Genomic DNA, 56,115 nt, shown 5'->3' with positions numbered 1-56,115 from the left:
CGTCGGCTTGCCCAAAGCCAAGGAACTGATCTTTTCGGCCAAGGTCATGGCAACTGCGGAAGCGCTGGCTATCGGCTTGATCGACCGAGTTGCTGCCCCCGGCGCGCTGCTGGACGAGGCGCATGCGTGGGCGAAGGAGCTGACCGTGGGTTCCGCCACGGCAATCGCCCTGACCAAGGAAATCATCGACAAGACCTTCGAGCGGTCGGATGAGGAGATCTTCGCGCTTGGCCGCAAGGCGCAGGCGGTCTGCTACACGACGGCGGAACACCGAAAAGCGGTCGAAGATTTTCTCAACAAGCTGTCGAAATAAGGTTTTCCGCGATGTCCAAGATGCGCGCCATTCTGAACCCGGCCTGCGTTGCTGTCGTCGGGGCCTCGAACGATCCGGCAAAGCTGACCGGGCGACCGATTGCCTTCCTGCAAAAGCATGGGTACGCGGGCGCGATTTATCCGGTCAACCCGCGCTATGAAGAGATTGCCGGGCTGAGAAGTTATGCCAACGTCGCGGACCTACCGGAAGCGCCGGATCTGGGCCTCGTGCTTGTGGGTGCGCATCGAGTTGTCGAGGCAGTGCGCGATCTGGCAGCGCGCGGGACCAAAGCGGCGATTGTCCTTGCTTCAGGTTTCGGCGAGGCGGGAGCGGACGGCCGCGAGCGGCAGGAGCAATTGCGTGAAGCGGCAGGAGGCATGCGCATTCTCGGGCCTAATACCATTGGCGCCGTGAACCTGACCGAGGGGATTCCGCTGACCGCGTCAGGAGCGATGGAAGTCGAGGACCTGCCGGCCGGCAAGATCGCTCTTCTGTCGCAATCGGGAGGCATCCTCGGTTCGCTGTTGTCGCGGGCCGTTGCACGAGGCATCGGCTTTTCCAAGCTGGTGGCCACGGGCAACGAGGCCGATCTGGAAGTCTCGGATTTTCTTGAGGCGCTGGCTGAGGATGACGAGACGAAAGTGGTCGCGCTTTATCTGGAAACCATCCGCGACGTACGCAAGTTCCGCTCGGCGGCCACAAAGGCGACCGCAGCCGGTAAGTCCATCGTTGCCTACAAGGTCGGGCGCTCGGAATCCGGCGCGCGCTCTGCGGTGTCGCACACCGGCGCGCTGGCCGGAGCCGACGAGGTTTATGATGCGCTATTCAAGCAGCTTGGCATCATCCGCGCCCGGACCTTTGCCGACCTGTTGGACATTCCGGCGGCGCTGGCACAAGGCCGTGCGATGACAAGCAATCGTGTGGCCATCGTGACCTCGACCGGCGGTGCCGCCACTGTGGTGGCGGACAATGTCGGTCTATTGGGCCTGGAAGTACCCGCACCCGACACGGAGACCGCCGGCAAGCTGATCGAGCTGGAACTGAAGGAGGCAGAGCTTGACCGGAACCCGATTGACGTGACGCTGGCCGGGCTGCGTCCCGACCTCTTCCGCGCGGTCCTGCGGATATTGGTCGAAAGCCCCAGCTATGACGCGATTGTCGTGGTTGTCGGGTCGTCGTCGATTGCCCAACCCGATTTGGTCGCTCAGCCGGTTCTTGAAACGCTGGCACTGACCGACAAACCCATTTTGGCTTACGTCAGTCCGGATGCGCCCGGCATCATCCGCCAGCTCAATGCCAGGGGGATTCCGGCTTTTGCCGCGCCCGAAAGCTGTGCTTCGGCCTTGCACTCTCTGGCAGCGCCGAGGGATGGGCGAAATGAAAGCGCCTCGAATGCGAAGAATATTGATTGCAGCGATGTTCCTGCCGGAACGCTCAACGAGGCGGACGCTAAGAAGGTATTTGCCCGCTTCGGCATATCGGTGACGCGCGAAGTCACGGCAGAGACACCGGACGCGGCGGCGAAAGCCGCAGGCGATTTCGGCGGCCGTGTGGCAATCAAGATTCTGTCGAACGAGATTCTGCACAAGTCCGAGATGGGCGGTGTCGTGTTGAACGTCGATCCGGCAGACGTAGGTCGTGAATGCGCGGCCATGATGGCCCGCGTGCGGGCGGCGACATCGGCAAAGATTGACGGCTTTCTCGTGCAGGAAATGGTCACGGGCGGGGTCGAGCTGATCCTCGGATACAATCGCGATCCTCAACTGGGAGCCTATGTCCTGCTGGGGGCGGGCGGCGTGACGACCGAGTTGTATAACGACGTGGCGATCCGTCTTTTGCCGCTGGACCGTGCCAGCGCAAGGGACATGATCGACGAGATAAAGGCAGGCGCTCTGCTTCGGGGATTCCGCGGCAAACCCAAGGCCGACATCGAGGCTCTGATCGACGCCATGATCGCATTTTCGGCCATGGCGGAGACTCTCGATAGTCGCCTTAGTGAAGCCGAGATCAACCCGGTTTTCGTTCTGCCGGAAGGACAGGGAGCGTGGGCCGGCGACAGCCTGATCGTGCTCGACTGACCCGACATGCGCCCATTGCTGCGGAGGTGGATGGCAGCTCCGCCAGAGCCTTATTGTGCCGAGGACCAGGGATATGACGGACGTTTACATATGCGACTACATTCGCACGCCGATCGGCCGCTATGGCGGTGCGCTGTCTTCGGTGCGCGCTGACGATTTGGGGGCAATTCCGTTGCGGGCGCTGGTCGAGCGAAATCCACGGCTGAATTTGGCCGCCGTCGATGAGGTCATCTTCGGTTGCGCCAATCAGGCAGGCGAAGATAACCGTAACGTAGCCCGGATGTCGCTGCTGCTGGCAGGCTTCCCGGACAGCGTGCCCGGCACGACGATCAATCGGCTCTGCGGGTCAGGCATGGATGCTGTGATCACGGCGTCGCGCGCGATCAAGGCCGGAGAAGCCGAAGTGATTATCGCGGGCGGCGTCGAGTCCATGTCCCGCGCTCCCTTCGTGATGCCCAAGGCGACGACGGCCTTCGGCCGCGGCAACGAAATCCACGACACGACGATCGGCTGGCGCTTCGTCAACCCGCTGATGAAGGCTCAGTACGGCGTCGACAGCATGCCGGAAACGGCGGAGAACGTGGCCGAGGATTTTGGCGTCAGCCGCGCCGATCAGGATGCGTTCGCTCTACGATCGCAGCACAAGGCTGCTGCGGCGATGGAGAGTGGGCGACTGGCGCAGGAAATTACCGCTGTCAGCATCCCCCAGCGCAAGGGCGATCCGGTCGTGGTGACGATGGATGAACACCCACGCCCGTCGACAAGGCTCGAGGATCTGCAGAACCTCAAGACCTTCGTAAAAGCTGACGGCAGTGTGACGGCGGGCAATTCCTCGGGAGTCAATGACGGCGCGGCGGCGTTGGTTCTGGCGACGATGGAAGCCGCCGAGAAAAACGGGCTGACTCCGATTGCCAGGGTTCTGGGCGGTGCAGCCGCCGGCGTCGCTCCGCGCATCATGGGTTTTGGCCCGGCGCCCGCATCTAAGAAGATGATGGCAAGGCTTGGCCTTGTGCAACAGGACTTCGCGGTCATCGAACTGAACGAAGCCTTTGCCTCTCAAGGTCTGGCGACCCTGCGTGATCTGGGAATTCCTGATGACGATGCTCGCGTAAACCGCAATGGCGGCGCCATCGCATTGGGTCACCCTCTCGGCATGTCGGGTGCGCGGATCACAGGTACGGCGATGTTGGATTTGAAACCGGGTGAGAAATCGCTGTCGACCATGTGCATCGGCGTCGGCCAGGGGATCGCCATAGCGTTGGAACGGCTCTAGCTTTCCATCATTGGCCTTGTATTAATAAAGGGCGTGTTTTCGATTTATGAATGTAGTGATCAGAGTATCGCCCATGGGTGACTCTGTCGCCCCCCTCGTTTCAATTCGATCTGATTCCGTCGTGAGGGGATTGCAAACAGCAAGACCGAAAAAATGATGCACCCGGTTCCTCCCCTTAATCCGCTGCGCACTTTCGAAGTTGCAGCACGTCTGTGCAGTCTGACGCTGGCTGCGGAGGAGTTGAACGTCAGTCAGGTCGCGGTCAGCCGTCAGGTCAAGACGCTGGAGGATTATCTGGGGGTGGCCCTGTTCCGGCGCTTGCATCGCGGCGTGGAACTTACCGATGAGGGGCGTCAGCTGTACGAAGGAATATCCCACGCTTTCCAGGATATCGCCACGGCCGCGCGACGTGTGTCCCGTCGCGGGCGGCGCGACATCCTAGCCATACAATCCTATACGACATTCTCGCAGCGTTGGCTCATCCCGCGCCTGACAAATTTTCACGATACGCACCCACGCATTGAGGTGCGCCTGAGTTCCTCGATCGCGCCTGTCGATTTCGAAAGCCAGAATCTGGATGCCGCGATCAGAGCCGGGAAAGGCGATTGGCCGAACCTGCATTCCGAGAAGTTGGTCGACGTCGAACTCATCCCGGTCTGCACTCCCGAATATCAGCGACAGCACAAGCTAATCGAACCGGACGAACTCGGGCGTGTGCGCCTGCTGCACTCAATGGCGCGCCCGACGGACTGGACCGCATGGATCAAACGAGTCGGCGCGGAGGTTGACCCGGAGCCTGGTATTCGCTTCGAAAATTCGGCGCTGGCCTATGAAGCGGCGTCCATGGATAGCGGGGTCGCACTGGCCGTGAAGATTTTCGTCAAACGACAATTGCAGAGCGGCAGTCTGGTTGCGCCATTCGGCGACCTGACCTGTTACAGTGGCGAAGGATATTTTTTGACATGGCCCAAGAATTCGGAACCGTCACGCACCTTGATCAAGTTCCTCGATTGGATGCGCGACCGCATCAAGGTCGAGAGTTATGAACGCGGAGCAGACGCCGTCGAATAGGTGAGCGGTCTCGTATCGGACCTCCGGATGTTGATCGGAATGGAACGCGCTCCACGCCGATCCGATCTTTGAGTGCGGCAAAGAATGCCTGAGCGGGTAGGTCGTCCCGGATGATGCCCGACTGCTCAGCGTCCGACGAATGCTTTCAATGTCCGCTTTGGGTCCAACCGGCCGATTTAGCCAACTTGCTCTTCCTGTGCCATGTCGCGCATGGTGTAAGGGATGTCTCCGGTGCCATAGCCGGATTCGCGGCGACCGGCATCCAGTCGGTCCGGAAAGCGGTGGGATCATTGATCATCACCGCCGAAGCATCGAGCCGGTCGGCGGCTTGCATCGCGACATCGACATCCTGCGCGAAAATACTGGCCTGAAAGGCAGTCGGCAGCGCGTTCGCCTGTCGGATCGCATCCTGTAGAGCGCGATAGCGATAAACCGCAACAACAGGGCCGTCTTCAATCACACCGTATGCTGAGGGGATGCACCCCTTATGCAGATCCTCTCGCACCAGCCGGCAATCGGACCGTGATCGTCGTGCCGACCCCGAGTTCGCTCTCGATATCCATGCGCCCGCCGTAGAGTTCAACGAACTTCTTCGAGAGCGCCAGCCCGATACCCTTGCCGTGCGGATTGTGGGTCTTGCCGTTTTCAAGCTGATTGAACGGCTCGAGGGCTTTCGGGATATCCGCTTCGGACATTCCGATCCCGGTGTCGGAGACACTGATCTCGATGGCGTCGCCCCCATTCCGTTTCGCCGTCAGCTCGATCCTTCCACCCTGCAGCGTGTAGTGAATGGCATTGTTGAGCAGATTGATCAGGACCTGACGCAACTTCAGAGGATCGATCCGGACCGGCGGAAGATTTTCCTCGCCGCGGATCAGGCGCAGCTCGATCCCCCGCGTCTTGGCAAAGGGCGCGAGCATGTCCCGGCAAAACACCATGATCTCGCTCACATCCACCGGCTCGCTATGGGCTCCAGCCTGCAGGGAGTCGCCCTTTACGAGAGTGAGCATCTCGTCGATCAGATTGGAAAGATGCTTCCCGCTCTCCGCGACGAGCGACGCATACTCCTTGTATTTCGAGGTCCCGACCGGTCCGACGGCCTCGCTCGCGATAACCTCGGCGAACCCGATGATGCTGTTAAGCGGCGTTCTCAGTTCGTGACCCAGCTTGTTGAAGGTCTCCTGCTTGAATTCCTTCTCCAGTTCGGTCTCGCGCTGCGCGAATTCCAGATTGGCGAGCAGATGCTCCTTTTCCGCCGCCAGCGCGAGCCGTTCTTCGGCCGAGCGCCCGATCTCGCGTCCCCAGACCAGCACGACAGTGAGATAGACAAGGCCCATGAGGGCGATCACCTGCCCTCCCGGCTTATCGATGAACATAATTCCCGTGATCAACCCGATCCCGGCCGGCAAGACATAGACCCTGAAGATTCTCTGGCTGCCCGTAAGTGTGAAGGTGGCCCCCGCCAGCATCCCGCAGACCCCGACAGAGACGATCCCGAGAACCTCGATCGGCATCGGGAAACGCGCGACCGCGAGGCCGGTCAGAGACCAGACGAGACCCTGCGCCGCCGCACAGAGGAACATCCGGCGCTCCCAGAGGGGCGCCTCCGAAGGTTCCGGGTCTGACCGGCGAAATCTGTCGACCAGGTACACGCGGTAGAGAGAAAACCCTCCCGTGAGGAGCACCCATCCGAGGAGATAGATGGATGGAACATGATCCCTGGCGGCAAAAGAAATCAGCGCCGCGATCGCGACGTTGGCAAGCGCCGGAAGATTCGAACTGAAGAGCGGTTCAATGCGCTGAAACATCAGATCGGCCGCTGCATCGTAGACAGCAGGTCTCTCGATCCGATGCGGAGAAGACTGCTTCATCGATCCTTCCGTCCTGCTGTTTCGCGCCTAAAACCCAACGGGAGTAAGCCTTCCCGGTCCTCAGGAGTCGAGGCAATACGACATCTTCAGTTGCAGCATGCGTCAGCCGTGTCTGATTTCTCACAATTTTCCAATGCCAAAAGCATCCGGCATACATGCTGGCGCGCTTAACGTAATCAAACGGTTAAGAAAGGCGTAAATGTCTGAAAATTCTGTTGATTGCACCCGGCATACGAGCGCAGCCGGAGATGTAGCGGTCGACGGAGGCGCAGGCCTGATCCACGGCTATCTGAGGGCGATGAAATATTGCGCCGAGTCAGAGCGCCGTAAAGGCGCCTGGCACGATGCCGCCTGTTCCTGACCCGCGCCCTGTTCTCCCCCCGCCCTTCGATCTAGGATCGAGGGATCGCGAGACGGCCGGGGGCGGACCAAGGTTGGAAAAGGCACTGACGCTGCGTCAGATCGAAGTAATCAGGGCGATAATGGTCAGCGGCTCGATCGCCGGCGCCGCACGCCTGCTTAATGTGGCGCAGCCCGGCGTCAGCAGGACCATCAAGCATTTGGATTCGGTGCTCGGCATCAAGCTGTTCACGCGTCAGGGCGGGCGCTTCACCCCAACGCCAGAAGCGCGCGACGTCTTCGCCCAGCTGCAGGAAGTCCACAAGAAGCTCGACGATCTTCAATTCTCGATCAACCAGCTTGGGCGCGGGCAGGACGTCGAACTCTCGATCGGTTCGGTTCCCAGCATCGCCCATGTGATGGTGCCTCGAGCTGCCGCCCGCCTGAAGGGCCGCTTCCCGGACATCAAACTGAATATCGAGGTGCTGAAGATTGAGGAAGCCATCGACTTCCTTATGCTTGGACGGGGTGAACTGGTCTGCATGAGCTACAAGTTCGACCATCCCTCCATCGAGTTCCTGCCGCTCGCACGCGGCAGCCTCGTCTGTATCGTCGGCGCGAATGACCCGCAGGCGAAGAGAAAATCGATCACGCCGGAAGAGATCTCGAAGCGCCCGCTGATCGGTATCGATCCGAACGACCCCTACGGCGGCATCATGGCGCGCATATTCGAGGAGCGCGGTCTCTCATACGACATCGCAATCCGCGCGCGCTTCGGGACGACCGTCGTTCAGTTGGTGAAGCAGGGCATGGGAATGGCGGTGATCGACCGCTTCACGATTGGCGACGAACTCGACATGGACGGACGCGTCGCGGTCCTGCCGATCGAGGCGGACACCTCTTTCGAGACCTATGTCGCAGTTCGCAAGGACCTTGAATTCTCCGGCTTTGCCGAGCAGTTCGTAATCGAGTTACGTGAGGAGATGGCGGGAGACGCAACGGAGCATTTCCTCGCCAAACCATAACATTCTGTTATGTAATCCGTATGTTTTGGTATTTGAGTTAATTTAGCTGATTTGCCATCTTTTTGCGAAGCTGTCTCAAACTTGTCGACGGCTCTCGATTACTCGGCGCGTGTTCGCGGCGCCAGTTCAAAGAAACCGGCGGGAAAATCCGCCCATGGGAGGAAGTTATGATCCGAACGCTTTTTGGAGCGGTGACCGCTCTCGCCCTCTTCACCGGCGCGGCCGCACAGGCCGATTATCCCGAACGTGAAGTGCTCGGCGTCGTCATGTGGGGCGCCGGCGGCGCCACGGACACCGTTGCCCGCGCCGTCAACCCGGCCGCCGAGGAGGCTCTCGGCAAGCCGATCGTCGTGCTGAACAAGTCCGGCGGTGCCGGCGCCATCTCGACCGCTTTCGTGAACGCCGCCCCGGCCGACGGCTACACGTTTCTTTACGGTGCGGAAAACCCGCAGCTGCATCCTGTCATGGGGGTCTCGAAGCTCGACTATTCCAGCTTCTATCCGGTGAACATTCTTGGACGCGGCGTCGCTGTCGTCGTGGTCCCGGCGGACTCCAAGTACAAGTCGATGGCGGACCTTCTGGCGGACATCAAGGCCAATCCCGGAGCGGTCAAGATGGGATCGACCGGTCCCGGCGGACTGCCGAGCACGGTCGGCGCGCTGATCAAGAACTCCGCGCCGTTCGACGTCACCGCCATTCCGTTCGGCGGTGAAGGCCCCGGCCTCACGGCCATGCTCGGCGGCGAGGTCGATTTCATGCCCTCCGGCATTTCCGCCGCGGCCGAACAGATCAAGGCCGGCAAGATGCGCGCGCTCGCGGTGGTGAACCCGACCGCAGTCGACACGCTTCCGGGCGTACCGCCGATCACCGACGCCATCCCCGACATGAAGAAGTTCCTTCCCTGGGGCCCCTTCTACGGCGTCTTCGTGCGCGGTGACGTGCCGGACGACGTCAAGGCGACCATGGTCGCAGCGTTCAAGAAGGCGGCGACCAGCGAAGCTTTCACGACCCTGATGGCGAACCGCGGCAACGTGGTGATGAACATCTCCGGCGACGAGGCCGTGACCTTCCTGAAGAAATGGCAGCAGGTGACCGCCTGGGCCCTTCAGGATACCGGCGCCGCCAAGGTGAACCCGGAAACCATCGGTATCCCGCGTCCGTAAGGAAGCGGTCGCCCGGCCCTGCCGCGGGGCCGGGCACCCCTGCGCGGTGAAAAGAGACCGATGACCTCGATCCCCACCCGGCGTCCCGGCGAGCTTGTCTTCGCCATTGCCCTGCTCGCCTTCAGCCTTGTGGCCCTCTGGCAGGCGCACGACATTTCCGGTTTTTCCAGCCTCACCTCGGCCGGTGTCTTTCCGATGCTCGCCTCCGGCGCGATGATACTGGCGGCGCTCTTCAATCTCGTCGCTTGCCTCGCCAAGCCCCGGGCGGACGGAGGCCGCGCCAAGGCGTTTCCGCGGTTTTTCCACGAGGTCCTGCCGCTACGGCATGTCGCGCTGCTCGGTCTGATCCTGCTCTATCTCATGGCGATGCCGTGGCTCGGCTTTATCGCCAGCTCGGGGCTTTTCCTCTTCGCCGCGTTTTTCCTGCTCTGGCGCAAAGGGCCGGTCCCGACCGCCCTGCTGGCCGCGTTCTCGCTCGGAGCTATCTACGTTGTCTTCCGCCTCGTGTTCCAGGTCGTACTGCCGCAGGGCTCCCTGTTGAGAGGGCTGTTCTGAGATGACGGAAACCCTCTCCTTCCTCGCCACGTCCTGGTTCGATCCCTGGCTCCTGTTCCTGACTGCGGCCGGAACGTTCGCCGGCATCTATGTCGGCGCGATCCCCGGCCTTTCGGTCACCATGGCGACCTCGATCCTGATCTCTTTCACCTTCAAATGGGAGGTGAACGACGCCCTCGCGCTGATCGCCGGCATCTTCGTCGGTGGCGTCTATGGCGGCTCCCGTACCGCGATACTGCTGAACATCCCGGGCGCGCCGAGCGCCATCGCCACCGCCCTCGAGGGCTATCCGATGGCCAAACGCGGCGAGGCCGGCGAGGCGATCGGGCTGACCACCGTGATGTCCGTCTTCGGCGGCTTTGTCGGGATCATCGCGCTCGCCCTCTTCGCCCCGGCGATCTCGAGCTTCGCGCTCAAGTTCCAGTCTCGCGACTATCTCCTTCTCGGACTGATCGGCATCCTGCTCGTCGGCACCCTCTCCGGCGAGAGCTTCGCCAAGGGCGTCTTCGCCGGCGCCCTCGGTGTGCTGATCGGCATGGTCGGGCTCGATCCGATGACCGCGGAAGGACGCTTCACCTTCGGCTCGATCACGCTGATGGGCGGCATTCCCTATGTCGCCGCGATGATCGGCTTCTTCGGCGTCGCCGAGGCGCTGGTACAGCTGCACGGCCTCGACCGGGCGGCGGTCAAACAGAAGATCGACCGGATCATTCCGCACCTGTCAGATGTGAAACGCTACTTCGCGCTTGCGATCCGCGCATCGGGGATCGGCACCATCATCGGTGCCCTGCCCGGCACCGGCGGAGACATCGCGGCCTTGCTCGCCTACGATCACGCCAAGCGCTCGACCAAGAATCCGGAAGTGCCGTTCGGCCAGGGAAACAAGGAAGGGCTGGTTGCCCCCGAAGCGGCCAACAACGCTGCGGTCGGCGGAGCCTTCATACCGATGCTGACCCTTGGCATCCCGGGCGACGCCGTGACGGCGGTCATCATCGGCGCCCTCTTCATTCACGGCCTGAAACCCGGCCCGCTATTGCTGACCGACACACCGCATCTGTTCTGGTTCACAGTCGGCAATCTGGCGCTGGCCAATGTCTTCCTTCTGATCTTCGGCCTGACCGGCATCAAGATCTTCACCAAGATCGTCGAATGCCCGAAAGCGATCCTGATCCCGCTGATCATCGTCCTTTCAGCGGTCGGAACCTACGCCATCCAGAACGACCCGGCCCACATCTATTGGATGCTCGGCTTCGGCGTGGTTGGCTACTTCATGAAGACCTACGGCTTCCAGGTCGGACCGGTCATTCTCGGGGTCATTCTCGGGCCGATGATGGACGAGAACTACCGAAGGGCCATGATCGGTGCCCGCGAAGATGTCGGAACCTTCTTCTGGGATCTGGTTTCGAACCCGATCACGGCCGTGCTGACCATATCCTTCCTGCTGATGCTCGCCTCGCAGACCCCGCTCTGGCGCTGGGCACGGAGCCTCTTGGCACGGAAAAGCTAGTCTGAACGCCCTCGACAACGGAGGCACGACGAAGATGAAGACATCCATCGCCACGGTCTCGATCTCGGGAGATTTCGAGGAAAAGCTGGCAGCCATCGCCGCCGCCGGATTCGACGGGATCGAGATCTTCGAGAACGATTTCCTCGCTTTCGACGGCTCGCCGCGCGAGGCCGGACAGTTGGTCCGCGACAGCGGCCTCGAGATCACCCTCTTCCAGCCGTTCCGCGACTTCGAGGGGATGCCCGAGCCGCAGCGCAGCCGCACCTTCGACCGGGCCGAGCGCAAGTTCGACCTGATGGGAGAACTCGGTGCGGACCTCGTGCTGATCTGCTCCAACATCTCCCCGCTCTCGCTCGGCGGGATCGACCGGGCGGCGGCGGATTTCGCCGAACTCGGCGAGCGCGCGGCGAAGCGCGGGATCCGCATCGGCTACGAAGCGCTGGCCTGGGGCCGCCATGTCAGCGACCACAGGGACGCTTGGGAGATCGTGCGTCGGGCCGACCATCCGAATGTCGGCCTGATCCTCGATTCCTTCCACACGCTCGGAAAGGGCCTCAGCCCGGAATCGATCCGTTCGATCCCCGGCGACCGGATCTTCTTCGTACAGCTCGCCGACGCGCCGAAAGTGGACATGGACCTGTTCCATTGGAGCCGCCATTACCGGAACATGCCCGGCGAAGGCGATCTCGACGTGACCGGCTTCATGCGTGCGGTCTGCGCGACCGGATATGACGGCGTGGTCTCGCTGGAGATCTTCAACGACCAGTTCCGCGGCGGCTCGCCCCGCACCATCGCCGTCGACGGCCATCGCTCCCTGCTCTACCTGATGGACCAGGTGAAACGCGCCGAGCCGGGCATCGCGATCCAGGTCCCGGACATGCCGGCCCGGGTCAAGGCATCAGGCATCGAGTTCATTGAGTTCGCAGCCGATGAGGGCGAGGCCGAGGATCTCGCTGCGATGCTCCGGCGCCTCGGTTTCCGGCGCGCCGGGCGGCATATCGCGAAGGACGTGATGCTCTGGCGCCAGGGCGGAATCAATATCGTCATCAATACCGAGCGCGAGGGCTTCGCCCATTCCTCCTATCTCGTGCACGGCACGACGGTCTGCGATATCGGCCTCAAGGTCGAGGATGCGGGCGCGACCGTGGAGAGGGCGAAGGCACTCGGAGCAACGCCGTTCGAGCAGCCGGTCGGCCCCGGCGAGCTGAAGATCCCCGCGATCCGCGGGGTCGGCGGCGGCCTCATTCATTTCCTCGACGGCAAGAGCGATCTCGCCCGTGTCTGGGAGATCGAGTTCAAGCCGGAAGTGGATGAAGCAGCGGCTGGTGACGTCGGGCTCACCGCGATCGACCACATAGCCCAGACGATGAACTACGAGGAGATGCTGACCTGGCTGCTCTTCTACACCTCGATCTTCGAAACCCGTAAGACGCCTATGGTCGATGTCGTCGATCCTGCCGGTCTCGTCCGCAGCCAGGCCATCGAGAATGCGGAGGGTTCGCTTCGCATCACCCTCAACGGCGCCGAGAACAGCCGGACGCTGGCCGGGCACTTCATTTCAGAGAGCTTTGGCTCGGCCGTGCAGCACATCGCCTTCCGCACGGATGACATTTTCGAGACCGCAGAGAGCCTGCGAAAAACCGGCTTCGTGCCGCTCGCCATTTCGCCGAACTATTATGACGATCTGGAAGCCCGCTTCGGTCTCGCCCCGGACCTGCTCGACCGTCTGAAAAAGGCGAACATCCTCTACGACCGGGACGATCGGGGAGAGTATTTCCAGCTCTACAGCCCGAATTACGGCGACGGTTTCTTCTTCGAGATCGTCGAACGGCGAAACGGCTGTGCGGGATATGGCGCCGCAAACGCGCAGTTCCGGATCACGGCCCAGAAGCGGGCCTTGAGCACTGGCGTGACCGCCGCATCCGTGTAAGCCGGACGAGGTCCGGCCGACCCCCATGCATTTCCACATAGCGAGTTTTCGCCGCTGATCGGGTGACGGCACCATGCCTCCGCGCTTGACATCGCGCAAATTATGCGACTGATTCTGCAAACAACTCTCATTTGCAATAGCGGCACCCGATGCCGCAACGGGCGCGGGGCCATGCAGTCAGAAATATCCGTGGAAATCGGAAATGCCGGGGTTTGGCTGGAAGACCATGTCCGTCATCTTGCGACGCATGATCTCCATCCTGTTGCGCGGCACCGGGACCGGGCCGTCTTCGAGACCTCGTACGGAAAGATCCGACTCGCCGCTGACGCGGACCGGCTCAGTGTTCGGATCGACTCCCCGGACGAGGACGGCCTGACCGTGCTGCAGGGCTCCGTTTCGGAATATCTGATCGCCCACGACCCGGCCCTGGCGAAAGGCATCGTCTGGAGCGGAACGGCACCGGCGCCGGGGCGGCCGAAGAACCTGCGGGAAATGACGATCGTCCGCACGAGGGCGCTCTGCGATTGGCTGCTGCGCATGACCCTCAAAGGAAAGGACCTCACGCCGTTCACCGAGCGTGGATTGCATGTCCGCCTCATGCTGCCGCGGGATCCGGCACGCCCCGAGATCGTCTGGCCGACAATCGAGACCTCCGGCGCCATCCGGTTTCCGGCCGGAAAGGACGAACTGACCGTCCGCGTTTACACGGTCCGCGAGATTTCCCCAGAGCGGGGCGAGGTCGAGATCGACATCGTGCGCCATGCCGGCGGCCTCTTCTCGGACTGGGCCGAGTCTGCGCGGCCGGGCGACCGGATCGGCATGATTGGACCGGGTGGCGGCCATTTCCCGGCCGGCGGATGGCTTGCGATCGGCGGAGACGACACCGCCGTTCCCGCGATCATGCGGATCCTCGAAGCCCGATCCGGCACCGATGGAGGTCATGCAATCATCGGATTGCGGCCGCATCAGGACCCCCTCGCTGTCTCCCTGCCGGACGGGTTCACCCTCGACTGGGTCCCGATTGACGATCTGCCCGCCGCGCTGAAAGCGGCGACGGCGGCGCGTGGCGCGGACCAGACCGGCTGGTTTGCCGGCGAGGCAGAACAGGCGAAAGAGATTCGCGAACATTTCAAAACCGCGCTCGGCCTCGCGCCGGAGCGCAGGTACAGCGCCGTCTACTGGCGGCGCGACGAAACCGCCAAATCCCAATGAATGTCATTGCGTAGAGTGAGTTATTCCATGAACAAGCTGCTTCTGCTCGCGTTGACCGCCACGACGGCCCTGACGGCTGCGACGGCACTGGCGCAGGACAAGCCCAACGCCGGTGCGTCGGCGACGCTCGACAAGATCACCGTGACGTCGGCGACCCGGACCGAAACCCCGGTCGAGGAAACAACGGTCTCCGTCACCGTCGTCACCCGCGAAGAAATCGAGGAACAGAGTTCCGTCAACACACCGGTCGGCCAGATCCTCGCCAAGACGGTTCCCGGCTTCGGCCAGGCGACGGAAAACCTGACGGAATACGGCCAGACCCTGCGCGGACGTAACTTTCTCACCCTGATCGATGGCGTGCCGCAGACCAATACCCTGAACAACAACTACCGCGCGCTGAACAGCATCAGCTCGAGCGCGATCGAAAGGATCGAAGTGGTACGCGGCGCGACCGCCGCCTACGGCTTCGGCGCACCGGGCGGCCTCGTCAACATCATCACCAGGAAACCGGAGGACGGTGAGGTCAATTACACCGCCGCCGCCGGTTTCCGTTTCCAGCCGGAAGATGTCGGCGAGTCCGCGAGCTACACGACCAATCTCGGCGCATCGGGCCGCACCGGTCACATCGACTATCTACTGAACGGGAACTTCGACAAGGCCGGCAGCAGCTTCACCGCCGACGGAGAACGCCGCCCGCCGGACAGCTACGGCACCCAGGGCGGCACCGACGACATCACCTCCTACAACTTCCTCGGCAAGCTCGGAGTCGAGCGCGAGGATCACCGGCTCGAATTCAGCGCCAACTACTACGACTACACCCAGGACAGCGACTGGGCCGGCCTGGTCGGCGGCGGCAGCGTCACGAACAACACCAGCGCGACACCATCCCGGGGCAACCTCAACACCAGGAAGCCCGGGATCGAAAATCTCACGCTGAACGCGACCTACAGCAATATCGACGTGCTGGGCAGCGCGGTCAGCCTGCAGGGCTATTACAACAACAACACCACGACCTTCACCCGGACCGAGTTCCTGAACACCGTCTATAACCAGTACGAGACCGAATCCTCGAAATTCGGCTCCCGGCTGACCATCGACACGCCGATCGAAGCCTCCCCGCTACCGCTGAACCTGATCTGGGGCGTCGACTACATCCACGACAAAACCGTGGTAAACGACATCGACGCACCCTCGACGGTGCCCGACTACACGATGAACGGCTACGCGCCCTTCGCGCAGCTCCAGGCCGACCTGACCTCCGATCTCAAGATCACCGGCGGCGTCCGCTACGAGATCATCGACGTTGATATCCCGACCCACGTCAATGAACTCGGCAACAATGTGAACGGCGGCACGGTCGATTACCGCGAGCCGCTGTTCAACATCAGCGCGTCTTATCAGCTGCTCGACGGTCTCGGCGTGTTCGGCGGCTATTCGGAAGGCTTCCAGCTCGGAGATCTGGGGCGCTATCTCTACGACTCGAACTTCACCGACGTCTCCCAGCTCTCCTCCGAAGGCCAGAAGACCAAAAGCTACGAGCTCGGCTTCCGCATCGAGCATGCCGGCTTCATGGTCCAGCCGACCGTGTTCTACAACGAGTCCAACAACGGCGTGACCTACGACCGGAACCTGAACATCCAGCTCGCGCCGGAGAAGGTCTACGGCGTCGAGGTGGCGGCGTCCTACGCGCTGCATGAGAAAGTCGATATCGGCGGCACCTTCACCTGGCTCGAAGGCCGCTACGACGCCAACGGCGACGGCGGTTACGATACCGACCTCGGCTCCGACCGAATCGCGCCGGCCAAGATCACGACCTATGTCGAGGCGCGTCCCTGGGACTTCGGCTCGCTGCGCCTGCAGACGCTCTATTCCGGCACCCGCAACCCGGACAGCGACCAGTTCTCCGGCCTGCAGACCATCGACAACTATTTCCTCGTCGACCTGCTCGGCCGCTTCCAGGTCGGCCCCGGCACCCTCAGCTTCGGGATCGAGAACATCTTCAACGAGAGCTACGTGCCGGTGCTGCAGCAGTCCTACTCGGTGCAGTCCTACGCCTATGACGACTACTACTACGTCAAGGGACCGGGGCGGACGGTCGCGCTGGCCTACAGCGTCAAGTTCTGAGCAAAAACGGCATACGAGACGGGCGCGGAGCACCGATACAATGTTCAGGATCAGCGACCTCACGGTCACTTACGGGGGACGGACCGTCCTCGATCTCGAACGGCTTCACATCGCTCCGGGCCGGTTCACCGTCATCCTCGGACAGAATGGCTCCGGCAAGTCCACCCTAATGAAAATCCTGGCGCGCCAACAGCGTGCCGGGAGCGGGCAGGTCCTTCTCGAGGACAAGCCGATTGAGCAGTACGGACAGTCGGAGTTCGCCCGCACGGTCGCCTATCTGTCACAGAACCTTCCGGAGGCCCCCGGGCTCGACACCCGGGCGCTCTGCACCCTCGGGCGCTACCCCTGGCGCGGCCCTTTCGCCCGCTGGCGACGGGAGGACGACCAAATCGTTCAGAAATGCCTGAGGGCAATGAATGTCGAGCATTTCGCCGATACGCTCGTCGACCATCTTTCCGGCGGCGAGCGACAGCGCGGGTGGATCGCCATGGCGCTGGCGCAGGACGCGAGCTGCGTCCTGCTCGACGAGCCGGTCTCCGCGCTCGATACCGCTCACCAGGTGGAGGTCGTCAGTCATCTCGCCCGGCAGAACGCGGAAACCGGGATCGGCGTGGTCGCCATCCTGCACGACATCAATCTCGCCGCACGCTATGCCGACGACATCGTGGCCCTGAAGCAGGGTCGCCTCGCCTTTCGAGGATCGCCGGAAGAGCTGCTTGACGGCTCCCTTCTGCGCGAATTGTTCGGCCATCCCTTTTCCATTACGCGGCATCCGCGCGACGACCGTCTCGTTGCGCTCAGCGACTGACAGGACACTTTCATGCGCCCCCTCGCACGACGCGCTTTCCTCGGAAGCCTGCTGGCCTCCGCCGGCGCCACTGCCCTCCCGGCAACCCTCCTCGCCCGTAGCGCAAGAACGATCACGGACTCGCGCGGCTCGCGCGCCTTCTCCTCCGTCCCTGAGCGGGTCGTCTCGCTGAACTGGGCGCTCACCGAACAGCTCATCGAGCTGGGGGTCACACCAGCCGGCGTCGCCGATCCGGAAGGTTACGCCCAATGGGTCGCGTACCCGCCGATCCCGAAGGCTTCCGTCGATGTCGGCAAACGCGAAACCCCGAACCTCGAACGCATCCTCGGTCTGCAGCCGGACCTGCTGCTGTTGGGCGGCCAGCAGGCAAACTATGCCGACCATGCGGAAGCCATTGCGCCGACCCTGCATTTCGAACTTTTCAGCGAGGACCACGACAACGAAGCGGCGGTCCGCGCCAACTTCCTCGAGCTCGGCACGCTCTTCGACCGCCGGGGCCTGGCGGAGAGGAAACTGGCGGAAATGGATGCGAAGCTCGAGCGGCTGAAGCGTGACATCGCCGACACCTTTCCGGACGGCGCGCCTAAACTCACCATCGTGCGCTTCATCGACGACAAACGCGTGGTAATTTCCGGCACCAACGGACTGCCGGAAGCGGCGATGAACGCGCTCGGTCTGGAGACCGGGTATCCGATCGAGAATTCCCGCTGGGGCATCGCCTTCAAGCCGGTCACCGCGCTGGCGGAAATCGAGGACGACTACGTGATGCATATGGAACCCTTCCCGAAGGGCGATCAGCTGTTTGACACCGCGCTCTGGCGGGAGATGCCCTTCGTGAAGGCGGGACGGTTCCGCACCCTGCCGACACTCTGGACCTATGGCGGGGCGCTCTCGATCGGCCGCATCGCCCAGCAGATCACGAAAGCCCTGCTGGCCGGCGAGAACTGATGCGGCCGTATCTCGTCGTCCTGGCCTTGCTGGTCGGGGGATCCTCTCTGCATCTCGCCGCCGGTTATCCTGCCGGACTGACAGCCGCCACGATGCTGGATGGCAGCGGCCTGCCCGGCATCCTGTTCTGGAGCTCCGAGCTGCCCCGCATCGCAATGGCGCTCCTCGTCGGCGCCGCGCTCGGTCTTGCCGGCAGCACCATGCAGGAGATCACCCGCAACCCGCTCGGCTCGCCCTCGACCCTCGGCACCATCGCCGGCGCCTGGCTTGCCCTGATGGTCGCGACCGTGTTCTGGCCCGATTTCGCGGCCCGTTACGGTGTCTGGATTTGCCTCTTGGGCGGTCTCGGGGTGACGGCGCTGGTCCTCACCGTATCCGGGCTCGCGCGGATGGATGGGATCGTCGTCATCGTCGTGGGCATGGCGACCAACCTGTTTCTCGGCGGTGCGGCCCTGATCCTTGCGCTGCTCAACGGCGATACCATACAGGCAGTGTTCGTATGGTCCGCCGGGGACCTGACGCAGACCGGTTGGGCCGACGCGCGATGGTTGGCGCCGCAGATCGCCGCCGGGGCTATCCTCCTGCTCGCCCTCGCCCGACCACTCTCCATCATGCGGCTGGGCCAGGACGCCGCCAAGGCCCGCGGCCTCGCCGTGCTGCCGCTGGTGATCGCCCTGCTCGGCCTTGCGGTCTGGCTGACCGCCGCCTCGATCGCGGTAGTCGGCGCCATCGGCTTCATCGGCCTGATAGCGCCAAACGTGATCCGCCTGCTCGGCGTCCGGGCGGTCGTGCCCTCACTGTTGCTCGGCGCCCTCGTCGGCGCAGCGAGCCTCGCTCTGACCGATGCCATCCCGGTCGCCCTGAACGACTGGTCGCGCACCCTGATCCCAAGCGGGTCCAGCGCGGCGCTGATCGGGGCGCCGGTTTTGATCCTGGTCGCCTTCAGGCAACTCAGGCCGGAAGCAGCGGGCGGTTTCCACATGGCATGGGGGCTGGAGCGCTCCCCGCGCCTGCTCATTCCGGCGCTTTGCGCAGCCGCGCTCGCTGCCGTCGCCCTCGCCATCGGCTTTGGCGCCTCGCCCGACGGCCCCGTCTGGATCGGAGACCAGTCGGAACGGATCCGCGGGATGATCCTCGCCTTGCGCTGGCCGAGCGTGGTCGCGGCTGCCGGAGCGGGCGCCCTGCTCGCCACCATCGGTGTCATCCTGCAGCGGCTGCTGCGCAATCCGCTCGCCAGTCCCGACGTGCTCGGCGTCACTGCGGGCGCGACATTCGTCGCGGTCGGTGGGGTCGTGTTTTTCGGACTTCCGGCCACCCAGATCGCGATCCCGAGCGCTGCGCTCGGCGCTTTCGCGGTGCTGATCCTTTTGTCCTTCCTCTGGCAGCGGAGCGAAACCCCGCCGGCGATCCTGATCCTGACCGGCATCGCCCTCGCGGCCCTGCTCGACGCGATGATCCAGTTCGCAATGGCACGGGCCGGCGAGGAAGCCTACGACTTGCTGGCATGGAAGACCGGGGCGACCTCCCTGGTCTCGGCCCATGGCGCCGCAACGCTGTGCGCGACCGCCATCGCCATCTTCGGCCTCACATTTGCGCTACGGCGCTGGCTGACCTTGCTTTCCCTCGGAGCGGGCATGGCGGCGGCGCGGGGCGTCGGCGTGATCCCCGCCCGGCGCATTCTGCTGGCGCTCGTCGCGACGGGAGCCGGCAGCGTTGTCGCCTGGGTCGGCCCGATCTCCTTCATCGGCCTTCTGGCGCCGCACGCGGCGACCATGCTCGGGGCGCGGCGGGCGGGCCAGCAGCTCGTCGCCGCCACTGCACTCGGCACGATCCTTCTGGTGGCCGCCGAGGTTACAGGCCGGTTCGTCGCCTATCCGAACCAGCTTCCGGCAGGCATCGTCGCCGCGCTGATCGGCGGCGGCTATCTGTTCGCTCTGCTCCTGATTTCCATCATCCGGCGGCGCGGCCTCTGACGCAGCACTCTGATCAGTCCGCCGCCTCCGGTTGCGGAACCGGTCGCATGGTGCCGATCTGCGCCTCGAAAGCCCGCAGACGCTTGTAGACCGAGATCAGCTCGACGATCGTGCCCCAGCTCCGGACCAAGAACTGGAACGAGGACTCGACCCGGCCGAAGGCGCGGACGATCTGCTGCATGACACCGAGGGTGATGCCCGCCGCGACGATGGTCGGCGCCAGGGCGATATAGGGCACCAGGACGCCGAACTGCAGATAGCTCCACTTCGCGACGTCGAAATACATGTAGTGGAAGAACAGCCGGAAATAGTTCCGCCGCACGTTCTGGAAAAGCTCGCGGACCGTCGGCGGGTCGGCGCGCTCCTCATGATCCTCGCCATAGACCAGTTCCTTGCGGTAGGCGGCTTCGACCTTCTGGTTGTTGAATTCGAGGCCCGGCAACTTCACCCCGACCGCCGCCAGAACCGCGGTGCCGAAGAGCGCGAAGAGAATGGCGACATAGACCAGCGCGTGCTCGACTTCACCGAAGAAGGGCACCACCTTGATCTGCTTCGAGAGGCCCCAGAGGATCGGCAGGAACGCGACCAGCGTCATCAAAGAGTCGAGCAGGCTGCTGCCGAGGGTCTCCATGATTGTGGCAAAGCGGCGGGTATCTTCCTGGACGCGCTGGCTTGCGCCCTCGATGTGGCGCAGATGCTGCCAATTGCTCATGTAGAAATTGTTCATCGCCTGACGCCATCGGAACACCCAATGCTTGGTGAAGAATCCGAGCATCACGGCGACAAAGATATAAATGCCCGCGATCTGCCCGAATGTGAGCAGAAATCTGTAGAACTCTCCGATTGTGATGCTGTTCGGCTCGGCCAGCGCCTTCTGCACCATGTCGTAGAAGCCGCCGAACCACTCGTTGATCTGCACGTCCAGCTGAACCTGATACCAGGTGCCGCCAAAAATGATCGCCATGCCAACCCACGCCCAGATCGCCCATTCGCGGGTCAGAAAAAAGGATCGAAACATCTGGTTATCCGTTCTCGATTTGGTTCAATTCAGTGGATGTATAGGCGCCATGGGCGAAGAACAACCGGCGCCGCCATTCAGACAGCGAGAAGCCCATTTCTATCCCTCGCCCGGATTCTCCTCGGGCAATGCCTTCGGGCCAGCATATTGATGCTCCGCAACGGCCAGATTGGGGCCGAGTGAGGCCTGCAGCCAAACGGTCACCTTGGTGCCCACTCCAAGCGTGCTCTCGATTTTGAACTCGCCCGAATGTGCCTCCACGAGGGATTTCACGATGCTGAGACCAAGTCCGGTGCCCTCCCGGCTGTGGTGCGGGTGACTGCCCGACTGTGAAAACGGGTCGGTAATGGTCGGAAGCCGTTCCGGCGCGATGCCCTCGCCGTTGTCCTCGACGGAAATCGCAATCATGTCGCCGCGATCCGGTTTTGCGGTCAACCGGATCCAGCCCCCTTCCGGCGTGAATTTCACAGCGTTCGACAGCAGATTGAGAACGATCTGCCGGACCGACCGCGTGTCAGCCAGGACGGTCAGCCGCTCGCTCGGGACGCCGACCTCGAGATTGATCGATTTGTCCGCCGCGATGGTGGAGACCTCGACGGTGCATTCCTTGAGCATGTCGAGAACGGCGATCTCTTCCTTGGCGAAAGTCCGTTTTCCGACCTCGATAGCGGAAATATCGAGGATATCGTTCACCAGGGCGAGCATATGCGCTCCGCTGTCGTGGATCGCGTCGGCATAGTCCCTGTAGCCGTCTTTGCCGAGAGGACCCAGGACCTCTTTCGCCAGCATCTCGCTGAAGCCGAGGATTGCGTTCAGCGGAGTCCGGAACTCGTGGCTCATCGTGGCGAGGAACTCGGACTTGGCGCGGTTCGCGCGCTCGGCTTCCAGGCGGGCCCGGTCCCGCGATATTTCTGCCTCGCGCTGCTGGGTCACGTCGCTGCCGGTGCCGCGATAACCAAGGAACTCGCCATCGTCATTGAAGATCGGCACTCCGTTGATCGCCACCGCGACATCGTGCCCGTCGTCGCCGCGCAGGAGATAGCGGAATCCGGTGAACGGGCGGCGGGCCTCTAGATCAGCGATGTGCGCGCGCCATTTTTCGGACGTTAGGTCTTCGATCGTCGCCTCGAAGCGGGTCTTACCGAGATTTGTCTCCGGAACATGACCGCTATAGTTCCCGCTTCCATGGGCGAAGAAGGTGAAGCGCCCGTCGACATCCGTTTCCCAGAGCCAGTCGGACGACGACTCGGCAAAATCTCGGAAGCGTTTCTCGCTCTCGAACAGCTTAAGTTCCGCCCGCTTGTGGTCGGTCATGTCCTGCAGGACACCGACAATCGCCGGACGTTCGGCCCCGTCGATCAGAAGCGGCACTTTCGAGACCACGTAATCGCGGCGTTCTCTGCCCGGTAGCGTCAGCTGGGTCTCCACGACTTCGGACTGCCCCCTGACGAGCGACTCCTCGGCGATGCGGAAGATCTTGTCGGCCGACGGGTCGTTCCAGATCTCCGTGACGGAGATACCGAGAATCTCCGCAGACGGCCGGCCGAACAGCTCCATGAACGCGCGGTTCGCGCTGATGATCCTGTCGTCCGAATCCTTCAGGAAAATCGGGATCGAGACCGCATCGATGATGCTCTGCTGGATATCCAGCTGCTTGCGCAACGCCTTGTCGGCAAGGTTGCGCGCCGCGCCCTCCGCCTCGGCCCTCTCCATCAGACTATGCTGTGCCACGAGCATCAGCCCGACCGCCGCCGCAATGGCAAGCACTTCTGCAATGATGAAGCCGTATGGCGCGAAGGATTCGATTGGACGCAGAAATGGATAATCGAGCCGGTGCAGTCCCCAGAGCACGAAGACCACGCTGACCACACGATATCCCGTCCCGAGACGGCCAACCGAGGATCTGCGCCACAGCAGCCATGCGGTCAACAGCAGCGCGCCGCCCGACAGCATGAAAACCGGCAGCGTCCGAAGCACGAATCCAAGCTCGGCGACCGCCCCGAAGAGCGCCCAGAAAGCCACGAGGGATATTCCGACGACGAGCAGCGGCGGGCGAACGCTCCGCCCCATGAAAACAGCGGTCCCCGCCAGAATCAGAATCGCAGAGGCTGCCTGGAGAATCTCGCCGAGCAGAGTTTGGAGGGGAGGCTGGATGAACGCGGTACAGGCATATCCGGAAACATGGACCCAGAATCCGCCGGACCAGTAACCCAAACCGCGTGGCGCATTAGGCAAGGTCCGAAGATAGGTAAGTGCCGCCGCGAGCAGCAAGGTCCCGACCATCGCGCTGAGCACTGCCGTCTGCAGAGATATCGCCATGTCGAGGTAGCCCACCGATCGCGCGACTGGTTCTGGAGTACGAACCACAATTTATTGAAATATAAGCCGGAATACCAGACTTGTCACTCATCCGGACGATGGAGACGTGACAACCGGTGCGGAACCTTGAGCAATCGCCCGCAGGATTGATAGGCTATCCGGGAAGGCTGCTAGAGGACTATGAAATGCATATCCGCGTTGACGATCTGACCGGCCACGAAATCGCCATGCTGCTGAGTGCGCATCTCGACCACGGGAACGCCCACTCCCCGCCGGAAAGCGTCCACGCTCTCGATCTGGACGGGTTGAGACGTCCGGACATCACCTTCTGGAGCGCCTGGGAAGACGGGGACCTGCTCGGCTGCGGCGCGCTCCGGGAGCTCTCGCCGGAACATGGCGAGCTGAAATCCATGCACACTGCCGCCCGCCATCGCGGCAAGGGCGTCGGACGGGCGATGGTCGAACATATTCTGAAAGAAGCACGGGCGCGCGGCTACCGCCGCATCAGCCTGGAGACCGGCTCCATGGAGGCCTTCGCTCCGGCGCGGGCGCTCTATGCCCGCTTCGGCTTTACCGAATGCCCGCCCTTCGGCAGCTACAGGCTCGATCCCCACAGCACCTTCATGACCTGCGAGATCGCTGCCTGAATCCGGACCGGAGACCCGCACAGCTTGCATTCGGCCATTCCTTGACCGACTTTGTCTTCCTTCGGTTAATTGCCCGCAATCGTTTAAATGCGGTTTGTTCGCCATCTGGTCCGGGAGGCCGACATATGAGCAAAACCAGTCAGAATGCGTGGCTCGTCGCCAGCGCGGAAATGCTGCCTACGCTGGTGTTTCTCTCCCTTTGGCGCGGCGGCTTCGGACTGGAGACCGCGGGCTGGTCCGGCGCGGCAAGCGCCGCTCTCGTCCTCGGGGCGATCGGCGTGACCAGACCGAAATTCAGCCCGGTCGTTCTCGGGATCAATATTCACCTCCTCCTGATCACGCCGGCGATCGTCGGCCTGTACAAGCTGGGTTTCGACGAATGGGCAGAGACGCTCCGGCACCAAGCACAGACCGCCCTCTTCGTGGTCGTTGCTCTTGTCGGCGCTCTCCTGATCGGAACGACCGAGCGCGGCTTGATCGGCACTGACACGGGACCCGCGCGGATCAGGTTCCGCTATTCGCTCGTCATTCTGGCCGCTGTAACCGGCGCGATTCCGTGGGCTTATTTCCACGCCGGTGACAGCCTGACGAGCGTCGCATTGCCGCTCGTCATCCTGTTCGCTCTCCGCGGCTATCTCGCTGCACGTCTCGAAGACAAGAGAGGTGACGGAGATCAGCTGGTTCCGGCACTGGGCGGAAGCAACCTCAACGACCCGGCGTGAGCGGCTCCCAATTCACCAAGCGATATCCGCCTAGCGGCCCTTCCAGTCTGGTTTGCGCTTCTCGAGGAAGGCCGACATGCCCTCGCGGAAATCGTCGCTGGTATAGGCGGCGACGATAAGGTCGTGATCGTCGGGCACACCGCCGCTGCTCTTCAGACGGCGGAGCGCTTCCTTGGTGACCCGCATGGTGATCGGGGCATGGCCCTTCATCCTGGTAGCAAGTTCCTCCGCCCGCGCGATCACCGCGTCCTTGTCCGCCAGCACCTCGGAAATCAGCCCGATGGCCTTCGCTTCCTCGCCTTCGATCAGACGCGCGGTCAGCAGCATCTCGGACACCCGGGCCGGACCGACAAGCCAGGAGAGGCGCCGGAGATTTTCATTGGAGAGACAATTGCCGAGGGTGCGTGCGATCGGGAAACCGTATTTCAGGTCAGCCGCGGCAATACGGATGTCGCAGGCGGCCGCGATCGCCGCCCCGCCTCCGGTGCAGGCACCGTGGATCGCCGCAATGGTCGGCACCTGGCAACGCTCGATATCGTTCATCATCCTGTTGCCGTTCGCCTCGTAGGCGAGCGCATCGTCCGCTCCGCTGAAGTGCTTGAACTGGCCGATATCGGTCCCGGCGGCGAAGGCCTTGTCGCCGGCCCCGGACATCACGATGGCGGCGACATCGCCGCCCGCCCGTGCCTCGCGGCAGATCCTGGCGACCCCCTCGTACATTGCGAAGGTGAAGGCATTGCGCGCCTGCGGCCGGTTGAAGGTGATCCAGCCGATCCCGTTCCTCACCTCGTAGAGAAGTTCGTCCGTTGCGCCCGTCATTACGCCTCCCGCCGACCTTTCAGGTCTTTCGATTTTGCCGATGTGCCACGGAGGATACCGTGGCAAAGTCGGCGCCATGAAAGCAGGAAACAAAACCCTCGGTCCACGGTTGCGCGTCGTGCTGGACGAGAATGTCGCCATCGGCCCCGGCCAGGCAGACCTTCTGGAAGCGATCGGAGAGACCGGTTCGATAAGCAAGGCCGGGCGGCGGATGGGCATGAGCTACCGTCGCGCCTGGCTGCTGGTGCAGAAAATGAACGCGCATTTCTCCGCGCCGCTGGTGGTGACCGCCAAGGGCGGAAGCAGTGGCGGCGGCGCACGATTGACGGCGCTGGGACAAGAGGTCGCGGCCTGCTACCGGCAGATGGAAGCGCGTGCGGCCGAGGTTCTGGCGCCCGAGATCGAGCGTTTGCGTGGCCTTCTCGCCGAAGGTCGCGATTTGGGTGAGACCGGGTCCGACGCTTGACGCACCGTTGTATCCGAATGAATATAACGATATCCCGTTGCGCACCAGATATCGGCTACGAGACCGTCCATGCAATTCCGACTTTCGAGCAGGATCACCCGGCATCCGATATGCCGAGTTCTCGGACTGGCCGTCGCTCTCGGCGCCATCGCCTGCGATGCCGGCGCCGCTGAAGGCACTGTGGCGGTCGCGGCCAATTTCACCTCGACGGCTCAAAAGCTTGCCGACACCTTCGAGCGGCGGAGCGGCCACAAACTGGTGATCGCTACCGGGTCGACTGGGCAACTCTATGCCCAGATCCGCCAGGGGGCTCCGTTCGACGCGCTGCTTGCCGCAGACCAGCTCCGCCCGGCAAGGCTCTTCGCGGAAAAACAGGCCGCAGCCAAACCCTTTACCTACGCGACCGGACAATTGGCGCTCTGGAGTCCCGATCCGGGGCGCATTTCCAGCGATGGCGCGGCCTTTCTCGCCTCGGACAAGGTTGGCCGCATCGCGCTCGCAAACCCGAAGCTCGCCCCATATGGGCTGGCCGCCCGCGAGAGCCTCGAAGCGATGGGGCTATGGGACGGCTATCGCGATCGGATCGTGATGGGACAGAACATCGCACAGGCGTTCCAGATCACCGCCTCCGGAGGCGTGTCGGCGGGCTTCGTTGCGCTGTCCCAGCTCCAGGACGCACCGGCCGGGCTAAAAGGAAGCCATTGGGTCGTTCCGGCGGAACTGCACACCCCGATCCGGCAGGACGCCGTGCTGCTGCTCCGCGGCAAGGGCAATCCCGCTGCGAAGGCTTTCCTCGCGTTCCTGACAGAAGCCGAGGCCTGCACCGCGATCAGGGCTGCCGGCTACGCACCCGCCGAGAGCTGCCCGTGAGCGACGGCGATCTTTCCGCGATCCTGCTGACCCTGAAGCTGGCTGGCGCGACCTCCGTCATCCTGCTGCTGCTCGCGACACCGCTCGCTTGGTGGCTGGCGCATACCCGCTCGCGGCTGCGCTGGATCGTCGAGCCTGTCGTCGCCCTGCCCCTGGTCCTGCCGCCGACCGTGCTCGGCTTCTATCTGCTGATCCTGCTCGGTCCGGCCGGCGGTCTCGGTAGCGCCTGGGTCGCGCTCACCGGCGAAAGTCTGGCTTTCTCCTTCGCCGGTCTGCTGATCGCCTCCATGGTCTATTCGCTGCCGTTTGCCGTACAGCCGTTGCAGACCGCGTTCCAGGCTGTCGGGGTAAAGCATTTGGAAGCGGCGGCCACGCTCGGCGCTTCGCCGTTCGATGCATTCCTCACCGTCGCCTCGCCGATCGCGCTCCGCGGCTATATCACCGCCCTTGTCCTCACCTTCGCCCACACCATCGGCGAATTCGGCGTCGTGCTGATGGTCGGCGGGAACATTCCCGAGCGCACCCGGGTCATCTCGATCGCGATCTTCGAACATGTGGAAACCCTCTCCTATGCCGAGGCGCACCGGCTTTCGATCGGCCTCCTGGTGTTTTCCTTCCTTGTGCTGATGGCGGTCACGATCCTGCACCGCCGCGCACCGGTCAGGGTCGGCTGAAACACCATGCTGGTTCTCCGCAGCACCATCCGCTTTCCGGAATTCGCCGCCGACGTGGACGTCTCGACTCCGCTTGCCGGCATCGTAGGTCTCTTCGGACCCTCCGGACATGGCAAGACGACGCTATTGAGGCTCGCGGCGGGACTGGAGCGGGGCACCGACACTTATGTCGAACATGCGGGCGAGATCTGGCAGGACGACCGGCGAGGCATTTTCGTGTCGCCACACAGGCGTAGCATCGGCTTCGTCTTCCAGGACAGCCGGCTGTTTCCGCATCTGACTGCGGGCGGAAACCTCGATTACGCCGTCCGCCGGGCGAGCCCCGAGCGGAAGGAGCCGACACGTGACCAGATTGTCGACATGCTCGACCTCTCGCCACTGCTCCATCGCCGTATCGAGGACCTGTCCGGAGGGGAGACCCAACGCGTCGCCATTGGACGCGCCCTCGTCTCGCGTCCTCGCCTGCTGCTGATGGACGAACCTCTGTCCGCCCTTGATCTCCGGCGCAAGATGGAAATCCTGCCCTATATCGAGCGTCTCCGGGAGGAGATGAACCTGCCGGTCCTCTACGTCACCCACTCCATCGACGAACTCAGCCGCCTCGCGGATCACATGCTGCTGATCCGGGGCGGCACCGTGGCCGCCCAGGGCGCCGTGCCGGATGTCATGCAGCGGATGGATCTCGGCCCGATGATGGGACGTTTCGAAGCCGGTGTGATTCTCGAGGGCCCGGTTGTCGCCCATGATCCGGAATTCGCCATGACCGACCTTGCGATCGGCAATCAGATCCTCCGCATGCCGAATATCGATGCCGAAAAGGGTACCATCGTCAGGGTCCGCATCCGCGCGCGCGACGTTTCGATCGCCACGGAGGAGCCTGCGGCGATCAGCATCCGCAACGCGCTCCGGGCCCGCATTTCGGAGATCTTCATCGAGGAAGGCGCCTTCGCCGAAGTCCTGATGGATCTGGACGGGACCGGCCTCCGGTCGCGCATCACGCGGGAAAGCGTGGTGCGTCTCGACCTCGCACCGGGCAGAGAGGTTTTCGCCCTGATCAAGAGCAGCGCCGTCGACCGCCGCCTGATCCCCGGCGGAGGCAAGCGCGCCGCCTCCGAAAAACCTGGAATCATTCCAACCGCATAACGTGACTGTGATCGGTCAGGGTTCGTTCATTTCGGACTTGACCCGGAACGGCGCTTCACGCATCTCTAAAGAAATTGAGACTAATTCTCATTAATAGAACTAGGGGAAACTCCGTGGCTCAGTTGAAGAAACTCCTGTTCGGCCTGATCGGCGCGTCCATGCTCGCGCCCGCTGCGAATGCCGCCGAGGAAGTCAACGTCTACTCCTACCGTCAGGAATTCCTGGTGAAGCCGTTGTTCGATGCCTTCACCAAGGAGACCGGAATCAAGGTCAACGTCGTCTTCTCCGACAAGGGTCTGATCGAGCGCGTCCAGGCCGAGGGCGACAACAGCCCGGCCGACCTGATCTTCACCGTCGATATCGGCAAGCTGAACGACGCCGTCGATGCGGGCGTCACCCAGCCCGTCACCAGCCCGACGCTGGAAAAGAACATCCCGGCGAACTTCCGCCATCCGGACGGGCTCTGGTACGGCATGACCACGCGCGCGCGCATCATCTATGCCTCGAAGGACCGGGTGAAGCCGGGCGAGATCACCAGCTACGAGGATCTCGCCGATCCGAAGTGGAAGGGCCGCCTGTGCACCCGCAGCGGCAAGCATGTCTACAACGTCGCCCTCATCGCTTCGATGATCGCCCATCACGGCAAGGACGAGGCGGAAGCCTGGCTCTCCAAGGTGAAGGACAACCTCGCGCGCAAGCCGCAGGGCAATGACCGGGCGCAGGTCAAGGCGATCAAGGAAGGCGAGTGCGATATCGCGGTCGGCAATCACTACTATTACGGCAAGATGCTGCATGACGAGAAGCAGAAGCCCTGGGCCGACTCCGTCTACCTCGTATTCCCGAACCAGGAGAACCGCGGCACGCACGTGAACATCTCCGGCGTCTCCATGACCAAGTCCGCGCCGAACAAGGCGAACGCCCTGAAGCTGATGGAGTTCCTGAGCGGCGCCGGGCAGACCCTCTATGCCGAGCAGAACTTCGAATATCCGGTCAACCCGACCGTGGAATGGCTCCCGGAAGTGAAGTCCTGGGGCGAGTTCAAGTCGGACACACTGAGCCTCGCCGAGGTCGCCGAGCTCCGCAAGGAAGCCATCATGATGGTGGACCGGGTCGGCTATAACGACTAAACGCCTACCCTTTCGGTTCCGAGAGCCCGGGCCCGCGCCATAGCGCGGGCCTTTGGGCGTTTGGATCGAAAGCTTGAGGAGTCCCGATGGACGAGGCATTTTCCGCGCATAGCGCCATCGACGAGGCCCGCCCGGTCCGGCATAGCGGCGGCGGACCGTGGCTGCTTGCCGCTTTCGTCCTTGCCGCGCTCGTGGTCGCACCGATCGCCGCGCTTGTCTGGATCGCCTTTAACCCGGCCGAAAACATCTGGCCGCATCTCTTCGCCACCGTCCTCGGCACCTACCTCTCCAGCACGCTGCTCCTGATGACCGGCGTCGGCGTCAGCGTCGTTCTGATCGGCACCGGCACCGCCTGGCTGGTCGTGAGCTGCCGCTTTCCTGGACGGCGCGTCTTCGAATGGGCGCTGCTGCTGCCGCTCGCGGTGCCCGCCTACGTCATCGCCTATACCTATACCGACCTGCTGGAATTCGCGGGACCGCTGCAGACCGGACTGCGCGCGATCTTCGGATGGGAGACCAAGCGCGACTACTGGTTCCCCGATATCCGTACCATGGGCGGCGCGATCGCGATGATCTCGCTCGTGCTCTATCCCTACGTCTATGCCATGGCACGGGCCGCCTTTCTGGAGCAGTCGGTCTGCGTGCTCGAGGTCAGCCGCACCCTCGGCTCGACCGCCTGGCGGGCCTTCTTCACCGTCGCCCTGCCGCTCGCCCGCCCGGCCATCGTCGTCGGCCTGACCCTCGCGCTCATGGAGACGCTGAACGATTTCGGCACGGTCGACTATTTCGCTGTCCGCACATTGACTCGCGGTGTCTTCGATACCTGGTTCTTCATGGGCAATCCCGGCGGCGCGGCGCAGATCGCGCTGGTCATGCTGGTCTTCGTCGTCGGCCTGATCTGGATCGAACGCAGTTCCCGCGCACGGCAGCGCTTCCACCATACCTCGAGTCACGTCCGCGCCCTGCCCGGTTATCAGTTGACCGGGGCGAAGCGCGCCGGCGCTGTTCTGGCCTGTGCCCTGCCGATCCTGCTCGGCTTCGTCGTCCCGGCCTCGGTGCTCGGCTATTACGCCTTCGAGTACTTCGAACAATCCTGGACGGCGGACTTCCTGCATTACGCAGAGAACAGCCTGAAGCTCTCGCTCATCAGCGCCGTCGCAACGGTCGCCGCCGCGGTGCTGCTCGGCTATGCGGTGCGCCTCAATCCCGGCCGCGGCGTCCGCTTTGCCTCCCGCCTTGCGAGTGTCGGATACGCCATTCCGGGGGCCGTGCTGGCGATCGGCATCCTGATCCCGGCCGGTGCGCTCGACAATGCGATCGACGCCTTCTCGCGCGAACAGTTCGGCTTTCCGACCGGCCTCCTGCTGAGCGGCACCACCACGGCTCTGGTCTTCGCCTATATGGTCCGCTTCATGGCGATCTCCTTCGGCGCGGTCGAGGCGGGGCTCGGCAAGGTCACGCCGAACATGGATCTTGCCGCCCGGGCGCTCGGCCACGGACCGCTCGCAACCCTGCGCAAGGTGCATCTGCCCTTGATCCGGGGCAGCCTGCTGACCGCCATCGTGCTGGTCTTCGTCGACACGATGAAGGAACTGCCGGCGACCCTGGTGCTGCGGCCCTTCAATTTCCAGACGCTCGCGACCTATGTCTATCAATACGCCTCGGACGAACTGCTGGAACAATGCGCGCTCGCGGCCCTCGCCATCGTTGCGGCCGGCATCTTGCCGGTGATAGTCCTGAGCCGCGCGATCTCCGCTTCCCGGCCCGGGCATCGCCGCTCCGCCTGAGGCCGGCCCCGAAAGTCACGGCATGTCCGTCGAGAGCGCCGCAGCCCCGAGCCGACAGAGCCTGTTCCTCCGCCTTTCCGCGTTCTACGGCGCCTTTTTCCTGTTGTTCGGCGTGCTGATGCCGTTCTGGCCGGTCTGGCTTGACCATCGCGGGCTCGGCGCCGTCGAGATCGCCTCGATCATGGCCGCTGTATTCTGGGTCAAGATGATCGCGCATCCGCTGGTCGCGCAGATCGCCGACCGCCGGAGCGCGGGACGCAAACTCTCCATCGTGCTTGCCGCGCTTGCGCTTCTCGTCTGCCTTGCGATGAACAGCGCCGTCGGGTTCTGGCCGATTGCCCTGCTCGCCGGGCTGTTCTACGCCCTGCACAATCCGATCCTGCCGATAATGGAGAACATCGCGCTCCGGACCGTCCGTGATGCCGGGCTCGACTATGGACGCGTCCGGCTCTGGGGCTCGATCAGCTTCATTCTCGGCACCACCGCGACGGGGGCCTTCCTTACAGGGCGTGATCCTGACTGGGTGATCTGGATCGCCAGCGGCACGGTCGCGCTTATCCTGATTGCCTGCTTCGCGATGCCGGAAGTCCCGCGCAAGGTCTCGACGGAGCGTGCCAACCCGTTGGGCCTGCTCGCCCGTCCGGACTTCCTGCTGTTCGTCGTATCGGCAGGGCTGCTTCAGGTCAGCCACGCCGTCTATTACGCCTTCGGTTCGATCTCCTGGCGCAATGCGGGGCTGGACGAGAGCGTGATCGGTCTGCTCTGGGCCGTCGGCGTGGTCGCGGAGGTGATCCTCTTTGCCTTCGCGGGCCGTTTCGCCCGCCGGATCGGACCGCTCGGCTTCCTCGCCATCGCCGCGATCGGCGGGGTGATCCGCTGGCCGCTGACGCCGCTTACCTACGATCCGTGGCTGCTGGTGCCACTGCAGTCCCTGCACGCGCTTACCTTCGGGGCCGCCCATCTCGGTGCCATGGCCTATCTGACGCGGACCATTCCCGACAGCGTCGGCGCCACCGGCCAGAGCCTCTATTACGCGCTGACCGGCGGGGTGCTGATGGGCGCGATGATGCCCCTTGCCGGAACGCTTTACGAGAGCTTCGGACCGGCGGCCTACAACGCGATGGGTCTCTGCTCGCTCCTCGCCCTGCCCGGTCTCTGGTGGCTTTCGCGCCGGACCTGAACCGGGAACGCGTCCGTTATGCGGCGTCCGCCGCCGCCTCGAGCGTCGCGATATCGATTTTCCGCATCGTCATCATCGCTTCCATGGCGCGGCGAGCCTTGTCGCGATCGTCATCCGCCATGAGGTCGAGCAAGCGCCTCGGCGTAATCTGCCAGGAATGGCCCCAGCGGTCCTTGCACCAGCCGCATTCGCTCTCCTGGCCGCCACTGCCGACGATCGCGTCCCAGTAGCGGTCGGTCTCTTCCTGGCTCTCGGTCAGCACCATGAAGCTGACGGCCTCGTTCGGCGTGAAGACCGGCCCGCCGTTGAGGCCGACGAACCGTCGGCCCAGCACGGTGAATTCGACGGTCAATTCGGTTCCCGCGGCGCCTCCCGGAAAGTCCGCCGGAGAGGCATTCGCCCGGTCGACATGGCTGTCCGGAAAGGTGGCGGCATAGAATTCCGCCGCCTTTCCGGCTTCGCCATGGTCGAACCACAGGCATGTGACGATCTCGGTCATTTCCATTCTCCCTGCCAGCAGCCGGCCTTATCGGATTTCCGAGATCACCTCGAACCCGCCATAGATCATCCGCTGGCCGTCGAACGGCATCGGCAGCACCTCCGGTTTCAGGCTCGGATGTTCCATCATCACCTGCATGCCCGTCTCGCAGGCCTGCTTGGAGGGCCAGAGGATCCAGGAGAAGACAACGGTCTCGTCCGTCTCGCATTTGACCGCCATGGGGAAAGAGGTCACTTCCCCGTCCGGCACCTCGTCGCCCCAGCATTCGAAGATCTCGAGCGCCCCGTTCTCCTTCAGGACATCCGCACAGGCGGCACAATGCTCGAGGAACTCGTCCTTCCGAGCCGTCGGCACCGCCATCACGCATCCGGTGACGTATCCCATCTGAAATCTCCCTTTTCGCATTTTTCGGTTTCGCTCGCTTTCAGCCGGTCGCTGGCCGATGGTGCGGATGCTTCTTGATCAATACGTTGATGTCAACATAATTAGAAACATGAACATGCATGCCGACCTGCCGATCGAAGTCACCCGCGAGGTCCGGGACCGCTGTCTCTGCCTCCATGTCCAGCGCGCCGCCCGCGCCATCGGCCGGCGTTTCGACGAGGCGCTCCGGCCCTACGGCCTGACCAACGGGCAATTCTCGCTGCTGATGGCGCTGAACCGGCCCGAGCCCCCGAGGATAAAGGATGTCGCGCCGTTCCTCGCCATGGACAGGACAACGCTGACGGCCAACCTGAAACCGCTTGAACGGCGCGGCCTCGTTGAGATTGCGATCGATCCCGAAGACCGCCGCGGGCGGCGGCTGAGCCTCACGGATGCTGGCCGGAACGTGCTGAAGGACGCCCTACCGGTCTGGCGGAAAACCCACGACGAGATCGACCGCCTCCTGCCGAGCGGCGATCCGGACAGCCTCCGGGCGGAACTGATCGCCCTTTCCTGAACTCAGGCAGCGCCCCGCAGCATCACTTTTCCCTGCCGTCCTTGTTGACCAGCGACGTATGCGGATCGCCTTCAGGCAGGATCCGCCTGATGTAGTCGCGGGTCTTCCATTCCGGCGGAGGCGGCGTGCCCTCGCCCTCCCTAGGCACATGCGGCGACGGCTCCCGATCGGCCAGGTTCGGGGTATAGCGAGGACAGTTCGGATAGATCTCGCACTCGATGCGAACGACCATCTTTGCCCCGTAATGCCGCTCGAGCGCTTCCGGGTCGGTCAGGATCTCCGCCTTGCCATTGACGCGGATACGCCGGCTCTTGCCGTCGAAGGCGACGAAGAGCAGTCCGACATTCGGGTTCTTCGCAATATTCCCGACCGTGCGGTACATCGAGTTCCCGTCATATTCGGGATATTCGAGGATGTTGGGACCGACGATTTTGATGAAGCCCGGATCGCCTGACTTGATGTTGCAGTCGACATAATCCTCGAAGGTCGAGGCGATGAAGAAGAACGGCGCCGCCTGGATGAACGCGATCTCATCCTCCCAGAACGCATAATGCTTACGGTTCTTCTCGATCGCTTCCGCCGTGCGCCGCCCGTCGAAGCGATCCTGCCAGTCGCGCATGCCCTCGTGAAAGAAGGCCCGGTCTTCGAAGACATTCATTGCATTGCCCGCTCGTGTCGTCAGTCCGAACGCGCATCAAACACCGAATGGCCGGCTCCGGCTAGGCAGCTTCCTGACGGGGCACCAGGGCGGCCGCCTCGCGGATCACTTCCGGGCGGGCGCCGTCGAGATGTGCGTTCTCCGAGAGATGCCGCCGCCAGGCGCGCGCACCGGCGCGGCCCTGGAAGAGGCCGAGCATGTGCCGGGTGATGCTTTTCAGCGGCACGCCCTCTGCCATCCGGGCGCCGGCATAGTCCACCATCGCCTCGGCGATTTCCCACGGGTCTACCGTCGCCCCGGTCTCGCCATAGAAGCGACGATCGACATCTGCGAGGACCCACGGCGTCTGGTAGGCCGCACGCCCGATCATCACCCCGTCGACATGGGCGAGCTGCTGCTCCGCCTCGTCGAGGCTCTGGATGCCGCCGTTGATGGAGACCGTCAGATCCGGCCGCGCCTGCTTCATCGCATGGACAAGCGGATAGTCGAGTGGCGGGACATCCCGGTTCTCCTTCGGGCTGAGCCCCTGCAGCCAGGCCTTGCGGGCATGGACGATGACATGCCGGCATCCCGCATCGCTGACCTGCCGGATGAAGTCGGGAAGCACCTCCTCCGGCACCTGGTCGTCGACGCCGATGCGCGACTTCACCGTGACCGGGATCGAGACCGCTTCACTCATTGCCTCGACGCAGCGCGCGACAAGATCCGGCTCGCGCATCAGGCAGGCGCCGAAGCTGCCGGACTGCACCCGGTCGCTTGGGCAGCCGACATTGATGTTCACCTCGTCATAGCCTGAGGCCTCGGCCATCCGGGCGCATTCCGCCATCGCTTCCGGCTCGCTGCCGCCGAGCTGCAGAACCACCGGGTGTTCCGTGCCGTCAAAGCGCAGGAACCGCGCCGCATCCCCGTGCAGCAGCGCGCCGGTCGTCACCATCTCGGTATAGAGCACCGCCCGCCGGCTGATCAGCCGCAGGAAATAGCGGTCGTGCCGGTCGGTCCAGTCCATCATCGGTGCGACGGATATGCGGTGTGGTTGCGCGGCGGCCTGCATGCGCTCCTCGTACGGTTGCGCGGCACTCGTTTCGTCCGTTACGCGCCCTTTATGGTCATCCGCGCGCGCAACCTCAAGTTTTTGCGGAATCAGGGAGCATGCCGGCGCAAGGCGGGATCAGTCTGCCCGCTCGGCACGCACGACGATCTCCTCAGGGATCTGCTCCGATTTCCGCGAGGCGATCCGTGCCCGCAGCATGAGCACGAGAAAGACGATAGTGACGCCGACGGCGGTCACGCGCGCCATCTCCTCGCCGAGAAAGAGCCAGGCCCAGAACACGCCGAAAACGAGTTCCAGGACCATGATCATGCCGACGTCGGAGGCGCTGATGTATCTCGTGCTGGCAGAAAGGAGCGCCACGGACACCGGCACGACCACCAAGCCGAGCGTCAGCAGATAGGGAATGTCGGCCGCGACCACAGCGGGCATTCCGCCCACAGCCAAACCAACGACCGAGGCGAACAGGCCCGACAGGGCCAGCGCCTGCGGCGCATAGGGTTTGAGCCTGCTCCTGAGAGCCGTCAGGTATCCGCCGACACAGAGAACGATCAGCACGCTCACCCCGTAGCCGAGAGGATCTCCGGCCGCCCAGTCCCCGCGCGCGACCAGGGCCGCCCCGAAGGAGGCGCCGATGAGAGCGAAGATCAGAGACGTGTCCAGACGCTCGCCGAGAAAGACCCGCGACAGCAGGGCGGCGCCGAGCGGAATGGTCGCGACGAATGTAAGCACGCTCGAGACAGGAATGAGTTTTGCCGCGAGGACGAAGGCGACCGTGCTTCCGCTGAACAGCAGACCGGTCAGCAGTGTGCCGGCGCTTGGGACGCGGAAGAACCGTTCCCGCATTCGCGGATGCAGTGCAGCGAACAGCGAAAACGAGATCGCCGTCAGCCCGCCACGCCAGACGATGACCGTCCAGCTGTCAGCACTGATCATGCGGATCAGGGGAACATCGAAACTGAGAAGCAGGATCCCCGCGACCGCCAGGAGGGCGCCCTTGTGATACATCCCATCTCTGTACAGCCAGGAAGACCGATAGGCCATGCCTGATACGGCAGGTAGGCCCGCGCGTTCCCCTCATTACTTGAAAACCAGTTGACAGTGCGCCGGCGGCGAAAATAGCATGCCGCACAACTAATATATTAGATGATTTAACATCTTAATAATCCACAGGGAGGATCTCATGACCTTTACAAGGAAACTGCTCGGAGTCTGTGCGGCCGCCGCCATCTGCATCGGCACCGCCATGCCCACGATCGCGGCCACGACCCTTCGCATCGGCACCGTCCTCGCGCCGGACGATCCGATGGGCCGGGGGCTCGACAAGTTCAAGTCAGAAGTGGAAGCGGCCACCAAGGGCGAAGTCCAGGTGCAGGTCTTCCATAGCTCGCAGCTTGGCGACACCACCGAGATGATCGACCAGGCACGCGCGGGCGCGAATGTCGGCACCGTGACCGACGTGGCACGGCTCTCCAGCTTCGTGCCGTCGCTCGCCATCATGTCGGCGCCGTTCCTGTTCGATACCTACGACCAGGCCGACAAGTTCGCGCTGTCCGAGGAATATCTCGCCTGGGGCGACACGCTGAAGGAAAAGTCCGGCCTCGTGATGCTGGCCTCCAACTGGTACCAGGGCCCGCGTCATGCGCTGACCCAGAAGCCGATCTCCGGGCCGGCGGACCTCAAGGGCGTGCGCATGCGCACCATCGGCGCGCCGATCTGGATCGAGACTATCCGCGCCATGGGTGCGGAGCCCACCCCGATTGCCTGGGGCGAGGTCTATTCCGCCCTGCAGATGGGCGTGATCGACGCCGCCGAAGCACAGCCGACGGCAATCAAGGGCGCGAAGCTCTACGAGGTCATCAAGCACGTGACCAAGACCGGCCACATCCAGCTCGTGACCGCGCTCGTGGTTTCCGCCGAAGCCTGGGACCAGATCTCAGCGGAGAACCAGAAGATCGTGCGCGATCTCGCCGTGGAGAACGGCCGCTACGCCTCGCAGCTCACCATCGATCTCGGTGAGAAGGCGCTGGCCGACGTCGCCGCGAGCGGCGTCACCATCTCGGAAACCGATCTCGCGCCCTACAAGAAGGCCGTATCCGGGGTCTACGAGTTGCTGAACCTCAACAAGGAAGTCGCGATCGTGAACAAGGTTCTCGGACGCTAATCCGCACTTCCGCGCGGCGCAGGCTCAGAAACAAGGCGGCCCCATGTTGAGACGAATTGAATATGCCTGCGCCGCGCTGCTGCTGGTCGCCGTGGTGCTCCTGGTCGGTATCGCCTCCGTCGCCCGGGCGACGGGGTCGCCGATCATCTGGTCGATCGAGGTGGCGCAGCTGCTGTTCCTCTGGCTCTGCATCCTCTCGATCGATCTCGCCCTGCAGCACGACCGGCATTTCGGCATCGGCCTGCTGCTCGACAACGTGCCGCCAGGTGCCCGCAAGCTGGTCGAGATCGTCAATCTCCTGGTGATGATCGGGTTGCTAGCCTACCTGATGCGGTTCGCCTGGAAGAACACCATCCTGATGCATCCCCGGCTCGACGGCGCCCTGCAGATCCCCGGCTCCTATTTTCACGCCAGCATGGTGGTGGGTTTCGCGCTGATGATGCGGACGCTCGCCATCCAGCTTCTCCAGCGTGTCCGAAGCAAGGCCTGACATCAGATGCTGACTCTCATTGCAGCGCTCTTCCTCCTCTTCCTGCTGAGCGGACTGCCGGTCGCCTTCGCACTGGCGCTGGCCGCCTTTCCGGTCTTCACCCTGACCGGCACGATGCCGCCGACGGTGGCGATCCAGAAGATGGTGACCGCGACACAGAGCTTTCCCCTTCTCGCCGTTCCATTCTTCATCTTCGCCGGCAACCTGATGAACTCGACCGGCATTACCGAGCGGCTGATCACCTTCGCCCGCCTCCTGACCGGCTGGCTCGCCGGCGGGCTCGGCCAGGTCTCGATCGTCCTCAGCCTGATGATGGGCGGGATCTCCGGCTCCGCCGTCGCCGACGCCTCGATGGAAGCGCGGCTGCTGGGACCGAGCATGATTTCCAAGGGCGGCTATTCGAAAGCCGCGACCGCGGCGGTCCTCGCTTTCGGCTCGATCATCACCGCGACGATCCCGCCGAGCATCGGGCTGATCCTTTTCGGCTTCATCAACGAGGTCTCGATCGGCCGCCTGTTCCTCGCCGGCGTGGTGCCCGGCATCCTGCTGACCGCGACGCTGATGCTGACCGCCTGGATCGTCGCCCGGCGCAACGGTTACGCGGCGGACATGAAAGAACTGCCGACAACGGCGGGGCTCTGGGCGAGCTTCAAGGAAAGCGCCTGGGCGCTCGCCTTCCCGGTGATCCTGATCGTCGGCTTCCGCTTCGGCTTCTTCACCGCGACCGAGGCCGGCGCCTTCCTGGTGTTCTACGCCCTCTTCGTCGGCACCGTGATCTACCGGGAACTGACGCTGGCGAAACTCTACGAGGCAATCCGGAGCACCGTGACCGATCTCGGCATGGTCATGCTGCTCATAATGATGGCGGCAGTCCTCGGTTACGCCGTCACACTCGAGCAGGGACCGCAGCAGATCGCCGCGATGGTCACCACGCTCACCTCGGAACCGTTCTTCATCCTCGCCCTCGTGCTCCTGCTGCTGCTGGTCAGCGGCATGTTCCTCGAGGGCGCGGCAAACATCCTGCTGGTGACACCGATCGTGCTGCCGGTGCTGGTGCAGGCGGGGTTCGACCCGGTCCATATGGGCATCCTCATGGTCACCCTGATCAATATCGGCGGCCTGACGCCGCCGGTCGGCGTCATCATGTTCACGGTCTGCGGCATTCTCGACGTCAAGACCGGCGCCTTCTCGAAAGCGTCGGCACCCTATTTCCTGGCCCTCTTCGTCTTCCTGCTGATGCTGGTCGCCTTTCCGGCGCTTTCGCTTTTCATGCCGGGACGGCTCATGTAGGTCATGAGATCGCGCTAGAACGAGGTAATTGCATGAACTTCGGTTCCCTGTCCGAAGCCCTGATCAAGGCGTCAGACGACCTGACGGCCCCGAACCAGCAAGGCACCGCCGCCGCGCGGGTCTATGCGCGGCTCCGGGCCCGCATCATCTCGCTTGAGCTGCTGCCGGACACAGTCCTCTCGCGCGCCGAGATCGCCAGGGAACACCAGGTCAGCCAGTCTCCCGTCCGCGAGGCGATCCTGAAGCTGGAGCAGGAAGGCCTGGTGGTCTCCTATCCCCAGTCCAAGACGCTGGTGACCCGGATCGATACGGAGCAGGCGCGCGAGACCCAGTTTCTGCGCATCAGCGTCGAGATCGAGGTCGCGAAGACCCTCGCCAAGGCGGGCAACCCGGACCTGCTGCTTCCGACCATCCGGGTCCTCAAGATGCAGAAGATGGCAGGTGAGGATCACGACATTCCGGAATTCACCGCCCTCGACCGGCTGTTCCATCTCTCGCTCTTCCAGGCGGCAGGTGTCGCCTCGCTCTGGCACCTGATCTCGGGGCGTTCCGGCCATATCGACCGGCTCAGGACCCTCAACCTGCCGGACCCCGGCAAGATGGCGCAGGTCCTCGATCTCCACGATCGCATCCTCGCAGCGATTACCGCCGGCGACCTTGAGAGGGTCGAGCTGCAGGTCCGCGAGCACCTGTCCGGGACCATGGCCTCGATCCCGGCGATCATGGCGGCGCATCCCGATCATTTCGAAAAACGGGACTGACTTTCCCTCGGCGGCCGCCAGTGGAAACAATCCTTTCACCTGACAGCACTGGTTTTCTCGCCTCGGAGGCTCACCTGACTCCGCAAGCACTCAGAAGACGCGAGCGGAGACGAGAATGAGCTGGAGCCCCTGCCCCGACCCGGTCCTTGGCGACGAGGCCGCCTGCGACGCGATCGAGACCGTGATCGTGCCGCGCGCCGTCGATCTCGGCGAAATGGAGGTCCGCCGCGCGCTGCCGAGCGTGAAACGGCAGATGGTCGGCCCCTTCATCTTCTTCGACCAGATGGGCCCGGCGGAGTTCCTGACCGACGAGGGCATCGACGTGCGCCCGCACCCGCATATCAACCTTGCCACCGTCACCTACCTGCTGGATGGAGAGATCCTGCATCGGGACAGCCTCGGCACCGAACAGGCGATCCGTCCGGGCGCGGTGAACTGGATGAAGGCCGGGAGCGGCATCGTTCATTCGGAACGCACCTCCGACGACCTGCGGAAAACCGGCCAGCGCCTCTTCGGCCTGCAGACCTGGGTCGCCCTTCCCGAAGCGGAAGAGGAAACGCCACCGGACTTCCTCCATTACGCCGAAGGCGAGATTCCCTCCATCACCGACGGCAAGCTCTCCATGCACCTGATCGCCGGTTCGCTGCACGGGGTGAGCTCGCCGCTCCGGACCGCGTCGGAAACCCTCTATGCCGATATCAAACTCGGCGGCGGCGGATCCTATCAGGTAGAGGCGAGCCACGAGGAGCGCGCGCTCTATGTGCTGACCGGCGAGATCGAGGTCGATGGCGACCGGCACGGGCCGGGCACCCTGCTGGTTATCCATCTCGGCATCCCTGCAATGGTACGCGCCGCACGCGACAGCCGCTTCATGCTGTTCGGCGGCGAGCCGATGGAGGGGCCGCGCTATATCTGGTGGAACTTCGTCTCCTCCCGGCTCGAACGGATCGAGCAGGCGAAGGAGGAATGGCGCCGCGGGCGGTTCGAAACCGTGCCGGGCGACGAGGAGGAGTTCATCCCCCTGCCCGAAGGCAAGGGACGGCCGCGCAGAGCCGTCGGCGGGCGGAGTTTCGACTGAGCGGCAGACCGCAGGAGTTGCAGGCCTCCCGACACCGGACTAGCCTTCGCGAAATCTCGACCGGGGGTCCCATGCCTGCTCTTAAGCGTTTCACCGCGCTCCTGCTCTGCGCTCTCCTGAGCGCCTGCGCGATTTCAACCCAAAGCACCTTCAAAGGCGGCCCCGCCCCCGGCAAGGCCATCGTGATAGTCGGCGGTGCGTTCCTGGTTCCCAATTTCGGACCGGCCGGGCAAGTCGACGAGATCGAGGTGGTGTCGCTTCCGCTGCGCGTCCCGGCGGTCCTCTCCGAGGCGTCCGCATCCTTCAGGCGTTATGACCCGACGACCGGCGACGATCTGGACAAACTCGTCCTTGAAGATCCCTCGCCCGAGCTCATTCCGGTTCCGCTCAGCAAGCCGAACAAGCTTCTCAGCCTTCCAGACCCGGTAGAGAGGTTCGGGTCCACAAATTACGCGATAGTCCAGGTAACGCCGGGCGACTGGTTCCTGGATCGCCAGATCGTCCGCTCGATGAACAGCACCACCATCGTCCGTTCGGTCAAGGAGGACAAATTGCGCGCGGGCGTTCCGGTGTTTCACGTCGAAGCGGGCGAGGTTCTCTATGTCGGCGACGTGGTATTGGCCTCGGGACAATATCTGAGAGATCTCGACCCGCAGAAATACAGCAGGCTCCGTGCGAACAGCTGGAACCTCGCGATTGCCGGTAACGTCGAGGCAATGAAAACGAGCGTCGCGGAACGAATAGATACCAGCCTGATCCGTTATCGCCCGATGACGCAGTTCGGCGAATAATGGACCGCCGAGCGGCCGGAGCGATGCCCCGGCCGCTCGAACGAGCTCAGGAAAATGCGGCTTCAATTTCTGCCGCCGCTTCCGGCCTCACAATATCTGTGATGCCGAGCCCATATGCTCCGCGGATTATTCCTGTGAGGGTTTCGAGCCGATGCGCGACCGGTAGATGCCCCGAGAGCATGACTTCCGGTCCGAGCGACTCCAGCATTCCCAAAATTCCGGCCAATGATGGCCGGTCTATGTTCGCCAGCCAAGGCGCGTCGACGCTCGACCAGGCGATCATGCCTTCGCGCAGCGCCGGCGCCGGAATCTCGTCGATTTCATCGGCGCGGCCTTGCACCAAGGCTCCGAAAGCATCGGCCGCGAACAGGACGCGATCGGTCTCGTCGAAGAATCCCATGGTCTCGGGTGCGTCGTAGTAAGGCGGCTTGACCTGATGTAGCCGGCGTCCGCCGGCCTCGAACACTTCACCCGGCTCCAGGAGACGGAAGCGGTCGGGATCGCCGACCCCCATCAATCCCATCTTTCCAGCCCCGAGGAAACTGGTCACCACCGTGGCGTTGGGTGCCAGCTCCAGAATCCGATCGAGATTCCCGATATGGTCGGCGTCGGTGTGACTGAGCCAGATCCAGCGCAGATCCTCCGGGTCGATCTCCTGGAACAATCTCTCGAGCATCGGCGCGCGCAGGGCGCTCAAACCTGTATCGACCAGTACCGGCTCCGGTCCCTTCATCAGAAACGCATTGACCGGCAACGCGCCAAGACCGGGCACCGGCAGCCAGGACGGAAGAGCCGACCATGTTTCCGTGACGCTCCGGGTCTCGAGCTGGAGGGGTTCAGTGACGTGTTTCATCATTCTCACCATTTTCAATAAACATCATTGTTCACTGAATTTGCGATTAGGCGAGGAATTGCCTCTTGTCAAGATTTCAGTGAACGATCATGTTCACTGAATGAAAGAACGAAAACGCATCTACCTGAAGCGGGAGCGGGCCCGGTCCGAGGAGGCGACGCGGGAGAAAATCGTCGAGGCCACGATGCATCTGCATGAGGAACTCGGTCCACGCGCCACCTCGATCAGCGCGATCGCGAAACGCGCCGGGGTCCAGCGGCTCACGGTGTACCGCTATTTCCCCGACGAAACGTCGGTCTTCCAGGCCTGCACGGCGCACTGGCTGTCCCTCAATCCTCCCCCGGACCCGGAGAGCTGGGCAGAAATCGAAAGCGCCGAAGCGCGCTTTCGGGCTTCGGCCGCGGCCTTCTACAGCTATTTCACACGGACGCGGCGGATGTGGACCATGTCCCATCATGATGTGGCGTTTGTCCCGGCCCTGCAGAAACCGATGTCAGACTTCAGCGAATTTCTCGACAGTGTCTGCGACACTCTGATCACGGCATTCGACGACACTCAAAATCGCGATCGCATCGCCGCCACGATCCGGCACGCCCTCAGGTTCACCACCTGGTCCAGTCTCGACGAGCAGGGGCTCGATGATGAAGGCAAGCTGGACCTGGCTTGCACCTGGCTGCGGGGCGCCCGCGGGGTATAGACGGATCGCCCACGAGGAAACCGGTCAATTGGCAGCAAGGCCGGACCGGCTGATCCGGCCTTGCTGCTGTACGGGCCCAAGCGCCCCATCGACAGGTCGGCGACGGAACGCGATCCCCAAAAGGTTCAGGCAAGCGAGGCTACGGGACGGCGCCACAGCGCAATCGCCTGCAGCTCGGCAAACCCCGCGACCACCACGGCCTGCATCGCGATAAAGGCAATGCCGAGCTGGTTCGGCTGCAACCACGGCCCGAGGATCAGACCCGCACTCGCGATAACCCAGAGGAGATTGGCTACGACGATGATCCAGACCGCCACTGCGGGAGGGCTCTCTCGCCGCGCCACCCAGACGACGAAGCCGACGAATGGCAGCAGGATGAGACCGGCACCGCGCAGCAATGATTCCGGCAGATCGAGTAACCCTGCCAGAAACCCGCCGCCGGCGACCAGCAGGACGACCGTCGCGAGCGTCGCGGCCGCATCGAGCAGCAGCACGTTATTGAGGGCACGCGGAGATGAGAGGAAATTCATGACGTCGCTCCTTGGCTATGACGCGGCGATCCCCGTGACCGCCGCATTGCCGAGGAGCCTCGCCCCGCTCAGGAATGCGCTCAATTAACTCGGAGGTAATTGTTTCGCCTCCTGAGCGCACCTAATCTTGTGCTCCATGACACAGCAGCAACACCCTATCGGACAGCAGCTCCGCGATTGGCGCCGCCGCCGCCGGCTCAGCCAGTTGGACCTCGCGCTCGAGGCGGATATTTCCTCCAAACATCTGAGCTTCGTCGAGACGGGCCGGGCGCGGCCGAGCCGGGAGATGATCCTGCTCCTCTGCGAGCGCCTCGCCGTGCCGCCGCGCGAACAGAACCTGCTTCTTCTGGCCGGCGGCTATGCCCCGCATTTCCCGGCTCGCACGCTCGACGACCCTTCGCTCGCCGCCGCTCGGAAGGCGGTCGAGCAGGTGCTGAGCGGACACGAGCCCTATCCGGCTGTTGCGGTCGACCGGCACTGGTCGCTCGTCAGCGCCAACCGAATGATCCCGCCGCTGCTGGACGGCATATCACCCGCCCTGCTGGAGCCACCGGTCAATGTGCTGAGGATCGCGCTGCATCCGGACGGGCTCGCGCCGCGGATCCGCAATCTCGCGGAATGGCGCCACCACCTGCTGCATCGCCTCCGGCAGCAGATCGAGGTGAGCGCCGATGCCGGACTGATCGAATTGCTTCAAGAGCTTGAATCCTATCCCTTCCGCCGCTCCGGACCTCCGGAGCATCAGGCAGATTATGGCGGCGTATTTGTGCCCCTGGAGCTGGATACGCCCGTCGGCACACTCTCGATGTTCAGCACGATCACCGTCTTCGGAACGCCGATCGACATCACGCTCTCCGAGCTTGCGATCGAGGCCTTCTTCCCCGCCGACGAGCACACGGCGGATCTGCTGCGGACGATAGCCGGCAGCTGAAGCGTTACCTCCGGGGTAATTGGCAGCGTGGCCGGACGGCCGCAGGATGCGCCCGCCTGTTACGATCCGGAGAAATGACATGTCGGCATACGCGATCGGACACCTGACGGCCGTCACGTTCGGCGAGGACATCGTCCGCTACCTCGAACGGATCGACGAGACACTCGCACCCTTCGAGGGGCGGTTCCGCGTGCACGGTGCCCGCGCCGACTGCGTCGAGGGAGACTGGTCGGGCGACCTTATCATCATCGAGTTTCCCGACATGACGCGCGCCCGCGCCTGGTACCGCTCGGAGGAATATACGGAGATCCGTCCTCTCAGGACGCGCAACTCCGCCGGCACGGTGCTTCTGATCGACGGCGTAGCTGATGACCACCGTGCAACCGATATCCTTGCGGGGGTTGCGGCCTGACCTGCTGCGCGAAGGCGCCTCAGCTGACTTCAAAGCTCTTCAGGAAATCCGGGTCCGGTTCGACCCCGAGCCCCGGCCCGCCCGGGAGCGCGACCGTTCCACCACTTTCCTTGACCTGTTCGCCGACCCGGAGCGGTTCGGTCAGGAGTTCCTCGCGGAAACGGTTCGGCGTTGTGTCGTATTCCAGCATCGGCTGCACCGGGTGCGCACTGCCCGGCAAATCCGGCAGGGCCGCAAGCAGATGCATGTTGGTCGCGACCGCAACGGCCGAGCCCCAGACATGGTTCACGATGGGCAGGAAATGCGCCTCGGCGAGGGTCCGGACCTTCAGATATTCGGTAATCCCGCCGAGGCCGCAGACTTCGGGCTGCAGCACGTCGACGCAGCGCTCGCGGATCAGGTCGCGGAAGCCCCAGCGGGTGAACTCCCCCTCGCCGCCCGCGATCGGCATGTCGAGCGCGGTGCAGAGATCCCGGTAGCCCTGCCGGTCCTCCGGCGCCACCGGTTCCTCGAACCAGGCGACGCCGAGCCGCTCCAGCTCGCGCCCGAGCGGGATCGCTTCGCGCGCTGTATAGGCATGATTGGCATCGACCATCAGCCCGGTCTCGTCGCCAATCGCGTTGCGGACGGTCTCGACCAGTTCGACATCGGTCTTTGGATCGATACCGATTTTCATCTTCATGGCTCTGTAGCCGGCATCCCGGATCGCCGCACTGTCGGCGGCAAAGCGCTCCTTCAGGTCCGGCACCCGCTGCAGCATCATGCCGTAACCATAGACAGGAATCCGCTCGCGGAAGGCGCCGCCGAGCAGGCGGTAGAGCGGCACGCCGTGGACTTTGCCGGCAAGGTCCCAGAGCGCGATATCGACGCCGGAGAGCGCCTGCAGCGGCATGCCTTTCTGCCCGTGGTCGCGTAGCAGGTTATAGACCTTGTGCCAGATCACCTCGCGGGCCAGCGGATCCATGCCGAGCACCATGGGCTGGATCACGCGCTCGACGATCGCCTTGTTGGCGAAGGCGATATCTCCGCCGCCGAAACACTCACCCCAGCCGGTCAGCCCCTCGTCAGTCGAGATCTCGACGAGGTGAGTGGTGCGCTTCAGGTAATATTGCTGGGAATAGCCGAGTTCCTCGGCGAGGCCGTATTGCAGCACGTGGCTGCGGATCGACGTGATCTTCATGGCGCGGCGTTCTTCTCCCAGTCTTCTCCGGGAGGTCTTGCCGCCTCCCCGACAGCGAAAGCTTAGGCCGCGCGAGGCTTTACTGAAATCCTCAGTTTCACGCCGCCCGTATGGTCTTCGCATTTATCGTGCGATGCTCGTTAGCTTCCATGCCGCTCACATTCAGCAGCCTGCGGTTGCACGCCTCACATGGGGAAGATAAACACACTGACTGGTCTGAATGGGAGAATGCAGGAATGAATTCTGTGTCGAGTTTCGTCGCAATTTTGTGCCTCGCTTTTCTTGGCGGCTGTGCCACATCAAGCAACCAAGCTTTCGAGAATGGCCCTTCGCCGGACAAGGCGATCGTGATCGTCGGCGGCGCGTACCGCGTGTTCAACCCTTCGCCCGAAGCGGCGGCAAAACTCACCATGATTGCCGAGTCACCGGCGCCAAGATCCTTTGCTGAGGCGCTCGTCCAGTTCCGGCGATACGATTCAGCTAAAGGCGAAAGTCTCGACATCCTTACCCTTTATGAACCTTCGCCAGAGCTATTCACGGTGTGGGTTGGCAAACCCGATTTGATCTACGACCCGGCCAGCGAGACCGAGCGGTTTACCGAAACCAACTACGGGATGTTCGAGATCACACCCGGAGATTGGTATCTTGATGGCCAGATAATGCGTTCCTACGGGCAGAGGACAGTCATCAAATCCCTGAAAGACAAAAAGATGCGGCCAGGGGTGCCCGTTTTCAGCATTAAACCCGGCGAAGTGCTCTATATCGGCGATGTGATTCTGGCCTCTGGCAAATACCTGATCGAGGCAAACCCTGAAAAATTTGGACTTCTTCGGTTTGAGAGCTGGAACCTCGGCATCACGTCCGATGTCAGCGCCATGAAAACAAATGTTGCCAAGCGCATTGATACGAACCTGATCAAACACCGGCCGATGACCCAGTATCGTCCTTGATACGAATTCGGGGGCCTTTGAAATCCTTCCCTAGCCGGCGCGTGCCGCCCGCGCGCTGCGCCGGGTCGCCAGCAACAGATTGGTTTCAGATGCGGCGACTCCTTCGATCAGCCTGATCCGGCGCAGAACATCGTCGAAATCCGTCAGCGTCTCGGCGCCGATCTCCGCGATCAGGTCCCACCTTCCGTTGGTCGAGTGAATCGCGCCGACCGCACCGATGCCGGTCAGCTGGCGCACCACATTCTCCGTCCCGCGCCCCTCGATCTCGATCAGCATGATGCCGCGCACCGGCATTTCCTGAGCGTCGCCCCGAAGCACCACGGTATAGCCGAGAATGTGCCCGTCACGCTCCAGCCGCTCGAGGCGGCTGCGCACCGTCGCCCGGGAGACCTCGAGGATCGCGGCGAGCTCCGAAATCCCGGCGCGGCCGTCCCGGCGCAGGGCCGCAATGAGTCTCTCGTCAATCGCATCCATTGATCAAAACGTCACTTTTGCTTATCGATCTGGTGATATACTCTATCATTTTGCGCGAATTGCTATCTTTTTTGCGCCATCGCCCTGCCCGCATAGTTCGACAGGTTTGTCGGCGGGCTGCTTTCCTGATCGACAGAGTGGAGCAATCAATGACCGATCGCCGTTCCTGTGTACTTGTCGGCGCCCCCGTGCAGATCGGGGCAGGCCAACCGGGCTGCCTCATGGGACCGGACGCCTTCCGGACCGCCGGACTCGGTCGGGCGCTGCAGAGCCTCGGTCATGCGGTCGAGGATCTCGGCAACTGCGCCGCCGCGCCGCTCGACGAACGGGTCCATCCAAACAGGGCGATCAAGAACCTGACTGAAACCGCCGGCTGGGTGCAGACGCTGACAGAGGCGGCCTACGAGGCCAAGCAGGACGGACGCACGCCGATCTTCCTCGGCGGAGATCATGCGCTCGCGGCGGGGACGCTTCCCGGCATCGCCAAGGCGGTCCGTGACGAAGGTCGCGAGCTCTTCGTGCTCTGGCTCGACGCCCACACCGACTATCACAGCCTCGACAGCACCGAGAGCGGCAATCTGCATGGCGTACCGGTCGCCTATTTCACCGGCCGCGGCGGCTTTGAGGGCTATTTCCCGCCGCTCGAGATTCCGGTGAAGCCCGAAAACATCACCATGATGGGCATCCGCTCTGTCGATCCGGCAGAGCATCGCGAACTGCTGGAGCAGCCGATCGAGGTGTTCGACATGCGGGCGATCGACGAGCACGGCATCGGCGCGCTGCTGGCCGATTTCCTGAAACGCGTCGAGGACGCGGACGGCGTCATCCATGTCAGCCTCGACGTCGATTTCCTCGACCCGGAAATCGCGCCCGCGGTCGGCACCACGGTCCCGGGCGGCGCGACCTTCCGCGAAGCCCATTTGATCATGGAAAAACTGAACGATTGCGGCCGGGTCGGCTCGCTCGATCTCGTGGAGCTGAACCCGTTCCTCGACGATCGCGGAAGGACCGCCCGCCTCATGGTCGACCTGACCGCGAGCCTCTTTGGCCGCAAGGTCATGGACCGGCCGAACCGACCTTACTGAGACCACGCAACCACGGAGACCATCATGGGCCACGCCGCCGCAGACCTCATCGCCACGGAACAGCGCCTCGGCGCGCATAACTACAAGCCGCTCGATGTTGTGCTGACGCGCGGCGAGGGCGTCCATGTCTGGGACGTGGACGGCAAGCAGTATCTCGATTGCCTCTCAGCTTATTCCGCCGTGAACCAGGGCCACTGCCACCCGAAGATCTTCGAGGCGATGGTGACCCAGGCAAGGAAGCTCACCCTCACCTCCCGCGCCTTCCACAACGACCAGCTCGCCGGTTTCTACGAGGACATCGCGCGGCTCACAGGCTCCCACAAGGTGTTGCCGATGAACTCCGGAGCCGAGGCGGTCGAGTCCGCGATCAAGGCGGTCCGCAAGTGGGGCTATGAGACCAAAGGCGTGGCTGAGAATCAGGCCGAGGTGATCGTCTTCACCAACAATTTCCACGGTCGCACCATCGGCGTCGTCGGCTTCTCCACCGACCCCGTCGCGCGCGGCAATTTCGGCCCCTTCGCCCCGGGCTTCCGGGTGGTGAGGTTCGGCGATATCGACGCCTTCGAGCAAGCGATCACGGCGAATACCGTCGCGGCCCTGATCGAGCCGATCCAGGGCGAGGCCGGCGTGATCATTCCGCCCGTCGGCTATTTCACGCGGATGCGGGAACTCTGCACCGAACACAACGTCACTCTCATTCTCGACGAGATCCAGACCGGCCTCGGCCGCACCGGCAAGCTGCTGGCGGAGGAGCACGAGGGCATCGAGGCGGACGTGACACTGGTCGGCAAGGCGCTCTCCGGCGGCTTCTATCCGGTCTCGGCCGTGCTCTCGAACTCGGACGTGCTCGGCGTGCTGCAGCCGGGCCAGCACGGCTCGACCTTCGGCGGCAATCCGCTCGCCTGCGCCATCGCGCGCGCCGCGCTCGACGTGCTGGTGAACGAGGGCATGATCGAGAACTCGGCCGAACAGGGCGCCTATTTCAAGAAGGAGCTCGAGGGCATCCGCTCGAACGCGGTGAAGGAAGTCCGCGGCCGCGGCCTGATGCTGGCGGTCGAACTGGAGCCGGAAGCGGGCGGCGCGCGCAAATATTGCGACGCCCTGAAGGAGCGCGGGATCCTCGCGAAGGATACCCACGAGCACTCGATCCGCATCGCTCCGCCGCTGGTCATCACCCGCGACCAGGTGGACTGGGCTCTGGAACGTTTCAGCGACGTGCTGACCAACGTCCACTGAGGGAAGGTCGCCGCCCTAGCTGCGGGCGAGCGCCTGCAGCCCGAGCAGGCCGGGCTCCGGATGGGTGATGCGGTGGACGGCGACGTTTTCCAGATATGCGCTCATCCGGCCCTTCGCGTTGAAGGCAGCCCTGAAGAGGTCCGTGCGGAACCGGTCGCCCAGATTCTGCAGCACCCCGCCGGCGAGATAGACCCCGCCGCGGGCGCCGGCGGTGAGTGCGGCATTGCCCGCCACCGTCCCGAGAAAGCCCGAGAACCGCTCCACCGCCTCGCGGGCCGCGGGACAGCCTTCCCTGTCGAGACGCTCGACGACCTCCTCGCCGCGCGCGGGCTCGAGGTCCAGGCCATCGCGTTCCGCAATGGCGGAGAACAGGTTCACCAGGCCCGGTCCGGACAGTACGTCTTCGGCCGAGACATGGCCGAGACGCCGCGAGAGCCGGGCGACGAGATCCGCCTCCGCGTCGCTGGAGGCGGCCAGAGTGACGTGCCCCCCCTCGCCCTCGAGAATGCGCCAGGTCTCGCCCGCGGGCACCGTGATACCGACCCCGAGGCCGGTTCCGGGGCCAAGCACCAGTTTCGGCATCCGCGCCACCTCGACGCCGGTCTGCACGGTATCGAGATGCCCGTTCGCGAAATGCGGCAGCGCCGCCGCCACCGCCGCGAAATCGTTCATCAATCCGAAACGGGACCAGCCGTAACGTTCGCGCACGGCGTCCCGGGAAAACTGCCACGGGCAGTTGGTGAGACGGATCCTGTCGCCCGAAACCGGACCGGCGACCGCGACGATCGCGCTGCGCGGCCGCTCTGCCGGGGCAATCCCGTCGAGATAGAGATCGAGAGCGGCCTCGAAACCGGCATGCTCCTCGGTCTTGAAGACCCTCTCGCTCCTGAGACCGGCACCATCCGTCAGCGCCAGCCGCAGATTGGTGCCGCCGAGGTCCCCGATCAAAGTCCACACACTCATTCGCCGCCCGTACTCCGAATATCAGCCGCAAGCAGAGCCTAGCATGTCCGGGACGTCGCGCGAGGCCGCAGGCCGGATCATCACACGACTTCCGGATCCGCTGACGGAGGCGTGACTTCACAGCAGGCCGGAGATCAGGCATATGCGACATCAGGCGAACACGGGAATATGCTGATGGAAAGCATCTATTACGTCCTCTCCTGGGCCTGTCACCGGCGCTGCAAGCATTGCTACGAGGAGCGCTTCCGGCCCTATGTGCGCGACGAGTTGAATGCCGTCGTCAGTGCGGCGGAGGAGAATTTTCCGAAGATCATCGCGAACCTTCCGGAGCGCCTGACCTATCTCGATCTGCAACAGCCGGACGATTCCGCTGCCGGCGGGTATGTCGAGCGGACCAGCCGGGTGATCGTCTCCGGCGGCGAGGTGCTGCTGGACCCGGTGCGCGAGACCATCCTCTATCCGGCGCTGGAACAGATCCGCGACAAGTACCGGGCGCAGGGCGGAGTGAAGCTTGTGGTACAGACCACCGGCGACCTCTTGACCGAACAGATCATCGAGGAGCTGCTGGAGCGCGGCATCTACATGATCTCCGTCGCGGGCATGGACGATTTCCATGTCGGCATGGAGGGCGAGAAGCGGGTCCCGCTGCAGGAGCAGCTGGTTTCCTGGTTCGAGGCGGCCGGCATGCGCCCCTTCCTGCATGATCCGAAAGTCCGTGCCTGGGACGATGACGGCCCCAACTTCTCCTTCTTCGGCGCGACCGAGGATGCCTGGATCGGCAAGATCTGGCCGCGCGGCCGGGCCTGGTCGAACGGCCTGTCCCGCGCCACCATCGCGGACAATTTCTGCAACGCCTGGTCGGGTGGCCTCAATTTCCTCAATCGGCGCTATTCCGGCTCCGAGGTCTCCATCGATCCGAACGGAGACGTCTTCCCCTGCTGCCTGAAGACCAAGGCACCGCTCGGCAACCTGACCGAGGAGCGGCTGGAGGACATCATCGACAGCCTCGTTGGCCATCCGGCGTTCGAGGCGATCTCGATGGGCCATCCCGAGCGCATGGGGATCTCCCATGGCTGGGATGTGGAAACGTTCCTCAAGAAATCCGAAACAGTGACGGTCGACGGCCGCCCCTACCGCAATCTCTGCATCGGCTGCGACCGCTTCCATACCGAAGTGCTCGCGGGCGTGCTCGAGGAGGCGCGGCTCAAGCGCCTTTCCCTCAGGAGCCAGGACGCGGCCGACTAGGCCTGCTCACCTGTCCCTGGGACCGCTGGACGCCAGCAGAACCGAATAGACGCTCGTCGTCGCGGTGATGAAAAGCCGGTTCCGTTTCGGTCCTCCGAAGCAGAGGTTAGAAACGGTTTCGGGAATGAAGATCTTCCCGATCAGCGTCCCGTCGGGATCGTAGCAATGGACACCGTCCGCGGCGCTGGTCCAGATCCGGCCGCGATTGTCGAAGCGGAAACCGTCAAAGACGCCTTTCTCGCACTCGGCGAACACCGCGCCGCCCGTCAACCGGTTGTCTTCGGTCACGTCGAAGACCCTCATATGCCGCGGCCCGTCCGGATAGCGGGTCGCACCGCTGTCCGCGATGTAGAGCTTCGACTCGTCGAGCGAGAAGGCGAGCCCGTTCGGGCAGGTGAAATCGTCTGTGACCTGGGTGATCTTCCCGGTCGCGCCGTCGATCCGGTAGACATGCTGGCCGCCGATCTCCTCCTCGCTCTCGAAACCCTCGTAGTCGGATTCGATGCCGTAGGCAGGGTCGGTGAACCAGATCGAGCCGTCGGACTTCACCACCACATCGTTCGGACTGTTGAATCGCTTGCCCTCGAACCGGTCGGCAAGAGTCTCGATCGTGCCGTCATGGTTCATCCGCGTAACGCTTCGGCTGCCATGCTCGCAGCAGATCACCCGCCCCTCCCGGTCGAGGGTACTGCCGTTCACGTTGGCGCCCTCGTTGGCACGAAACACTCCGACCGCGCCCGAACACTCGTCCCAGCGCATCCGCCGGTCGTTCGGAATATCGCTCCAGATCAGCGATTTGTAGGCGGGGACGTAGACCGGCCCCTCCGTCCATTTCCCGCCGGTCCAGATCCGTTCGACCGTCTCGATGATCTTGACACTTCTCCTGAACCGCTCGTCGCGGAACTCATAATCGCTTGCGGCCATGTCCCATCCCCCCGAATGAAAATTTTCGACCATTCTTGCGCAACCCCGACAGGAGGTCTTCCCATTTTCCGTCCAAATCGGCAGGCTCCCTCACAACAAACGGAAAGACAGGGGGAAACGATGGAACAGCGCTACGATGCCAAGGCCCTGGCGGACTTCGCGACCGATCTCTTCGAGGCGGCCGGGCTTGACCGGGACAAGGCCGGGACGATCGGCCCGCTGCTGGTCGAGGCCGATCTGATGGGGCACACCACTCATGGCCTGCAGCTCTGCGCGCCCTATCTGAAAGCCCTTGAGGACGGGACTATGGAAAAGCGGGGCGGTCCCGAGGTGCTGAGCGACCGCGGCGCCGTCGTTACCTGGGACGGCCGCCGTCTGCCCGGGGTCTGGCTGACCGCCCGGGCCGTCGACTTGGCCGTCGAGCGCGCCAGGCTCTACGGCACGGCCAGCATCGCGATCCGCCGGAGCCATCACATCGCCTGCCTCGCCGTGTTCCTCGAACGCGCCACCCGTGAGGGCTGCATGGTGCAGATAACGTCCTCCGATCCCGCGGTTGCCAGCGTCGCGCCCTATGGCGGCACGGAACCGCTCTTCACGCCCGACCCGATCGCCGTCGGCATCCCGACCGGTGGCGACCCCATCCTGATCGACACCAGCGCCTCCATCACGACGAACGGGCTGACCGGCCGGCTCCATGGCGAGGGCAAGAAGCTTCCCGGCAAATGGGTGCAGGATGCGGACGGCGAAGCGAGCGACGACCCGGCGGTCCTGTTCACCGATCCACCCGGAACCATCCTGCCGATCGGCGGGAAGGAATACGGGCACAAGGGCTATGGCCTCGCCCTGATGATCGAGGCCCTGACACAAGGCCTCGCCGGACACGGGCGGGCGGACCCGGCGGAGGGCTGGGGCGCGGGCGTCCACATTCAGGTGAGCGATCCGACGGCCTTTTCCGGGCGCGATGCCTTCATCCGGCAGATCGATCACATCGTCGAACGCTGTCATGCCAACAAACCGGTCGCGGGGGGCCCGCCCGTCCGGTTGCCGGGGGAAAACGCGCTCGCCAAACGGGAGAAAGCGACTGCTTCAGGAGTTGTTCTCTATCCCGGGATACTGGACGCGTTGAAGCCTTGGGCTTCGAAATACGGACTGGTGCCGCCAATTTCCCTGCGAGCCAATGCACATTGATATAATCTATTGATAAATAACAATAATCAGCACAAATACACATAAAAATAATTTATTTATTGCAACGCAATATTTCCGGGATGCGACGGCTTCAATTCCTTGCAAACGGGATGTCAGCCTGCAATGCTTCCGGCTCCAATCGGTCCGGACGTCCCGTCCGACTTGGCGGACCGGCATCGGCAGATGCCTCTGCTGCAAAAAAACCGGTCAATGAGCAGGAGTGGACATGAAAAGATTAATTGCTGCGTCAGCGTTAGCCTCGCTGACGCTCGTTTCCGCAGTTCCGGCGGCCCTCGCCGGCAAGGCGGACGACACCCTCAATATCGTCTGGGAACGCGAGCTGGAAAACGTTGATTTCTATTTCAACACGGCTCGCGAAGGCATCATTTTCTCGCGGCTGACCTGGGACGGTCTGCTGTATCGCGACCCGAAGACGATGGATTACGTCCCGCTGATCGCGAAGTCCTACAAATGGGTCGATGACGTCACGCTCGAATTCGTTCTTCGCGAAGGCCTCACGTTCCATAACGGCGAGGAACTGGACGCCGACGACGTGGTCTACACCTACAACTGGGTCTCCGATCCGGCGAACGGGATGAAGACCCCGAGCAACGTTAACTGGATCAAGACGGCCGAGAAGGTCGACAAGTACAAGGTGCTCGTCCACCTGAAAGAGCCGTTCCCGGCAGCGCTCGAATTCGTCTCCGGCACCCTGCCGATCTATCCGAAGGACTATTATTCGGAAGTCGGTCCGGACGGTATGGGC

Annotated in this window: 56 protein-coding genes (2 of these 56 running past the window's edge); 40 read left to right on the top strand and 16 right to left on the bottom strand. The window is 63.4% G+C overall.

The annotated features are described in order from the left end of the window. From IG122_RS18775 to gcvA, 4 genes are all read left to right on the top strand, one after another. Positions 1-313 carry the end of an enoyl-CoA hydratase/isomerase family protein gene (locus IG122_RS18775; protein WP_193187368.1) on the top strand. Its footprint begins 488 nt before the window's first position, so the window shows 313 of its 801 coding nt (coding positions 489-801); its start codon lies beyond the left edge, outside the window; it ends in the stop codon at positions 311-313. A gap of 11 nt (positions 314-324) precedes the next feature. Next, entirely contained in the window at positions 325-2,391 is a 2,067-nt protein-coding gene (locus tag IG122_RS18770) for an acetate--CoA ligase family protein (protein ID WP_193187366.1), read from the top strand. 73 nt (positions 2,392-2,464) lie between these two features. Then, complete coding sequence (gene pcaF / locus IG122_RS18765) at positions 2,465-3,664, top strand: 3-oxoadipyl-CoA thiolase (RefSeq protein WP_193187363.1); 1,200 nt, start codon at positions 2,465-2,467, stop codon at positions 3,662-3,664. A 153-nt stretch (positions 3,665-3,817) separates the two neighbouring features. Further along, on the top strand, positions 3,818-4,735 hold the full coding sequence (gene gcvA / locus IG122_RS18760) for a transcriptional regulator GcvA (RefSeq protein WP_193187361.1): 918 nt from the start codon (positions 3,818-3,820) through the stop codon (positions 4,733-4,735). Positions 4,736-4,880: 145 nt separating this feature from the next. Here gcvA and IG122_RS24150 read toward each other — a convergent pair whose 3' ends face one another. Next, positions 4,881-5,195 carry an aldehyde dehydrogenase family protein gene (locus IG122_RS24150; RefSeq protein ID WP_319024931.1) on the bottom strand — a complete coding sequence of 105 codons (315 nt, stop codon included), beginning with the start codon at positions 5,193-5,195 and terminating at the stop codon, positions 4,881-4,883. A gap of 25 nt (positions 5,196-5,220) precedes the next feature. Beyond that, positions 5,221-6,606: a sensor histidine kinase gene (locus IG122_RS18750; protein WP_193187359.1), complete on the bottom strand. Its 1,386-nt coding sequence runs from the start codon at positions 6,604-6,606 to the stop codon at positions 5,221-5,223. A gap of 199 nt (positions 6,607-6,805) precedes the next feature. Between IG122_RS18750 and IG122_RS18745 the strand changes: the two genes are divergently transcribed. The 11 genes from IG122_RS18745 to fhuB all read left to right on the top strand — a co-directional run bounded on the left by IG122_RS18745 (position 6,806) and on the right by fhuB (position 20,190). Next, positions 6,806-6,967, top strand: a complete 162-nt coding sequence (locus tag IG122_RS18745) for a hypothetical protein (RefSeq protein ID WP_193187357.1) — start codon at positions 6,806-6,808, stop codon at positions 6,965-6,967. A 73-nt stretch (positions 6,968-7,040) separates the two neighbouring features. Continuing rightward, positions 7,041-7,970: a LysR family transcriptional regulator gene (locus IG122_RS18740; protein WP_226893736.1), complete on the top strand. Its 930-nt coding sequence runs from the start codon at positions 7,041-7,043 to the stop codon at positions 7,968-7,970. 167 nt (positions 7,971-8,137) lie between these two features. Next, entirely contained in the window at positions 8,138-9,133 is a 996-nt protein-coding gene (locus tag IG122_RS18735) for a Bug family tripartite tricarboxylate transporter substrate binding protein (RefSeq protein WP_193187353.1), read from the top strand. A gap of 60 nt (positions 9,134-9,193) precedes the next feature. Then, on the top strand, positions 9,194-9,688 hold the full coding sequence (locus IG122_RS18730) for a tripartite tricarboxylate transporter TctB family protein (protein ID WP_193187351.1): 495 nt from the start codon (positions 9,194-9,196) through the stop codon (positions 9,686-9,688). Position 9,689: 1 nt separating this feature from the next. Next, complete coding sequence (locus IG122_RS18725; protein WP_193187349.1) at positions 9,690-11,195, top strand: tripartite tricarboxylate transporter permease; 1,506 nt, start codon at positions 9,690-9,692, stop codon at positions 11,193-11,195. A gap of 34 nt (positions 11,196-11,229) precedes the next feature. Beyond that, entirely contained in the window at positions 11,230-13,125 is a 1,896-nt protein-coding gene (locus IG122_RS18720; RefSeq protein WP_193187347.1) for a bifunctional sugar phosphate isomerase/epimerase/4-hydroxyphenylpyruvate dioxygenase family protein, read from the top strand. Between the two features lie 171 nt (positions 13,126-13,296). Beyond that, on the top strand, positions 13,297-14,337 hold the full coding sequence (locus tag IG122_RS18715; protein ID WP_193187345.1) for a siderophore-interacting protein: 1,041 nt from the start codon (positions 13,297-13,299) through the stop codon (positions 14,335-14,337). Positions 14,338-14,364: 27 nt separating this feature from the next. Further along, positions 14,365-16,461 carry a TonB-dependent receptor gene (locus IG122_RS18710; RefSeq protein WP_193187342.1) on the top strand — a complete coding sequence of 699 codons (2,097 nt, stop codon included), beginning with the start codon at positions 14,365-14,367 and terminating at the stop codon, positions 16,459-16,461. 40 nt (positions 16,462-16,501) lie between these two features. Beyond that, a complete protein-coding gene (locus IG122_RS18705; RefSeq protein ID WP_193187340.1) occupies positions 16,502-17,269 on the top strand; it encodes an ABC transporter ATP-binding protein in 768 nt (255 codons plus the stop codon). Between the two features lie 12 nt (positions 17,270-17,281). After that, positions 17,282-18,217, top strand: a complete 936-nt coding sequence (locus IG122_RS18700) for an ABC transporter substrate-binding protein (RefSeq protein ID WP_193187336.1) — start codon at positions 17,282-17,284, stop codon at positions 18,215-18,217. Next, positions 18,217-20,190: a Fe(3+)-hydroxamate ABC transporter permease FhuB gene (fhuB, locus tag IG122_RS18695; protein ID WP_193187333.1), complete on the top strand. Its 1,974-nt coding sequence runs from the start codon at positions 18,217-18,219 to the stop codon at positions 20,188-20,190. Before IG122_RS18700 ends, fhuB begins: the two co-directional genes overlap by 1 nt. 13 nt (positions 20,191-20,203) lie before the next feature. Here the strand turns inward: fhuB and sbmA are convergent, their stop codons facing one another. Next, complete coding sequence (gene sbmA, locus IG122_RS18690) at positions 20,204-21,208, bottom strand: peptide antibiotic transporter SbmA (RefSeq protein WP_193187328.1); 1,005 nt, start codon at positions 21,206-21,208, stop codon at positions 20,204-20,206. Between the two features lie 99 nt (positions 21,209-21,307). After that, entirely contained in the window at positions 21,308-23,527 is a 2,220-nt protein-coding gene (locus tag IG122_RS18685; protein ID WP_193187325.1) for a PAS domain-containing sensor histidine kinase, read from the bottom strand. Between the two features lie 185 nt (positions 23,528-23,712). Between IG122_RS18685 and IG122_RS18680 the strand changes: the two genes are divergently transcribed. After that, a complete protein-coding gene (locus IG122_RS18680; RefSeq protein ID WP_193187321.1) occupies positions 23,713-24,174 on the top strand; it encodes a GNAT family N-acetyltransferase in 462 nt (153 codons plus the stop codon). A 125-nt stretch (positions 24,175-24,299) separates the two neighbouring features. Next, positions 24,300-24,896 carry a hypothetical protein gene (locus tag IG122_RS18675; RefSeq protein ID WP_193187316.1) on the top strand — a complete coding sequence of 199 codons (597 nt, stop codon included), beginning with the start codon at positions 24,300-24,302 and terminating at the stop codon, positions 24,894-24,896. Positions 24,897-24,926: 30 nt separating this feature from the next. Here the strand turns inward: IG122_RS18675 and IG122_RS18670 are convergent, their stop codons facing one another. Next, positions 24,927-25,715: an enoyl-CoA hydratase gene (locus IG122_RS18670; protein WP_193187313.1), complete on the bottom strand. Its 789-nt coding sequence runs from the start codon at positions 25,713-25,715 to the stop codon at positions 24,927-24,929. 76 nt (positions 25,716-25,791) lie between these two features. On the opposite strand from IG122_RS18670, the gene IG122_RS18665 reads away from it, so the two are divergent. From IG122_RS18665 to IG122_RS18635, 7 genes are all read left to right on the top strand, one after another. Then, entirely contained in the window at positions 25,792-26,181 is a 390-nt protein-coding gene (locus IG122_RS18665) for a winged helix-turn-helix domain-containing protein (protein WP_193187310.1), read from the top strand. A gap of 69 nt (positions 26,182-26,250) precedes the next feature. After that, positions 26,251-27,051, top strand: coding sequence for a molybdate ABC transporter substrate-binding protein (gene modA / locus IG122_RS18660; RefSeq protein WP_193187307.1), 801 nt, complete (start codon positions 26,251-26,253; stop codon positions 27,049-27,051). Then, positions 27,048-27,725 (top strand): molybdate ABC transporter permease subunit, encoded by a 678-nt coding sequence (gene modB, locus IG122_RS18655; protein ID WP_193187304.1) that lies wholly within the window; start codon positions 27,048-27,050, stop codon positions 27,723-27,725. Before modA ends, modB begins: the two co-directional genes overlap by 4 nt. A 6-nt stretch (positions 27,726-27,731) precedes the next feature. Continuing rightward, positions 27,732-28,868, top strand: a complete 1,137-nt coding sequence (gene modC / locus IG122_RS18650; protein ID WP_193187300.1) for a molybdenum ABC transporter ATP-binding protein — start codon at positions 27,732-27,734, stop codon at positions 28,866-28,868. A 113-nt stretch (positions 28,869-28,981) separates the two neighbouring features. After that, positions 28,982-29,995, top strand: a complete 1,014-nt coding sequence (locus tag IG122_RS18645; protein WP_319024930.1) for a Fe(3+) ABC transporter substrate-binding protein — start codon at positions 28,982-28,984, stop codon at positions 29,993-29,995. An 86-nt stretch (positions 29,996-30,081) separates the two neighbouring features. Further along, positions 30,082-31,782 carry an ABC transporter permease gene (locus IG122_RS18640; RefSeq protein ID WP_193187297.1) on the top strand — a complete coding sequence of 567 codons (1,701 nt, stop codon included), beginning with the start codon at positions 30,082-30,084 and terminating at the stop codon, positions 31,780-31,782. Positions 31,783-31,804: 22 nt separating this feature from the next. Continuing rightward, a complete protein-coding gene (locus tag IG122_RS18635; protein WP_193187294.1) occupies positions 31,805-32,962 on the top strand; it encodes an MFS transporter in 1,158 nt (385 codons plus the stop codon). 16 nt (positions 32,963-32,978) lie between these two features. Here IG122_RS18635 and IG122_RS18630 read toward each other — a convergent pair whose 3' ends face one another. Together IG122_RS18630 and IG122_RS18625 are read right to left on the bottom strand one after the other, a co-directional pair. Beyond that, positions 32,979-33,461 (bottom strand): VOC family protein, encoded by a 483-nt coding sequence (locus IG122_RS18630; protein WP_193187290.1) that lies wholly within the window; start codon positions 33,459-33,461, stop codon positions 32,979-32,981. 27 nt (positions 33,462-33,488) lie between these two features. Beyond that, on the bottom strand, positions 33,489-33,845 hold the full coding sequence (locus IG122_RS18625) for a DUF1428 domain-containing protein (RefSeq protein WP_193187288.1): 357 nt from the start codon (positions 33,843-33,845) through the stop codon (positions 33,489-33,491). Positions 33,846-33,960: 115 nt separating this feature from the next. On the opposite strand from IG122_RS18625, the gene IG122_RS18620 reads away from it, so the two are divergent. Next, positions 33,961-34,401 (top strand): MarR family winged helix-turn-helix transcriptional regulator, encoded by a 441-nt coding sequence (locus IG122_RS18620; RefSeq protein WP_319024929.1) that lies wholly within the window; start codon positions 33,961-33,963, stop codon positions 34,399-34,401. 22 nt (positions 34,402-34,423) lie between these two features. Here IG122_RS18620 and IG122_RS18615 read toward each other — a convergent pair whose 3' ends face one another. The 3 genes from IG122_RS18615 to IG122_RS18605 all read right to left on the bottom strand — a co-directional run bounded on the left by IG122_RS18615 (position 34,424) and on the right by IG122_RS18605 (position 37,115). Further along, a complete protein-coding gene (locus IG122_RS18615; RefSeq protein WP_193187282.1) occupies positions 34,424-35,059 on the bottom strand; it encodes a pyridoxamine 5'-phosphate oxidase family protein in 636 nt (211 codons plus the stop codon). 61 nt (positions 35,060-35,120) lie between these two features. After that, positions 35,121-36,110 carry a tRNA dihydrouridine(20/20a) synthase DusA gene (dusA, locus tag IG122_RS18610; RefSeq protein ID WP_193187279.1) on the bottom strand — a complete coding sequence of 330 codons (990 nt, stop codon included), beginning with the start codon at positions 36,108-36,110 and terminating at the stop codon, positions 35,121-35,123. A gap of 117 nt (positions 36,111-36,227) precedes the next feature. Next, entirely contained in the window at positions 36,228-37,115 is an 888-nt protein-coding gene (locus tag IG122_RS18605; RefSeq protein WP_193187276.1) for a DMT family transporter, read from the bottom strand. Positions 37,116-37,290: 175 nt separating this feature from the next. On the opposite strand from IG122_RS18605, the gene IG122_RS18600 reads away from it, so the two are divergent. The 6 genes from IG122_RS18600 to IG122_RS18575 all read left to right on the top strand — a co-directional run bounded on the left by IG122_RS18600 (position 37,291) and on the right by IG122_RS18575 (position 42,681). Further along, complete coding sequence (locus IG122_RS18600; RefSeq protein WP_193187273.1) at positions 37,291-38,271, top strand: C4-dicarboxylate TRAP transporter substrate-binding protein; 981 nt, start codon at positions 37,291-37,293, stop codon at positions 38,269-38,271. A 43-nt stretch (positions 38,272-38,314) separates the two neighbouring features. Continuing rightward, positions 38,315-38,761, top strand: a complete 447-nt coding sequence (locus IG122_RS18595; RefSeq protein WP_193187270.1) for a TRAP transporter small permease — start codon at positions 38,315-38,317, stop codon at positions 38,759-38,761. A gap of 6 nt (positions 38,762-38,767) precedes the next feature. Beyond that, positions 38,768-40,051 carry a TRAP transporter large permease gene (locus IG122_RS18590; RefSeq protein ID WP_193187267.1) on the top strand — a complete coding sequence of 428 codons (1,284 nt, stop codon included), beginning with the start codon at positions 38,768-38,770 and terminating at the stop codon, positions 40,049-40,051. A gap of 32 nt (positions 40,052-40,083) precedes the next feature. Then, positions 40,084-40,812, top strand: coding sequence for a GntR family transcriptional regulator (locus IG122_RS18585; protein ID WP_193187264.1), 729 nt, complete (start codon positions 40,084-40,086; stop codon positions 40,810-40,812). A 115-nt stretch (positions 40,813-40,927) separates the two neighbouring features. Beyond that, positions 40,928-41,890: a pirin family protein gene (locus IG122_RS18580; RefSeq protein ID WP_193187261.1), complete on the top strand. Its 963-nt coding sequence runs from the start codon at positions 40,928-40,930 to the stop codon at positions 41,888-41,890. A 71-nt stretch (positions 41,891-41,961) separates the two neighbouring features. Continuing rightward, on the top strand, positions 41,962-42,681 hold the full coding sequence (locus IG122_RS18575; protein WP_193187258.1) for a hypothetical protein: 720 nt from the start codon (positions 41,962-41,964) through the stop codon (positions 42,679-42,681). Positions 42,682-42,727: 46 nt separating this feature from the next. Here IG122_RS18575 and IG122_RS18570 read toward each other — a convergent pair whose 3' ends face one another. Further along, positions 42,728-43,435 carry an MBL fold metallo-hydrolase gene (locus IG122_RS18570; RefSeq protein ID WP_264299734.1) on the bottom strand — a complete coding sequence of 236 codons (708 nt, stop codon included), beginning with the start codon at positions 43,433-43,435 and terminating at the stop codon, positions 42,728-42,730. A 199-nt stretch (positions 43,436-43,634) separates the two neighbouring features. Here IG122_RS18570 and IG122_RS18565 point away from each other — a divergent pair, with 199 nt between their 5' ends. Further along, positions 43,635-44,231: a TetR/AcrR family transcriptional regulator gene (locus IG122_RS18565; RefSeq protein WP_193187252.1), complete on the top strand. Its 597-nt coding sequence runs from the start codon at positions 43,635-43,637 to the stop codon at positions 44,229-44,231. Positions 44,232-44,356: 125 nt separating this feature from the next. Here IG122_RS18565 and IG122_RS18560 read toward each other — a convergent pair whose 3' ends face one another. Beyond that, on the bottom strand, positions 44,357-44,761 hold the full coding sequence (locus IG122_RS18560; protein ID WP_193187249.1) for a hypothetical protein: 405 nt from the start codon (positions 44,759-44,761) through the stop codon (positions 44,357-44,359). A 136-nt stretch (positions 44,762-44,897) separates the two neighbouring features. Here IG122_RS18560 and IG122_RS18555 point away from each other — a divergent pair, with 136 nt between their 5' ends. Continuing rightward, on the top strand, positions 44,898-45,692 hold the full coding sequence (locus IG122_RS18555; protein WP_193187246.1) for a helix-turn-helix domain-containing protein: 795 nt from the start codon (positions 44,898-44,900) through the stop codon (positions 45,690-45,692). A gap of 79 nt (positions 45,693-45,771) precedes the next feature. Beyond that, positions 45,772-46,104: a DUF1330 domain-containing protein gene (locus IG122_RS18550; protein WP_193187243.1), complete on the top strand. Its 333-nt coding sequence runs from the start codon at positions 45,772-45,774 to the stop codon at positions 46,102-46,104. A gap of 19 nt (positions 46,105-46,123) precedes the next feature. Here the strand turns inward: IG122_RS18550 and IG122_RS18545 are convergent, their stop codons facing one another. Next, positions 46,124-47,284 carry a mandelate racemase/muconate lactonizing enzyme family protein gene (locus IG122_RS18545; RefSeq protein ID WP_193187240.1) on the bottom strand — a complete coding sequence of 387 codons (1,161 nt, stop codon included), beginning with the start codon at positions 47,282-47,284 and terminating at the stop codon, positions 46,124-46,126. A 236-nt stretch (positions 47,285-47,520) separates the two neighbouring features. Here IG122_RS18545 and IG122_RS18540 point away from each other — a divergent pair, with 236 nt between their 5' ends. Next, entirely contained in the window at positions 47,521-48,234 is a 714-nt protein-coding gene (locus IG122_RS18540) for a hypothetical protein (protein WP_193187237.1), read from the top strand. Positions 48,235-48,264: 30 nt separating this feature from the next. On the opposite strand, the gene IG122_RS18535 is transcribed toward IG122_RS18540, so the two are convergent. Continuing rightward, a complete protein-coding gene (locus IG122_RS18535; RefSeq protein WP_193187234.1) occupies positions 48,265-48,708 on the bottom strand; it encodes an Lrp/AsnC family transcriptional regulator in 444 nt (147 codons plus the stop codon). Between the two features lie 149 nt (positions 48,709-48,857). On the opposite strand from IG122_RS18535, the gene rocF reads away from it, so the two are divergent. Together rocF and rocD are read left to right on the top strand one after the other, a co-directional pair. Further along, positions 48,858-49,793 carry an arginase gene (rocF, locus tag IG122_RS18530; RefSeq protein ID WP_193187230.1) on the top strand — a complete coding sequence of 312 codons (936 nt, stop codon included), beginning with the start codon at positions 48,858-48,860 and terminating at the stop codon, positions 49,791-49,793. A 24-nt stretch (positions 49,794-49,817) separates the two neighbouring features. Further along, positions 49,818-51,029 carry an ornithine--oxo-acid transaminase gene (gene rocD / locus IG122_RS18525; RefSeq protein ID WP_193187227.1) on the top strand — a complete coding sequence of 404 codons (1,212 nt, stop codon included), beginning with the start codon at positions 49,818-49,820 and terminating at the stop codon, positions 51,027-51,029. A 15-nt stretch (positions 51,030-51,044) separates the two neighbouring features. Here the strand turns inward: rocD and glk are convergent, their stop codons facing one another. Continuing rightward, positions 51,045-51,992 (bottom strand): glucokinase, encoded by a 948-nt coding sequence (glk, locus tag IG122_RS18520; RefSeq protein ID WP_193187224.1) that lies wholly within the window; start codon positions 51,990-51,992, stop codon positions 51,045-51,047. Positions 51,993-52,166: 174 nt separating this feature from the next. Here glk and IG122_RS18515 point away from each other — a divergent pair, with 174 nt between their 5' ends. Then, entirely contained in the window at positions 52,167-53,237 is a 1,071-nt protein-coding gene (locus IG122_RS18515) for a radical SAM/SPASM domain-containing protein (RefSeq protein ID WP_193187221.1), read from the top strand. Positions 53,238-53,243: 6 nt separating this feature from the next. Here IG122_RS18515 and IG122_RS18510 read toward each other — a convergent pair whose 3' ends face one another. Further along, complete coding sequence (locus tag IG122_RS18510; protein WP_193187218.1) at positions 53,244-54,161, bottom strand: SMP-30/gluconolactonase/LRE family protein; 918 nt, start codon at positions 54,159-54,161, stop codon at positions 53,244-53,246. A 120-nt stretch (positions 54,162-54,281) separates the two neighbouring features. On the opposite strand from IG122_RS18510, the gene IG122_RS18505 reads away from it, so the two are divergent. After that, positions 54,282-55,349 (top strand): Ldh family oxidoreductase, encoded by a 1,068-nt coding sequence (locus tag IG122_RS18505; RefSeq protein WP_193187215.1) that lies wholly within the window; start codon positions 54,282-54,284, stop codon positions 55,347-55,349. A gap of 226 nt (positions 55,350-55,575) precedes the next feature. After that, positions 55,576-56,115, top strand: partial view of an ABC transporter substrate-binding protein gene (locus IG122_RS18500; protein WP_193187212.1) — the beginning only. Its footprint extends 978 nt past the window's final position; 540 of the gene's 1,518 nt are visible here — the first part of the coding sequence; it begins with the start codon at positions 55,576-55,578; its stop codon lies beyond the right edge, outside the window.

This window comes from Nisaea sediminum (assembly GCF_014904705.1).
Lineage (GTDB): Bacteria > Pseudomonadota > Alphaproteobacteria > Thalassobaculales > Thalassobaculaceae > Nisaea > Nisaea sediminum.
This window is presented reverse-complemented; position numbering and strand designations above follow the sequence as displayed.

Excerpts from the sequence above, each read along its gene's own strand:
- IG122_RS18770 (WP_193187366.1), top strand. The coding sequence starts at position 325 with ATGTCCAAGATGCGCGCCATTCTGAACCCGGCCTGCGTTGCTGTCGTC.
- pcaF (WP_193187363.1), top strand. The coding sequence starts at position 2,465 with ATGACGGACGTTTACATATGCGACTACATTCGCACGCCGATCGGCCGC.
- gcvA (WP_193187361.1), top strand. The coding sequence starts at position 3,818 with ATGATGCACCCGGTTCCTCCCCTTAATCCGCTGCGCACTTTCGAAGTT.
- IG122_RS18750 (WP_193187359.1), bottom strand. The coding sequence starts at position 6,606 with ATGAAGCAGTCTTCTCCGCATCGGATCGAGAGACCTGCTGTCTACGAT.
- IG122_RS18745 (WP_193187357.1), top strand. The coding sequence starts at position 6,806 with ATGTCTGAAAATTCTGTTGATTGCACCCGGCATACGAGCGCAGCCGGA.
- IG122_RS18735 (WP_193187353.1), top strand. The coding sequence starts at position 8,138 with ATGATCCGAACGCTTTTTGGAGCGGTGACCGCTCTCGCCCTCTTCACC.
- IG122_RS18730 (WP_193187351.1), top strand. The coding sequence starts at position 9,194 with ATGACCTCGATCCCCACCCGGCGTCCCGGCGAGCTTGTCTTCGCCATT.
- IG122_RS18725 (WP_193187349.1), top strand. The coding sequence starts at position 9,690 with ATGACGGAAACCCTCTCCTTCCTCGCCACGTCCTGGTTCGATCCCTGG.
- IG122_RS18720 (WP_193187347.1), top strand. The coding sequence starts at position 11,230 with ATGAAGACATCCATCGCCACGGTCTCGATCTCGGGAGATTTCGAGGAA.
- IG122_RS18715 (WP_193187345.1), top strand. The coding sequence starts at position 13,297 with ATGCAGTCAGAAATATCCGTGGAAATCGGAAATGCCGGGGTTTGGCTG.
- IG122_RS18710 (WP_193187342.1), top strand. The coding sequence starts at position 14,365 with ATGAACAAGCTGCTTCTGCTCGCGTTGACCGCCACGACGGCCCTGACG.
- IG122_RS18705 (WP_193187340.1), top strand. The coding sequence starts at position 16,502 with ATGTTCAGGATCAGCGACCTCACGGTCACTTACGGGGGACGGACCGTC.
- IG122_RS18700 (WP_193187336.1), top strand. The coding sequence starts at position 17,282 with ATGCGCCCCCTCGCACGACGCGCTTTCCTCGGAAGCCTGCTGGCCTCC.
- fhuB (WP_193187333.1), top strand. The coding sequence starts at position 18,217 with ATGCGGCCGTATCTCGTCGTCCTGGCCTTGCTGGTCGGGGGATCCTCT.
- sbmA (WP_193187328.1), bottom strand. The coding sequence starts at position 21,208 with ATGTTTCGATCCTTTTTTCTGACCCGCGAATGGGCGATCTGGGCGTGG.
- IG122_RS18685 (WP_193187325.1), bottom strand. The coding sequence starts at position 23,527 with ATGGCGATATCTCTGCAGACGGCAGTGCTCAGCGCGATGGTCGGGACC.
- IG122_RS18680 (WP_193187321.1), top strand. The coding sequence starts at position 23,713 with ATGCATATCCGCGTTGACGATCTGACCGGCCACGAAATCGCCATGCTG.
- IG122_RS18675 (WP_193187316.1), top strand. The coding sequence starts at position 24,300 with ATGAGCAAAACCAGTCAGAATGCGTGGCTCGTCGCCAGCGCGGAAATG.
- IG122_RS18670 (WP_193187313.1), bottom strand. The coding sequence starts at position 25,715 with ATGACGGGCGCAACGGACGAACTTCTCTACGAGGTGAGGAACGGGATC.
- IG122_RS18665 (WP_193187310.1), top strand. The coding sequence starts at position 25,792 with ATGAAAGCAGGAAACAAAACCCTCGGTCCACGGTTGCGCGTCGTGCTG.
- modA (WP_193187307.1), top strand. The coding sequence starts at position 26,251 with ATGCAATTCCGACTTTCGAGCAGGATCACCCGGCATCCGATATGCCGA.
- modC (WP_193187300.1), top strand. The coding sequence starts at position 27,732 with ATGCTGGTTCTCCGCAGCACCATCCGCTTTCCGGAATTCGCCGCCGAC.
- IG122_RS18640 (WP_193187297.1), top strand. The coding sequence starts at position 30,082 with ATGGACGAGGCATTTTCCGCGCATAGCGCCATCGACGAGGCCCGCCCG.
- IG122_RS18635 (WP_193187294.1), top strand. The coding sequence starts at position 31,805 with ATGTCCGTCGAGAGCGCCGCAGCCCCGAGCCGACAGAGCCTGTTCCTC.
- IG122_RS18630 (WP_193187290.1), bottom strand. The coding sequence starts at position 33,461 with ATGACCGAGATCGTCACATGCCTGTGGTTCGACCATGGCGAAGCCGGA.
- IG122_RS18625 (WP_193187288.1), bottom strand. The coding sequence starts at position 33,845 with ATGGGATACGTCACCGGATGCGTGATGGCGGTGCCGACGGCTCGGAAG.
- IG122_RS18620 (WP_319024929.1), top strand. The coding sequence starts at position 33,961 with ATGCATGCCGACCTGCCGATCGAAGTCACCCGCGAGGTCCGGGACCGC.
- IG122_RS18615 (WP_193187282.1), bottom strand. The coding sequence starts at position 35,059 with ATGAATGTCTTCGAAGACCGGGCCTTCTTTCACGAGGGCATGCGCGAC.
- dusA (WP_193187279.1), bottom strand. The coding sequence starts at position 36,110 with ATGCAGGCCGCCGCGCAACCACACCGCATATCCGTCGCACCGATGATG.
- IG122_RS18605 (WP_193187276.1), bottom strand. The coding sequence starts at position 37,115 with ATGTATCACAAGGGCGCCCTCCTGGCGGTCGCGGGGATCCTGCTTCTC.
- IG122_RS18600 (WP_193187273.1), top strand. The coding sequence starts at position 37,291 with ATGACCTTTACAAGGAAACTGCTCGGAGTCTGTGCGGCCGCCGCCATC.
- IG122_RS18595 (WP_193187270.1), top strand. The coding sequence starts at position 38,315 with ATGTTGAGACGAATTGAATATGCCTGCGCCGCGCTGCTGCTGGTCGCC.
- IG122_RS18590 (WP_193187267.1), top strand. The coding sequence starts at position 38,768 with ATGCTGACTCTCATTGCAGCGCTCTTCCTCCTCTTCCTGCTGAGCGGA.
- IG122_RS18585 (WP_193187264.1), top strand. The coding sequence starts at position 40,084 with ATGAACTTCGGTTCCCTGTCCGAAGCCCTGATCAAGGCGTCAGACGAC.
- IG122_RS18580 (WP_193187261.1), top strand. The coding sequence starts at position 40,928 with ATGAGCTGGAGCCCCTGCCCCGACCCGGTCCTTGGCGACGAGGCCGCC.
- IG122_RS18575 (WP_193187258.1), top strand. The coding sequence starts at position 41,962 with ATGCCTGCTCTTAAGCGTTTCACCGCGCTCCTGCTCTGCGCTCTCCTG.
- IG122_RS18565 (WP_193187252.1), top strand. The coding sequence starts at position 43,635 with ATGAAAGAACGAAAACGCATCTACCTGAAGCGGGAGCGGGCCCGGTCC.
- IG122_RS18560 (WP_193187249.1), bottom strand. The coding sequence starts at position 44,761 with ATGAATTTCCTCTCATCTCCGCGTGCCCTCAATAACGTGCTGCTGCTC.
- IG122_RS18555 (WP_193187246.1), top strand. The coding sequence starts at position 44,898 with ATGACACAGCAGCAACACCCTATCGGACAGCAGCTCCGCGATTGGCGC.
- IG122_RS18550 (WP_193187243.1), top strand. The coding sequence starts at position 45,772 with ATGTCGGCATACGCGATCGGACACCTGACGGCCGTCACGTTCGGCGAG.
- IG122_RS18545 (WP_193187240.1), bottom strand. The coding sequence starts at position 47,284 with ATGAAGATCACGTCGATCCGCAGCCACGTGCTGCAATACGGCCTCGCC.
- IG122_RS18540 (WP_193187237.1), top strand. The coding sequence starts at position 47,521 with ATGAATTCTGTGTCGAGTTTCGTCGCAATTTTGTGCCTCGCTTTTCTT.
- IG122_RS18535 (WP_193187234.1), bottom strand. The coding sequence starts at position 48,708 with ATGGATGCGATTGACGAGAGACTCATTGCGGCCCTGCGCCGGGACGGC.
- rocF (WP_193187230.1), top strand. The coding sequence starts at position 48,858 with ATGACCGATCGCCGTTCCTGTGTACTTGTCGGCGCCCCCGTGCAGATC.
- rocD (WP_193187227.1), top strand. The coding sequence starts at position 49,818 with ATGGGCCACGCCGCCGCAGACCTCATCGCCACGGAACAGCGCCTCGGC.
- glk (WP_193187224.1), bottom strand. The coding sequence starts at position 51,992 with ATGAGTGTGTGGACTTTGATCGGGGACCTCGGCGGCACCAATCTGCGG.
- IG122_RS18515 (WP_193187221.1), top strand. The coding sequence starts at position 52,167 with ATGGAAAGCATCTATTACGTCCTCTCCTGGGCCTGTCACCGGCGCTGC.
- IG122_RS18510 (WP_193187218.1), bottom strand. The coding sequence starts at position 54,161 with ATGGCCGCAAGCGATTATGAGTTCCGCGACGAGCGGTTCAGGAGAAGT.
- IG122_RS18505 (WP_193187215.1), top strand. The coding sequence starts at position 54,282 with ATGGAACAGCGCTACGATGCCAAGGCCCTGGCGGACTTCGCGACCGAT.